Origin of the sequence: Nocardia sp. NPDC059154 (genome assembly GCF_042755705.1) — a bacterium.
Classification (GTDB): domain Bacteria; phylum Actinomycetota; class Actinomycetes; order Mycobacteriales; family Mycobacteriaceae; genus Nocardia.
Genome location: NZ_JBHZCS010000008.1, coordinates 144,141 through 185,459 on the forward strand (window position 1 = coordinate 144,141; position 41,319 = coordinate 185,459).

General features: G+C 64.4%; 28 protein-coding genes. 17 read left to right on the forward strand and 11 right to left on the reverse strand.

What is annotated here, in order from left to right; all coding sequences use genetic code 11:
* Positions 1-84: 84 nt before the first annotated feature.
* From ACFXN1_RS10100 to ACFXN1_RS10110, 3 genes are all read right to left on the reverse strand, one after another.
* Entirely contained in the window at positions 85-384 is a 300-nt protein-coding gene (locus tag ACFXN1_RS10100) for a hypothetical protein (RefSeq protein ID WP_379402832.1), read from the reverse strand.
* Between the two features lie 16 nt (positions 385-400).
* A complete protein-coding gene (gene ilvD, locus ACFXN1_RS10105; RefSeq protein WP_379442154.1) occupies positions 401-2,242 on the reverse strand; it encodes a dihydroxy-acid dehydratase in 1,842 nt (613 codons plus the stop codon).
* A 145-nt stretch (positions 2,243-2,387) separates the two neighbouring features.
* Positions 2,388-2,909 (reverse strand): PH domain-containing protein, encoded by a 522-nt coding sequence (locus ACFXN1_RS10110; protein WP_379442155.1) that lies wholly within the window; start codon positions 2,907-2,909, stop codon positions 2,388-2,390.
* A 374-nt stretch (positions 2,910-3,283) separates the two neighbouring features.
* On the opposite strand from ACFXN1_RS10110, the gene ACFXN1_RS10115 reads away from it, so the two are divergent.
* The 4 genes from ACFXN1_RS10115 (at position 3,284) to ACFXN1_RS10130 (ending at position 7,600) form a co-directional block, all read left to right on the forward strand.
* Positions 3,284-5,242, forward strand: coding sequence for an acetolactate synthase large subunit (locus ACFXN1_RS10115; RefSeq protein ID WP_379442156.1), 1,959 nt, complete (start codon positions 3,284-3,286; stop codon positions 5,240-5,242).
* Complete coding sequence (gene ilvN, locus ACFXN1_RS10120) at positions 5,239-5,742, forward strand: acetolactate synthase small subunit (RefSeq protein WP_040860049.1); 504 nt, start codon at positions 5,239-5,241, stop codon at positions 5,740-5,742. The genes ACFXN1_RS10115 and ilvN overlap by 4 nt, the downstream gene beginning before the upstream one ends.
* A 110-nt stretch (positions 5,743-5,852) precedes the next feature.
* Positions 5,853-6,854: a ketol-acid reductoisomerase gene (gene ilvC / locus ACFXN1_RS10125; protein ID WP_379402835.1), complete on the forward strand. Its 1,002-nt coding sequence runs from the start codon at positions 5,853-5,855 to the stop codon at positions 6,852-6,854.
* A gap of 134 nt (positions 6,855-6,988) precedes the next feature.
* Positions 6,989-7,600 carry a Uma2 family endonuclease gene (locus ACFXN1_RS10130; RefSeq protein WP_379442158.1) on the forward strand — a complete coding sequence of 204 codons (612 nt, stop codon included), beginning with the start codon at positions 6,989-6,991 and terminating at the stop codon, positions 7,598-7,600.
* Positions 7,601-7,711: 111 nt separating this feature from the next.
* Here ACFXN1_RS10130 and ACFXN1_RS10135 read toward each other — a convergent pair whose 3' ends face one another.
* A complete protein-coding gene (locus tag ACFXN1_RS10135) occupies positions 7,712-8,011 on the reverse strand; it encodes a hypothetical protein (RefSeq protein WP_379402827.1) in 300 nt (99 codons plus the stop codon).
* A 206-nt stretch (positions 8,012-8,217) separates the two neighbouring features.
* Positions 8,218-8,988 (reverse strand): SDR family NAD(P)-dependent oxidoreductase, encoded by a 771-nt coding sequence (locus ACFXN1_RS10140; protein WP_379402826.1) that lies wholly within the window; start codon positions 8,986-8,988, stop codon positions 8,218-8,220.
* A 123-nt stretch (positions 8,989-9,111) separates the two neighbouring features.
* Here ACFXN1_RS10140 and ACFXN1_RS10145 point away from each other — a divergent pair, with 123 nt between their 5' ends.
* The 4 genes from ACFXN1_RS10145 to ACFXN1_RS10160 all read left to right on the forward strand — a co-directional run bounded on the left by ACFXN1_RS10145 (position 9,112) and on the right by ACFXN1_RS10160 (position 12,535).
* Positions 9,112-9,738 (forward strand): TetR/AcrR family transcriptional regulator, encoded by a 627-nt coding sequence (locus tag ACFXN1_RS10145; protein ID WP_379442159.1) that lies wholly within the window; start codon positions 9,112-9,114, stop codon positions 9,736-9,738.
* Between the two features lie 295 nt (positions 9,739-10,033).
* Positions 10,034-10,279, forward strand: coding sequence for a hypothetical protein (locus tag ACFXN1_RS10150; RefSeq protein WP_379442160.1), 246 nt, complete (start codon positions 10,034-10,036; stop codon positions 10,277-10,279).
* A 67-nt stretch (positions 10,280-10,346) separates the two neighbouring features.
* A complete protein-coding gene (locus ACFXN1_RS10155; RefSeq protein WP_379442162.1) occupies positions 10,347-11,363 on the forward strand; it encodes a DNA cytosine methyltransferase in 1,017 nt (338 codons plus the stop codon).
* 44 nt (positions 11,364-11,407) lie between these two features.
* Positions 11,408-12,535, forward strand: a complete 1,128-nt coding sequence (locus ACFXN1_RS10160; protein ID WP_379442163.1) for a DNA cytosine methyltransferase — start codon at positions 11,408-11,410, stop codon at positions 12,533-12,535.
* A gap of 14 nt (positions 12,536-12,549) precedes the next feature.
* On the opposite strand, the gene ACFXN1_RS10165 is transcribed toward ACFXN1_RS10160, so the two are convergent.
* The 4 genes from ACFXN1_RS10165 to ACFXN1_RS10180 form a co-directional block, all read right to left on the reverse strand.
* A complete protein-coding gene (locus ACFXN1_RS10165) occupies positions 12,550-13,407 on the reverse strand; it encodes a DUF6339 family protein (RefSeq protein ID WP_379442165.1) in 858 nt (285 codons plus the stop codon).
* A 173-nt stretch (positions 13,408-13,580) separates the two neighbouring features.
* Positions 13,581-14,141, reverse strand: coding sequence for a hypothetical protein (locus tag ACFXN1_RS10170; RefSeq protein ID WP_379442166.1), 561 nt, complete (start codon positions 14,139-14,141; stop codon positions 13,581-13,583).
* Between the two features lie 323 nt (positions 14,142-14,464).
* Positions 14,465-16,432 carry a hypothetical protein gene (locus ACFXN1_RS10175; RefSeq protein WP_379442167.1) on the reverse strand — a complete coding sequence of 656 codons (1,968 nt, stop codon included), beginning with the start codon at positions 16,430-16,432 and terminating at the stop codon, positions 14,465-14,467.
* Positions 16,429-19,005: a Z1 domain-containing protein gene (locus ACFXN1_RS10180; protein WP_379442169.1), complete on the reverse strand. Its 2,577-nt coding sequence runs from the start codon at positions 19,003-19,005 to the stop codon at positions 16,429-16,431. The genes ACFXN1_RS10175 and ACFXN1_RS10180 overlap by 4 nt, the downstream gene beginning before the upstream one ends.
* Before the next feature lie 175 nt (positions 19,006-19,180).
* On the opposite strand from ACFXN1_RS10180, the gene ACFXN1_RS10185 reads away from it, so the two are divergent.
* From ACFXN1_RS10185 to ACFXN1_RS10195, 3 genes are all read left to right on the forward strand, one after another.
* Positions 19,181-20,353 (forward strand): DNA cytosine methyltransferase, encoded by a 1,173-nt coding sequence (locus ACFXN1_RS10185; protein ID WP_379442170.1) that lies wholly within the window; start codon positions 19,181-19,183, stop codon positions 20,351-20,353.
* A 314-nt stretch (positions 20,354-20,667) separates the two neighbouring features.
* Complete coding sequence (locus ACFXN1_RS10190) at positions 20,668-25,380, forward strand: DEAD/DEAH box helicase (protein WP_379442172.1); 4,713 nt, start codon at positions 20,668-20,670, stop codon at positions 25,378-25,380.
* The gene (locus ACFXN1_RS10195; protein ID WP_379442173.1) at positions 25,377-27,305 is read left to right on the forward strand and encodes a UvrD-helicase domain-containing protein; all 1,929 of its coding nucleotides are present in this window, start codon (positions 25,377-25,379) and stop codon (positions 27,303-27,305) included. The genes ACFXN1_RS10190 and ACFXN1_RS10195 overlap by 4 nt, the downstream gene beginning before the upstream one ends.
* A 439-nt stretch (positions 27,306-27,744) precedes the next feature.
* Here ACFXN1_RS10195 and ACFXN1_RS10200 read toward each other — a convergent pair whose 3' ends face one another.
* Positions 27,745-28,614 (reverse strand): hypothetical protein, encoded by an 870-nt coding sequence (locus ACFXN1_RS10200; protein WP_379463541.1) that lies wholly within the window; start codon positions 28,612-28,614, stop codon positions 27,745-27,747.
* Positions 28,615-28,626: 12 nt separating this feature from the next.
* Between ACFXN1_RS10200 and ACFXN1_RS10205 the strand changes: the two genes are divergently transcribed.
* The 5 genes from ACFXN1_RS10205 (at position 28,627) to ACFXN1_RS10225 (ending at position 37,058) form a co-directional block, all read left to right on the forward strand.
* The gene (locus ACFXN1_RS10205; protein ID WP_379463542.1) at positions 28,627-30,474 is read left to right on the forward strand and encodes a helicase-related protein; all 1,848 of its coding nucleotides are present in this window, start codon (positions 28,627-28,629) and stop codon (positions 30,472-30,474) included.
* A 1-nt stretch (position 30,475) separates the two neighbouring features.
* Positions 30,476-32,281 carry a DrmB family protein gene (gene drmB, locus ACFXN1_RS10210; RefSeq protein ID WP_379442176.1) on the forward strand — a complete coding sequence of 602 codons (1,806 nt, stop codon included), beginning with the start codon at positions 30,476-30,478 and terminating at the stop codon, positions 32,279-32,281.
* Positions 32,282-33,333: 1,052 nt separating this feature from the next.
* Positions 33,334-34,212, forward strand: a complete 879-nt coding sequence (locus tag ACFXN1_RS10215) for an alpha/beta fold hydrolase (protein ID WP_379442177.1) — start codon at positions 33,334-33,336, stop codon at positions 34,210-34,212.
* Positions 34,213-34,480: 268 nt separating this feature from the next.
* Positions 34,481-36,553 (forward strand): neutral/alkaline ceramidase, encoded by a 2,073-nt coding sequence (locus ACFXN1_RS10220; protein ID WP_379442179.1) that lies wholly within the window; start codon positions 34,481-34,483, stop codon positions 36,551-36,553.
* Between the two features lie 4 nt (positions 36,554-36,557).
* The gene (locus tag ACFXN1_RS10225) at positions 36,558-37,058 is read left to right on the forward strand and encodes a GNAT family N-acetyltransferase (protein WP_379442180.1); all 501 of its coding nucleotides are present in this window, start codon (positions 36,558-36,560) and stop codon (positions 37,056-37,058) included.
* A gap of 118 nt (positions 37,059-37,176) precedes the next feature.
* Here ACFXN1_RS10225 and ACFXN1_RS10230 read toward each other — a convergent pair whose 3' ends face one another.
* Entirely contained in the window at positions 37,177-38,187 is a 1,011-nt protein-coding gene (locus ACFXN1_RS10230) for an MBL fold metallo-hydrolase (RefSeq protein ID WP_379442181.1), read from the reverse strand.
* 901 nt (positions 38,188-39,088) lie between these two features.
* On the opposite strand from ACFXN1_RS10230, the gene ACFXN1_RS10235 reads away from it, so the two are divergent.
* Positions 39,089-41,137, forward strand: coding sequence for an ATP-binding protein (locus ACFXN1_RS10235; RefSeq protein ID WP_379463543.1), 2,049 nt, complete (start codon positions 39,089-39,091; stop codon positions 41,135-41,137).
* Positions 41,138-41,319 lie beyond the last annotated feature (182 nt).

A 41,319-nucleotide genomic window follows, 5' to 3' on the forward strand; every position in this document is an offset into this window, starting at 1 on the left:
CCCGCGAGTTTTCCCCCGGGGGGGAGAAACCACCCCCCAAACTCCCTTCCGGGGGGGGGGGGGGGGTTTCCCCCCCACCACCTTTCACCACTGACGCGTGGTCCAGGATTCCCATTCCTGGAAGGTCTCCTGATGGAGCTGGAGGACCCGGCCGGACTTGCTGTCGATCTCCTGGTGCAGCATCGCCCGGTGCTGGTTGATCCGGACCTGCTCGTCCGGCGTCGCCATGAACTCGGCGTGGTCGAGTTCCCGCACCTCGGCGGCCAGCTCCTCGGCCTCGGCGAGCAGCGCCTTCGCTTCGGCATTGCGGGCGTCCGACCGCTGGAGCATGGCCGTGTACTCGGCAAGCATGGAGTCGGCCTTGCCGATGTATTCGATTGTCATTCCCTTGCTTTCTTGATTACGGCACGCGCCGGACGGCACCCTTGTCGGCGGAGGTGGCGAGCGCGGCGTAGGCACGCAGCGCGGTCGTCACCGGGCGCTCGCGGTTCACGGGCTGCCAAGGCCGTTCGGACGCTTCCATTTTCACGCGGCGGTCTGCGAGAACGTCTTCGGGGACCAGCAATTCGAGCGCGCGGGTGTGCACGTCGATGCGGATGCGGTCACCGTTCTCGATGAGGCCGATGGACCCGCCGCTGGCCGCCTCCGGGGAGATGTGGCCGATGGACAGGCCCGAGGTGCCGCCGGAGAAGCGGCCGTCGGTGATGAGCGCGCAGACCTTGCCCAGGCCGACGCCCTTCAGGAACGAGGTGGGGTGCAGCATCTCCTGCATGCCCGGGCCGCCGGAGGGGCCCTCGTAGCGGACCACGACCACGTCGCCCGGCTTGATCTCCTTGCCCAGGATCTTCGAGACCGCCTCCTCCTGGGATTCGACCACCACGGCCGGGCCCTCGAAGGTGAACAGGTCCTCGTCGATACCGGCGGTCTTCAGGATCGCGCCGTCCGGGGCGATATTGCCGCGCAGCACGCACAGCCCGCCCTCGACGGTGTAGGCGTGCTCCTGGTCGCGGATGCAGCCGCCCTCGGCGTCGGTGTCGAGCGAGGACCAGCGGTTCTCGGTGGAGAACGGCACGGTGGTGCGCACCCCGCCGGGCGCGGCGTGGAACAGCTCGACGGCTTCGTCGGAAGCCTTGCCGGAGCGGATGTCCCAGGTGTCGAGCCACTCGTCGAAGGACGCGGTGTGCACCGTGGTCACGTCGGTCTCGAGCAGGTTGGCGCGGCGCAGCTCGCCGAGGATGGCCGGGATGCCACCGGCGCGGTGCACGTCCTCCATGTGGTAGTCGGAGTTCGGCGACACCTTGGACAGGCAGGGCACGCGACGCGAGATCTCGTCGATGGTCTGCAGATCGAACTCGATCTCACCCTCCTGCGCGGCGGCGAGGGTGTGCAGCACGGTGTTGGTGGAACCGCCCATGGCCACATCGAGCGCCATGGCATTGCGGAAGGCCTTGGCATTGGCCACGTTCCGCGGCAGCACCGAGGCGTCGTCGTCGCGGTACCAGCGGGTGGCGATATCGACGATGACCCGCCCGGCCTTCTCGAACAGCGCCCGGCGCGCGGCGTGGGTGGCCAGCGTGGAGCCGTTGCCCGGCAGCGCCAGGCCCAGCGCCTCGGTGAGGCAGTTCATGGAGTTGGCGGTGAACATGCCCGAGCAGGAGCCGCAGGTCGGGCAGGCGGAGCGTTCGACCTCGGTGAGCCCGTCCTCGGTGACGTTCGGCGAGGCGCTGGCGGAGATGGCGGTGATCAGGTCGGTCGGGGCCTGGGCCACGCCGCCGACGACCACGGCCTTACCGGCCTCCATCGGGCCGCCGGAGACGAACACGGCAGGGATGTTGAGCCGCATGGCGGCGTTCAGCATGCCGGGAGTGATCTTGTCGCAGTTGGAGATACACACGAGCGCGTCCGCGGTGTGCGCGTTGGCCATGTATTCCACGGAGTCCGCGATGATCTCGCGCGAGGGCAGCGAGTACAGCATGCCGCCGTGACCCATGGCGATGCCGTCATCCACGGCAATGGTGTGGAACTCGCGCGGCACGCCGCCGGCCGCCCGGACCGCCTCGGCCACGATCTCGCCGACGTCCTTCAGGTGCACGTGGCCGGGGACGAACTGGGTGTAGGAGTTCGCGATGGCGACGATCGGCTTCCCGAAGTCGGAGTCGGTGAGACCGGTCGCGCGCCAGAGGGCGCGTGCGCCCGCGGCATTGCGGCCGGCGGTGGTGGTGCGTGAGCGAAGCGGTGGCATTGGTCAGGTCCTCGGGTCGTGTCGCAGTGGGCTGTTGAGCGACTGTCCAGAAATACGTCTCGCGACGTTCTCCGGCGGGCCTCAACGTTACTCCCGCGCCATGACCTCGATCACCGCCGGTAAGAACTCTGCACCCCCGAAACGCTTACGACTTGCCGGAATCGGCCTCGCGCTCGGTGGATTCGGCCGTCGGCTCGGTGGTTTCGGCCTCGCGCTCCGTGGTTTCGGACACAGCGTCGGTGGATTCGGACACGGCCTCGGTGGATTCGGCCGCAGTGTCGCCGGCTTCGTCCTCATCCTCCTCGGGCTCCACGAACGGATCCGGGATGCGCCCGCCCGAGGCGGCGACGAGATCCGCGAGCCGGTTGTACCCCACCGCGGGCAGCGTCACATCGGAGTCGTCGGCCAGATGCAGCTGCAGGTACCCCCGCTTGGGGATGCGCAGCCCGCGCACGTCGGCCCAGTCGATGTGCCGCCCGCCGAACAGGGTGCGCGTGTCGACGCCATTGTCCGAGACGGTCGTTCGAGTCCGCTCGATCCACACCACCACGGCGGCCGGGATGGCGAACAGGATCCACAGCACCTGCGGCCACCCGAAGAACGCGAACGCCACGCAGAACAGCAGGATGAACACCCCGAGGTGAGCGAGCCGGGGGACACGGATCACGCGACCCGCGTCGGATTCGGACTCGGGCGTGTGGGACGATCGAGCAGGTGGCACGGACTGATGCTGTGAGGACACACCCACATCCTTGCATCACGGTGAACGGACCCGATCAACCGCACTGTCTCACATAATGAGACCCAATAGGTCAGCTGTTTGACTGGACGACCCACGCGCGCATACCGTCGAGCGCGTGAATCGAACCGAGTTGCTCGTAATCGGCCGGCGCGTCCAGCGCTGAGCCGACGACTGTAGGTCATTTACGTCAGCTCGCAGCTGCGACGCGCCACCCTCGAACAGCCACTGGCTGTCGGGGGCTTTTTTGTGTTCAGGCAAGTCCCATGGACTCGAACGACAAGCAGTAAGGAACCAAGACGGTGAGCGCACCTACCGCCCGGCCCGGGCCCTCGGCCCGCAGGCCCGCGCCTTCGGCCACTCAGCCGACCGCGGCTCCGGCCGCAACCCCGAACCGCCGCCAGGTCCCGCCCGAGCGGGTCACCGGCGCGCAGTCGGTCGTCCGTTCCCTCGAGGAGCTCGGCGTCGACACGGTATTCGGCATTCCGGGCGGTGCGATTCTTCCCGTCTACGACCCGCTGTTCGATTCCACCAAGGTCCGCCACGTGCTGGTCCGCCACGAGCAGGGCGCGGGTCACGCCGCGACCGGCTATGCGCAGGCGACCGGCAAGGTGGGTGTGTGCATGGCCACGTCCGGTCCGGGCGCGACCAACCTGGTCACCCCGATCGCTGACGCGCAGATGGACTCGGTGCCGCTGGTGGCCATCACCGGTCAGGTCGGCCGCTCGCTGATCGGCACCGACGCCTTCCAGGAAGCCGACATCTCCGGCATCACCATGGCGTGCACCAAGCACAACTTCCTGGTCACCGACCCGATCGACATCCCGCGGATGATCGCCGAGGCGTTCCACCTGGCCTCCACCGGCCGCCCGGGCGCGGTGCTGGTCGACATCCCGAAGGATGTGCTGCAGGCGCAGACCACCTTCTCCTGGCCGCCGGAGATGAAGCTGCCCGGCTACCGTCCGGTCACCAAGCCGCACGGCAAGCAGGTGCGCGAGGCCGCCCGGATGATCATGGATGCCAAGGCTCCGGTGCTGTACGTCGGCGGCGGTGTCATCAAGGCCGACGCCAGCGAGGAACTGCTGGAACTGGCCGAGCTGACCGGCATTCCGGTGGTCACCACCCTGATGGCGCGCGGTGCGTTCCCCGACACCCACACCCTGAACATGGGCATGCCGGGCATGCACGGCACCGTGGGAGCCGTTGCGGCACTGCAGCGTTCGGACCTGCTGATCACCCTGGGCGCGCGTTTCGACGACCGCGTCACCGGCCAGCTGGACTCGTTCGCGCCGAACGCCAAGGTGATCCACGCCGACATCGACCCGGCCGAGATCGGCAAGAACCGCCACGCGGACGTGCCGATCGTGGGCGATTGCCGCGAGGTCATCGCCGAGCTGATCGAGACCCTCAAGGCCGATCCGGCCGCCGCGGGCAAGGCTCCGCTGCTGGATCTGACCGAGTGGTGGCACTACCTGAGCGGTGTCCGCGAGAGCTACCCGCTGGGCTGGAAGACCCCGTCCGACGGTTCGCTGTCGCCGGAGTTCGTGATCGAGAAGCTGGGCCAGATGGCCGGTCCCGACGCCATCTACTGTGCCGGCGTCGGCCAGCACCAGATGTGGGCCGCGCAGTTCATCAAGTACGAGAAGCCGCGCACCTGGCTGAACTCCGGTGGTCTGGGCACCATGGGCTACGCCGTGCCGGCCGCCATGGGCGCCAAGATGGGCATGCCGGACCGCGAGGTCTGGGCCATCGACGGTGACGGCTGCTTCCAGATGACCAATCAGGAGCTGGCCACCTGTGCCGTCGAGGGCGTGCCGATCAAGGTCGCGCTGATCAACAACGGCAACCTGGGCATGGTCCGGCAGTGGCAGACCCTGTTCTACGAGAAGCGCTACTCCAACACCGACCTGGGCACCCACACCCTGCGCATCCCCGACTTCGTGAAGCTGGCGGAAGCGCTGGGCTGCCACGGCATTCGCGTGGAGAAGGAAGAGGACGTGGAGGCCGCGATCCGGGAGGCGCAGTCGATCAACGACCGGCCCGTGGTGATCGACTTCATCGTCGGCAAGGACGCGCAGGTGTGGCCGATGGTCGCCGCCGGCACCTCCAACGACGAGATCATGGCCGCGCGCGGCATCCGCCCGCTGTTCGACGACGACGAGTCGGCGTCCGAGCCCGCCGTGATCCACGAGGCGATGTCACACGAGAAGGCTTCGCTGGCCGCTCACGAGCGTGCCTCCCAGAAGGGGACCGAGGAATGACGACCACCCACACCCTGTCCGTGCTGGTGGAGGACAAGCCGGGCGTGCTGGCCCGCGTGGCCAGCCTGTTCTCCCGGCGTGGCTTCAATATCCAGTCGCTCGCGGTGGGCGGCACCGAGATCCCGGAGATCTCGCGCATGACCATCGTCGTCACGGTCGAGGATCTGCCGCTGGAGCAGGTCACCAAGCAGCTGAACAAGCTGGTCAACGTCATCAAGATCGTCGAGCAGGACACGGACAGCTCCGTGGCCCGCGAACTGATCCTGGTGAAGGTGCGCGCCGACGCCAGCGTGCGCACCCAGGTGATCGAGGCCGTGAACCTGTTCCGCGCGAAGGTGATCGACGTGTCGCCCGACGCGCTGACCATCGAGGCCACCGGCACCCGCTCCAAGCTCGACGCGCTGCTGCGCATGATGGAGCCCTACGGGATCCGTGAGATCGTGCAGTCCGGAGTCGTCGCGGTGGGTCGTGGACCCAAGTCGATCACCGCGACTCGCTAGTAACCGGCCGCCGCGGCGGCCATCCGCCCGCCATCCCGGCATGCTTTCGGCCGGGATCCACCACGCTTAATCACAGAATCCAAGAAGGAGCACCCAAAGTGGCAGTCGAGATGTTCTACGACGACGATGCCGATCTGTCGATCATCCAGGGCAAGAAGGTCGCGGTCATCGGCTACGGCAGCCAGGGCCACGCCCACTCGCTGAGCCTGCGCGACTCCGGCGTCGACGTGCGCATCGGCCTCAAGGAGGGCTCGAAGTCCCGTGCCAAGGCCGAAGAGGCCGGCCTGACCGTCGGTACCCCGGCCGAGGTCGCCGAGTGGGCCGACGTGATCATGGTCCTCGCGCCCGACACCGCGCAGGCCTCGATCTTCACCAACGACATCGAGCCGCACCTGAAGGACGGCGACGCGCTGTTCTTCGGCCACGGCCTCAACATCCACTTCGGTCTGATCAAGGCTCCGGCCAACGTCACCGTCGGCATGGTCGCCCCGAAGGGCCCGGGCCACCTGGTGCGTCGTCAGTTCGTCGACGGCAAGGGCGTTCCGGCCCTGATCGCCATCGACCAGGACCCGACCGGCACCGGCCAGGCGCTGGCGCTGTCCTACGCCAAGGGCATCGGCGGCACCCGCGCCGGCGTCATCAAGACCACCTTCAAGGAAGAGACCGAGACCGACCTCTTCGGTGAGCAGGCCGTGCTCTGCGGTGGCACCGAGGAACTGGTCAAGACCGGTTTCGAGGTCATGGTCGAGGCCGGCTACGCGCCGGAGATGGCCTACTTCGAGGTCCTGCACGAGCTCAAGCTGATCGTCGACCTGATGTACGAGGGCGGCATCGCCCGCATGAACTACTCGGTCTCCGACACCGCCGAGTTCGGTGGCTACCTGTCGGGCCCGCGCGTCATCGACGCCGGCACCAAGGAGCGCATGAAGGCGATCCTGACCGACATCCAGGACGGCACCTTCGTCAAGCGCCTGGTCGCCAACGTCGAGGGCGGCAACAAGGAGCTCGAGGGTCTGCGCAAGGCCAACGCCGAGCACCCGATCGAGGTCACCGGCGCCAAGCTCCGCGGCCTGATGAGCTGGGTCGACCGCCCGATCACCGAAACCGCCTAAGGGTTTCGCGACTGCGACCCGCCGGACCCAGTGTCCGGCGGGTCGTTTCATGTCACCAGGTCGTTGGCGTACTGCGGACTACGATGGCGATGTCCATGTCCGCGATATTCATTGGCTTGATCTGAGAGGTGCCGGTGACCGTATCGCCCGCAGATGAGAGCCGCTATCTGACGGCCGAGGAGTTTCTCGCCGCCGAACCGGATGCGTTCGGCGAGACCGCCGGTGATATCGAGATCGTGGACGGTCGGCTGGTCAGACTGATGTCCCAGAGCGGCGCGCGCAGCCGAGTGGTGCGTCGACTGGCATCGATGATCGAAGCCGCGCGCCACCCGTCAGGACCGTGCCTCGTGGTGGATTCCGATGTCGCGGTTCGACTTCCGGACTCCGAAGATCAGCGTGCCGACCGTCGGCTGAATGTCCGATACCCCGGCATCATGGTTCGTGACTGCGAGCCATACGACGTCAACACCGTGCGAGACCACATTCAGCTCGTGATCGAAGTGGCCTCGAAGGAAACCGTCGATACGGATATCGGTATCAAACGGGTCCTCTACGCACGCGCGAGAATTCCTGTCTACCTCATCGTGCATTTCGACAAGAGCTGGGAGATCATCGACCGCATCGAGGAATACCGTCTGGACTGGTCCGGTCTGAGGTACGAACCGCATCACGTCCATCGAACCGGCTTGGTTCTCGACTCCCCGGTCACACTCGCCGTCACGTTCGAGAGCCTGCAAGCGCCGTAACAGCCGAGGTTCCGGGATCTCAGCCGCGGAGGCCCGCCAGGATTTCTCCTGGCGGGCCTTCGCTGTTCGCGCGTGAGGGGGGATCGCGTGAGGTGTGGTCGTTTCTCGGGTTTACCAGCTGCCGAAGCTGTCCGGCAGCGCATTGCGCCACCACCAGCCATCGTTGTCGTGACGCCAGTCCCGGTTCCAGCCGTCGCGGTCGTGGTCCCAGTCATCACGGTCGTGGCGGTGGCGCCAATCGTCGCGATCCCACCAGCCGTCCTGGTGGTGGGGCCACGCCACATCGCTGGGCGCGTTGTCCAGCGGAACGTCCGCCGAGGCCGGAATTGTCACTGCTGCAAGGGGAACCAAGGCGATCGCACCGGCGACAGCCACGCGGGCTGCGATCCGGTGTAGAGATGTCGACTTCATGGTCAGCAACTGTGCCCGAATCGTGCCTGTTTGTGAATCCGAATCCCTGTGAATTCAGGGCCGAATGGTCCTCATGTATGACACGAGACCCTGAGCGACCCCCGAAACCCAGTGCACGGCAACGGCCCCGCAGGAATTCTCCCGCAAGGCCGTTCGCAACTGCGACTCGATTCGATTCTGTGGGTGTCGAACCGAGTGCTGCAGACTCAGTAGTGCGTGCCGCCGTCGATCCGAATCTCGGTGCCGGTGATGAACGCACCGTCATCCGACGCCAGCATGGCGACCACGCCCGCCACGGTATCCGGCGACGCGAAGCCCTGCCCGATTCCCGGCGCAAGCTTCATGAACAGGCTCAGATCGGCATCCGCCGGCAGCCCCGGGCCACGCCCGGAGGTCATATCACTCGAAATCGACCCCGGCGCAACGGCAACCACGCGCAGCCCCTGCTTGGAGTACTCCGCGGCGAGCGCGTGCGTCATGGACATGATGCCGCCCTTGGACGCGGCATACGCGGACATGTACGGGTGCGCGAAGAACGCGGACGTCGACGTGAAGTTGACGATCACGCCCTTGTCCGAGGCGAGCAGCTGCGGCAGCGCCTCGCGAATCATCAGGAACGTACCGGTCAGGTTGATGGCAATGATCTTGTTGAAATCAGCCAGCGGCATCTCGTGCGTATGCGCCGACCGCAGAATCCCCGCCGCATTGATCAGCGCATCGATCCCACCGAGCGCCTCGACCGCAGCAGCAACACCGGCCTTCACCGACCCCTCATCAGCGATATCCACCACCAGCGTGGTGAGCCGATCCCCATTCCCGTTCTCCGCAGCCTGCTTGGCAGTCTCCGCCAGCCCGGCTTCATTCACGTCCGCCCCGACAACCTGCCCACCCTCGGCCAGGATCCGATGCACAGTAGCCCGCCCAATCCCCGACCCCGCCCCGGTGATCACTACTCGACGGCCGTCAAAACGCTCCATTGCGGTTCTCCTTACGTAGGTTCTCAGCCTCTCCTGTCACGCTACGCCTACATGGCACGTCATGCCATCATGGCATCCCGTCAACTAGGATTGTCCCAACGAGCCCGCCCAAAGGAGGTGAAAATGTCCGCCCAACCCGCCCCACCGCGCCCCACCCTCGCCGAACGCCGCAAACAAGAAACCCGCATGGACATAGCCCGAACCGCCGCCCGCCTCTTCGCGGCTCACGGCACCTCCGAGGTCACGGCAGATCAAATAGCCGCCGAATCCGGCGTAGCCCTCCGCACCTTCTACCGCTACTCGCGCACGAAGGAAGAAGCAGTCGAACCCATGCTCGCAGCGGGAGCCCAACGCTGGTTGGAGATCGTCGCCTCCGGCCCGCGGCGACTACCCACCTTGGTGGAGCTCGAAGCAGCAGCCCGATCCTCCCTCACATTCGAAGGCGCTCCCGAAGACCTCGAAATCACGCGCGGACTAATCCACGCGATGGACGACGACCCAGCCCTCCGCACCGTCTGGCATCGCATCAACCTCGAAGCCGAACGCGAATTACTCCGTGTGCTGGCCGATCTGGCAGACGGCAGCGCAGATCCCTTGCACCTCCGCCTTCTTGCCGCAGCCGCCGCGGGCGCGATCCGAATCGCCATCGAGCAGTGGGTATCCGATAATGGACCAACCAGTGGCGACGGTTCCCCCGCCGCCCTCGCCGTCCGTGCCCTCCATGTACTGGCCACCGGAATCGGTCACTAACGATTCGATGGCGTGTAGTGCCCGGGCGGCGCCAAACTTGGCGCGATACAACCAAAGCTGAACGGATAGCCTCCGAGTCCGGCGTAGCCCTCCGCGCCTTCTACCGCTACACCCGCACCAAGGAAGAGTCCGCAGAGCCCATGCTCGCCGCAGGCGCCCAACGCTGGCTGGCCGAGATCGCGGCGGGCCCTCGCCGTCTCCCAAATCCCGCTGAATTCGAAGCCGCCGCCATCCGCTCCCTCTCCCAGGGCGACAGCCCCGAATACCTCGAAATCACCCGAGGCATTCTTCAGGCATGGACTCCGATCCAGCCCTCGGCGCCATCTGGCACCGCATCAACATGGAAGCGAAACGCGACCTCTTCGCGGTCCTCACCGAACATGTCGAACCAGACGCGGACCCGGTCGAGGTGCGTCTGAGGGCAGCCGCCGCAGCCAGCGCGATCCGGATAGCGTTGGAGCTCTGGGCGAGTCGTGACGACGGCGAGGATCCGGCCGACTTCGTTATCCGATGCATGCGGGAACTTCGCGTCGGAGGTTAGCGACGCACGATGACGCGTGTATGGTTTGCTCGGATAGGGGCAAACCGTCCCAGTTCGATCGGGGGCCATGATGGACGATGCTGTCGCTGGGTTCTCGAGATCTGTGCAGCCCCTGTCGTTCGTGGACGTCTGCGCCGGTGCCGGCGGTCTCGCGCATGGTCTGGAGCAGGCTGGATTCGTGCCGGCCTTGCTGCTGGACAAGCTCGAAATCGCCTGTGAGACATTGCGGCTCAATCGGCCGGAGTGGAGCGTGCTGCAGGCGGATCTATTGGATTTCGACCCCGCCGAGTACCCGTTCACCTACGACGTGGATCTCGTGTCGGCGGGCCTGCCTCGGGTCAAAGCGACCGCGGCGGTCAATCGAGCTCGCGGCAGCGAGATCGAATTGGAGTTACTCGAGGCCGCGGTCATGCTCGCGCACGGAATTCAGCCCAGAGCACTCCTCATCGAGAACGTCCCGGATCTCGTGACCAAGCCCTCGTATGAGTCTATTCGGAATTTCATCGAAGCAGAACTTGAGCACTTGGGCTATCGGATGTGTTGGTTCGTTCTCGATGCAGCCGAATTCGGTGTCCCGCAGGAACGCAAGGAAGGATTCCTGGTCGCGTTCAAGGGGAACGGGATCAGTAGTTTCGAAGTACCGGCACCGATCACGGGCGACCGACCTGTGACAGTTGGTGAGGCGTTGCTCGAAACTATGGCTTCCAAGGGCTGGAACGGAGCGGCCGAGTGGGCGCATCAGGCCGACCGTGTCGCTCCGACACTGGTCGGCGGGTCCATGGACCGGGGCGGCGCCGACCTCGGACCCTCGGGAACCAAGCGGGCATGGGAGCGTATGGGTGTGTACGGCGGCAGTCTCGCGGATGAACTGCCGACCGCTGGTTTCCGGTGGGACCCGAATCGTGGGCGTGAGGGCTTGCTCCGTCTGACGGTCGACCAGACGGCGATTCTTCAGGGTTTTCCGTCAGGCTGGAAGTTCGCGGGGCAGAAGACGATGCGGTATCGACAGATCGGTCACGCGACGCCGCCGCCGGTGGCCCGTGTGGTCGGTACCGCGGTTCGCAGTGCCCTCACCAGTGCGTGAACTGCATTCTTGCCCGGAATCTTCGATCGATAGGATTCGGAACCATGCCAGCCGAACAGTCACCGACCGCGCGTGCACGGATCCGTATGGTCGACCTCTTTGCCGGCCCAGGAGGCTTGGATGTCGCGGCTCGATGGCTCGGGATCGATGTCCACGGGGTCGAGTGGGACAGCGATGCATGTGCGACTCGGGGATTGGCGGACCTTGAGACCAAGCAGGGTGATGTCTACGACTACGGTCCGGATGACTTTCGTGACGATGACGCAAGCGAACAGCCCGATCTGACCATTCTTGCCGGCGGTCCTCCCTGCCAGACGTATACCGTGGCGGGGAACGGGGCCGGTCGTGGCGAATTGGATCGTGTTCTAGGCATGGTCGATCGCATGATCAACCGGGAGACGATGGAGGCGGCCCACGCGGAGCTGCACGAGAAGACCGGAGATGAGCGGACCGGACTCGTACTGGAGCCGCTGCGCTGGGCGATCGAAGCCTTCGATGCCGAAAAGCCGTACGACGTAATCGTATTGGAGCAGGTCCCAGCAGTACTACCGGTCTGGAAAGCAATCGGTGAGGCATTAACGAAGATTGGTTACCAATATGCTTGCGAGATTCTCCACACGGAGGAATTCGGTGTCCCGCAGACACGCCGTCGCGCCATCCTGATCGCGAGCAGACTGGGCAGTCCGGTAATGCCGGCCGCGACGCACCGGCGCTACCGCAAAGGCACCCGCCAACATGAAGGTTCGGCGGAGCTTCTTCCCTGGGTTTCGATGGGAACTGCGCTCAAACGCGAGAACTTCTCGGTCAGGTCGAACTATGGTACCGGCGGCGATCCGAAGGCCCGTGGCGAGCGCAGCTGGGAGGAACCGTCGGCCACAGTCACCGGAAAGATCTCCCGAAATCGCCTGAAAGACACCAAGACAGGCGCCGAACTCGACCGGTTCACCGCGGGCGAAGCCGGTCAACTGCAGACGTTCCCGCCGGACTATCCATGGTCCGGGCGAAACACTGCGCAACAGATCGGCAATGCTATCCCTCCGCGTCTTGCGACCCATGTGCTCGCGGCGGCGCTGGGGATGACTTTCGATACGGCCGCCCTCGACAAAGCGGTCGAAGGAAAATGGAAAGACACACGCGGAGGCGTGATCTCGCTGTCACCCATCGGCGAGTGACCCGACCGGTCTGCCTATGGCCCCTCGATTCCGAGTACGAGTCCGATCTTGGTTTTGATCTGCTCACGCGGTTGGGACCTGCCGTTGATCCAAGCGGACACCGCTGCCGGGGTTACATCGAGGTTCGCGGCTAGCTCGGGACAGGACATGTTGAGCTGTTCCAGTTGCCCGGTTAGCCACAATCCGAAGTCTCGATCGGCGTCGGCCGGTGGTCGAGATGACGGTTCGGGTAACGGAATTTGTACTGCAACAACCGCGTCCGCGCATGCCATAGCATCTGCCTCCGAGCGGCCGTCTCTTATCTGGATGCCGAACACCGTTTCGTGGGCTACCGCGCGAAGTTCGATGTCGAGGGCTTCGTCGTCCACACTCTCGAACAACACGAATGGCGCGAGCCGCAGGAGTCTTTTCAGGAATTCTCGAAGGACTTCCCGTTCGATCAGCCCGCGCAGATTCAGGTCGTTCCACACTCGCAGAATCGATTTGATCAGGTGGGGGCTGCCGCCCAGCGCAGCCCGTCGGGCGTAGATCTGATCGAACGCCGCTTCGCCCAGAACTTTCAGTGCCCCATAGGGATTGGGGTCGCCGGGGGCATGGACCAGCTGCGCACGCCACCAGAGACGGCCGAATACGTGGCGCGTCAGGTCGGAGCCGCGTACGCGATCGCCGGGCGGGTTGGGAAATCGCCAGTGGGCTATGTCCGGCATCAGGACCAGCGCCAGGAACGCCCAGACGTCACCCGATGCTGCCTCCGCGGGGGCTATCCGCATCTCCCGGTGCAGGGATTCTGCCAACGTCAGGTCGAAGGTGGTTTTCTGGCCGGTCGACAGTTCGCCTGGGAATCCCGAGCCTTCTGCCAATTCCACGACCATCCGGCGAAGGCTGATCAGGGTCTCAGGCTGAGCGCGAGCGCCTCCCGTCGCGACGTAGACCGATGACTCCTCGGTGGGGGACCACCTGGCGGCGAGGGTTTCGAGATTCAGGTGGCGATATTCTTCTGCCAGTTCCCTCGAGCGCGCCCGTAGCAGCCTGGGATACAAGAGACTCATTCGATACCCCCGAAGAGATCGACGCCGGCCTGTACTTCGGTCCACAACCAGCTGGGCGAACGATCGGCCTGCAGGCGCACGTCCTTGATCGAGCGATTCGGAAAGAGCCGCCCAAACAGTGCTTTGATCGTTGCGCCCAGTGAGTCGTCGGGAAATACCGCACCGTCTTCGAAGTCGGGATTTCGGAGGGCATGGTCGATCATGGTTCTGGCGATGTCGGCGTACAGCACCGCGAGCACGACGCGGTCCTGCGGTCGTGGCCGCGCGGCGTTGGTCAGTGCTTGGGCCACCGCCGGCTTGCTCTCGTTGACCAGCAGCAGCAAAGAGCCCATCGAGGCTACCTCGAGCGAATCGAGCTCCAGGTGCCAGGCTGCCTCGACCGGATACGCGGTCTTCCGGAAATCGATTACAGCCATGGGGAATTGGGGTGCGTCGCCCTGCAGTCGCAGCTCGTGACGATCGCTCCAGAGCACCGATCCCGCTCGACGCGCGGCAGTCGGTCTGTCCGTGCCGTCACGGCGTTCGGTGAGGACCAGCGCGGTGTCCAGAACCAGCACACCGCCGAGATCCGCGCCGGGTAGTCGTACTTCCAGCCGTATCGGACCCGAGACCGCCGGCAGTCGGTCCCCCGTGCCTTTCAATTTGGAACCGGTGGACGTCCATACGGCAGCGACTGCCAGTGCGGAATTCGGCGCCAGACCGGATTCACTGCGCGCCCGCTCGAGGTCGAGCGAGATCGTCCGACGCAGCGTCACAGCCGTCTGGTAGTCCCAGTGCGGGTACGACTCCGGCATCGGTAGTTCTTCTCCATCCAGGACCAGACGCCAGCCCTCGGCTCGGACGGCATTCGGGTTCGGAATGCGATATGGCAGAACACGCATCACGCATCACCCGCCGAGACCCGGATCTTGATGTCTGTCATGGTGTCCGGTGCGGGTTTGACGATGGCTTTCCATACGCGGCCGTCTCCGCCGGTGACAGTGAAGGTTTGTGCACGCCTCAGCAGCCCATCCTGATCCTGCCAACCGATCAGATCCGGTTGTGCGGCGCCAGCGGGCGGCTCGGTTTCCCGCCCACCGTCGGCGGTCAACGCCACGGCGAGCTCGGCTGAGATGTGTTGGGGCAGTGGCGAGGGCAGTCGAAACTCCTGCACGACCACAGCCATGCCATCGTATTCGTCGAGATATGGAGTGCCGATGTAGTCGATCCGTGGTCGACGTGGAGCCTTCGGGCCTGATGAACTGTCGCCGGAACCCCCCTCCGAGGGGCGGTTGGCGCCCTTCGAGCCGGGGCCGAGCCGAGGGCCGTTTCCGGCACTCGCATCGGTCGATGCCGCCTCCTCGTCGGGGCCATGGTTCCCGTCGCCGGGTGTTCCGGGAAGACGGGTTTCGCCCGGCTTGCCGTAGTCCGTCGCGCTGCCGGTGCCCCACACACCACCGATCAGTGGTGAGAACCTGTCGCTCGCCGCACCCAGCGAGACTCCGGCGACAGCGGAGACGTCGCCGCGGTTGATGGCGAGGACCGATTCGGCTGCTTCCTTGAGCCGGGTGAAGGTGGTCTTCACGAAGGTTCGGTTGTCGCGGTCCTCCAGCGACTGGTAATTCCAGGCGTCATGTGTGGGCGGCTCGGCGGCGGCATAGATCTTGTCCATGGACGTGTCCGCTCGGAATACCCCCGCATAGGAAATCAACTCGCTGGGTGGCTTCGGGCCCGGCCAGTACGTCACCACTAATTCGGCAGGTCTCATCAGACACACGTGATGGAACTGGCCGTTGATGCCGGCCGCCGCGGCGGCCTCCGAGGGGTAAAAGGGCGGGATCGTGCGTCTTACCAGGCCGAGTCGGCCGAGCAGGCGCTTTGGGCGAAAGGCCTGTATCGGACGAGTGGACGTTCCGATCATCTGTTGGTACGCGGCCACGAACAAGCGCAGCGGATGTCGACCGGACGGATCGGGCACTGGGTACTCGATGCCGTCGCAGGTGACGGTGAACTTCATGGCGGGCCCCGGCCGGCCGGAATTGGTCGCCAGCATCTTGGGCCACAACTGCCACGCGATGGTTTCGGCAAGATACCCGGCCGCTTCGGGCGGCTCCCGATCACCCAGATCCGGATCGACGACGGTGATCGTGGTTCCGGTTTCGGACGGACCGAACGGCTGTAATCCCAAGCGCCGGGCCATGGTATCGGCGGCCTCGCCCGTCAGCGGCTCTATGACGGCGCCCGAACCGTCACCCCACCAGTGTCTTCCGGTATAGCGTCCGATGCCGTCCGCCGTCGCACCCTGGTAGCTACGCCACAGAGCCGCGCCCATCAGACGAGTCTCATAGCTGCCGTTGAACTTACAGCGAGTATGAACGAGGATTACTCCGGGCTTCGATACCAGGTAGAGAATTCCCTTGCCGAATCCGTATGTGCCACCGCCGAGCTCCTTATGCCGCGGCTCCCCAATATTGCGTAGGAACGAAGCGAAATCTTGGTCCGCGATATTGATAATTTTGTCGGCTCTGGTCGGGCCGCCCAGACCTCGTGTGCCGCGGTCCGAGATCGACAGAACCCGAACAATGGGTTTGTTCAGCGACTTTCGAAGCGGCAGTTGGGAATCCGGTGGGGCGGAGTTTAGGAAATGCTGTCGCCAGGCCGCCGTATCCGCGGCGCTGATGGTCCGCAGATCCATCCGGAAGTCGACCGTTGTGTCGCCTGTTCGAGCGTCCCAACTGTTCTGGGCCGATTCGCGCACGAGAATCGTCAGATAGTCCAGTTCGGGCTTGCCGAGCTGATTCCTGATTCCCTCGGCGGCACTGGCGCCTTCGGCCGGATAGGGCTGGGAGAACCACATGGGGCTTGTCACGATTGATCCTCGGTATCCAAGGGGCTGTAGTCCTCGTCCTCGAGGTCGCCGCCGCCGGGAACGCCCGACAGGTCCGCGGAGATGTAGTTGGCTTCCCACGGCACTGTTGAGTCCGTGTCCCGAGGATCGGGGAACATGAATCCGACCCCGATGACGTGTTCGGGTGCGTCGAGGGACCGACGCATCTTTCGGGAGGGCGCGGGGGTGGACACTTTGTCGATCGGATACAACACGAGCAAGCCCACATTGGGTAGTTGCTGGGTACGAGCAATCCGGATCTCCTGTTCCGACCAGGACGAGACGTCGCCGGCCAAATCGATAGCGGCGTCCTTGCGGCTCATCAAAGTCTTGATGTCGGCAAAGTCTGCTTCGCTCGTGATCGCCGAGCGGGTGATCCTACCGACCGAAATCCCATCCGTGAACTCGAAGCTGTCGACCTCCGATTTCGGATTGCCCAGAATCGCAATGTTCCAGCGCCCCAAGGCGCGGCTATTGCGGATTCTTGCCTCGATATAGTGCGACATCATCGTTGCGTTGCACTCCTGCGAACGCTGATGGAATTGATAGTTTCGCAGAAACTCCAGCACGTAATCACTGGAGACGCCGCGAAAGATGAAGCGCCCCTCCGCAGATGAGCCCTCCATCGAGTGCCGGTCCCCGATGGCCGCCGTCACCAGCTTGCGGGCGGCCTGCTGATTTCCCAGCAGCCAGTCGGGATCCTTGTGGAAGTATCGTGTTTGAACGCGCTGGCCACCGTACCCGGCGCGGGCGGTAATGGCATCCTGCATCTTCGCCGCCGCCGTCACGCGGAGCGCCGGATGTGTTCGGAGCCTAACCGCGAACGTGAGCGGTGTCTTGTCCTCGGTCATGTAAACGTCTATGTCGCGCCGCATTTCGGTCTCTACGGTTGCGAGGTGGCGGAACCATTCTTCGAGTTCCTCCGTCATCCATATGCGTGGTAGGTCCTCGTAGCCGCTCCGATAGCCGAACCATCGGCCCATCTGCAGCAACGTATCGTAGACGGTGACTGCGCGCACGAAGTAGCTCACGAGCAAGCCTTCGAGTGTGAGTCCACGCGACAGGGTGTTCCCGCCGACCGCGATCGCTACCACCGGACCGTTTTCGTAGTCCAGACGGTCCGTGCTGCCGGAATTGTCCATGATAACTCGACAGTCTTCGAGAACACCCGGCAACCTCTCGATCAGCTGATCGAATGTCACCGCCACCTCGCCGAAGTCCGATGCGGGGACCCGCGTGGTTTCGGATTCCCAGAGCGCTCGTAGGTCGGCGAGTGCCGTCGGGGTGGACAGGCTGCGGGCCGTCCCCGCCCGGAGCGCTTCCAGCGGCGCTCGGAAGCTGTTGTGGACGGCCGTCCGCACGCTCGTGTGGATCAGCATGGTGGAGTGCTGATTTCCGGTTCCTCGGACCCGCCGTGCGGCGGTCGCCAACCAGAAGTAGTTGACCGCGCGGCGTAGCGAGTCGGTGATCGAGGGCATGAAGCCATCGGCGGCGAGCTTGGTACGTGGTCGCACCAACGGGATGTCCTCGTCCGGGACCGTTCGGGTCATGTCATGGCCGTCGAACACCTCGTTCGGATCCTCGCCGTCCAGCGCGTACCGACCGAACAAGACTTCGGTACCGAAGTGGTCGTGCGGTTTCGGCAGGTTGACGATGAAGTCCTTCGGGTAGAGGTCGTTCTCGTCCGACGGATCGATGAGCAAGTTCGCGAACGGTGATGCCGTATAGCCCACATAAGCTGCCTTCGTCAGCGTATCCAACACTCTGCGGATGAGCGGATTGATCTTCTTCGTGGCGACTGTCGCCTGGTCCGCTTCGTCATCGATGATCAACGCGGGTGTATCCGCCAGGAAGTCCGAGGCGTCCTCCAGCCAGCGTGCCAGCTTTTCCAGCACGATGGCGTTCTTCTTGACGACGCACAGCACATGTGTTTTGTTGGCCGACCCGAAGTAAGCCGCCGGGTTCGCCAGCGGCGTGAAATCGCTTTCGAGGTCGGTGATCTGGGACCAGGATGTCAGGTTGGGCTGTACGAGCTGTTGATTCAGGCGGGCCTGCGTCTGTCGTCGAAGTCCGTTGTGGATCCCAGCGAGCACGATGAACAGCTTGTATCCCCGGTCGGCCGCTTTCGCTATCACCGCAGTGAAATTGGTTGTCTTGCCGGACTGCACGTATCCGACTACCAGCCCGCGAGTTGAAAACCGGGCCTCCAGTGGATGATTCAGCAGCGAAACGATGCGGGTGGACGACTTGTCCAGACGATCGATCGCCGGATCCTTGGACCAGCCCTGCCGTTCCAGGATTCGTTCCAGCGCGGGCCAGAACTTGTCGCTCGGCTGGGGGCCTGTGTACCAGGTGTAACGATTCCCTCGCACGACGGAGTGCGGCTCGTCCATCGCCTTGATCTCGAGGAGGCGGCGCTCGTGACGCTCACGAACCTGCTGAACGATCTCCGGTGCGGTGCCGAGACGGACCAGCCGCTTGATCGCGTCCTCCGGAATGTTGTGGTTCAGAAGCATCTCGAATGTTTCGTACGCGTCGTCTACAACGTCGTCCATCTTCCCCTCCTATGGCCCGAACTCAACGTCTCGCAGCTGGCGGTGCGCACACCCCCCCCTGGCTCCTCGACCACGGTAAGCGTGACCACCGACAATCGTGGTGGATCATCGAAACGTTGCAACGGGTTCCGTGAACAAGCTCGGCACCCGACCGGTGTGATTAAGATCGGATCGCATGGCCGACGCGATGGGTGAGTGCTTGTTCTACAACGCTGAATCGCCATCGAAGGTCGAGATGATCGACTTGTTCGCCGGCCCGGGCGGTCTGGATGTGGCGGCGACGTGGTTGGGGATCCAGGCTGTCGGCATCGAGCACGACAGGGACGCATGCCTGACACGGCTCGGAGCGAAGCTCGGTACCAGGCAGGCTGATGTCTGCGCACTGGAGCTTCTGGACGCTTTCCCTAACGCGAGGATCCTTGCCGGTGGGCCACCGTGTCAGACCTATTCGGTCGCCGGTTCGGGCGCCGGTCGCAAGGCGCTGGATCAAGTTGTTCATTTCATGTTGAGGATGGCCAATGGCGAGGACGTCGAGGCGGAGCTCGAGTCGCTGGCCGATATCCGAACCGGTCTCGTATTGCAACCGCTGCGTTGGACGCTGGCCGCGATCAAAAAAGGGCGACCATTCGAGACGATTGTATTGGAGCAAGTTCCGACGGTTCTTCCAGTGTGGGCAGCTCTCGCTGCCGTATTACGGAAGCGTCGTTATGACGTTCGGGTGGGGATCGTGCGTACGGAGGAATTCGGCGTTCCGCAGACTCGCCGCCGCGCGATCTTGATCGCGTGTCGAGATCGGCCCGCATATTTTCCGCAGCCAACGCATCGTCGGTACAGAAAAGGAATTAGCCGTGAACAGGGTGAATCCGGTTTACTGCCTTGGGTGGCGATGAGTGAGGCGCTGCCGAATCGTCCGTACGAATTCCACGTTGTTTCCAATTATGGGACCGGGGGCGACGCCACGGCCCGTGGTGAGCGGGAATCGAATGAGCCTGCGGCTACCGTTACCGGGAAGGTTCGACGTAATAGAATCATGTCGGAGGGTACGGAGAAGGCACGGCTCGATCCCGCGGAAGCTGGTCGTCTGCAGACCTTTCCGATCGATTACCCATGGTCGGGTAGGGGCCGGTATCAGCAAGTCGGCAACGCGGTGCCGCCGCGAGTAGGAGCACACATCCTCGCTGCCGCACTGTACGGGGAGCGGCCCGAGGAGGCATCACTCGATGACGCTGTCTGGGGATCCTGGGCGGCTACCCTTTCCGGTGAGCACGAGTTGAAACGCGAATCACTGCGGCAAGACAGCGAGGCCGAGGGATTATTCGACCGACATTTCGTGTCATGTGAGGTCTGACGAGATGGAGTTAGAGCTGAACATTATGACGAAATGTGCCAAATTGTGGCGAATGGGATGAATCTGGCGAATCGGCCTTAGAATGTCTATCGGATGTATCGAACAACCCTTGGGGCTGATGTCCGAAGGGTACCGGACTGTGCCCTGCGAAACATTTTCTGGAGTGGGAGGCGGCCCGCTGGGATGGATGAGTGATCGGGTGACTCTGCATTCGAAGCAGGGTTGGTGGCCCGAGTGACCGGCATTGTCGGGGCTGGTTCCGCAATACGTTCGGACAGTTATCGTGTAAGTTCTCGGTCGAGGGGTTAGGGTAAGTGACGGATCGTTGCATCGATATTTCCGATGTCATCGAGATGATTCTGGCTCAGTCGCAACGCGTTCTCGATTCATATCGAGCTGATCCGGGGTTAATTCAGGAACACGCCAACGGGGAACGGCGAATCAGCCAAGGCGGATATGGTGCTCGTCAGTTGTACGAGTTGGTTCAGAACGGCGCGGATGAAATGCGCGCAAAGGACGTCGGTGGCCGAATCCATGTCGTGCTGAACAAGAAGTATCTGTACTGTGCGAACCAGGGTACGCCGGTGACCCCGGACGGGGCCGAGACGATTCTTCGGATGTCGGTGTCGCGTAAGCGCGGCGGGCAGATCGGCCGTTTCGGAGTCGGCGTGAAGTCGGTGCTCTCAGTGAGCGACGCTCCCCAATTCTTCAGTGTGACGGGTTCTTTCGGGTTCGATCGGGACTGGTCGGCGGACCTGATCCGGGCGATTCATCCTGATGCCGACGAAACACCCGTCTTGCGTATGGCGCGTGCGATCGACGCCGACCGAGAGAGGGCCGAGGACGCCATCCTCGACGAACTGATGGCCTGGGCGACGACTGTGGTTCGGCTGCCGTTGCATCCCGGCGCGGCGGCGCGGCTCGGAAGCGATATCAAGAATTTTCCGGCGGCCTTTCAACTCTTCTCCCCACATGTCGGTCAGTTGGTGCTGGAGGACCTGCGGTCCATGCCCATCCTGCGGAGAAGGATCGGCACGACGGCTGAGGGGCTGCGCCGGGAACTTACGGAGGGACAGACCGGCGCGAAGACTGTGAACACTGACTGGAAGGTGTTCACCGCCGTCTACGTCCCTTCGGACGAGGTTCGAACCACAGCGGGTGAACTGCACGATCGCCCTGAGATCGACCTCGCCTGGGCGGTGCCGGACTACCGTGATTCCGGGGCAGGCACCCTCTCGGTTCCGGCCGGGCGTGGCACGTTCTGGTCGTTCTTCCCAACGGAATTCGATACGACGCTGAGCGGAAACATCAATGCGGCCTGGAAGACGAACGAGGACCGGCAGGCCATCCTGAAGGGGAGTCGCCTCAACGTCGAATTGATCGACGCCGCAGCGCGTCTCGTGATTGCTTCCCTGCCCCAGTTGGTGGATCCGGTCGATGCCGCCGCATACCTGCACCTGCTGCCCGGCCGGTCGAAGGAATCACCGAACTGGGCATGTGAGCAGCTCACCGAGCGGGTATGGAAGCATGCTGCCGCCATGCCCTCGCTGCCGGACCAGGAAGGGGTCTTGCGGAAGCTGGAGAGGTTGAACGTCCATCCGGACGGTCTGCACCGATCGTGGTTGGAACTGTGGGCACAGTATTCCGGCCGCCCGGCGGACTGGGTTCACCACTCCATCGACGCGCACCGCGATCGGCGAGGCAAGGTCAATCACATTTTCGAGGCCGCCGGGAAGAAGAGCCTGCGGGGTGTCAGGGAATGGCTCGAGGCGTTGGTGAGTGATGGGACTGCGGCGGCATCGCAGATCGCTGTCACGATCCTCGACGATATGATCGCGCGGGGATACGACGGTATGGACGAGGCTCGTGGGGCACGGATCATACTCACCGAGCGCAATGGCCTGGTGGCCCCGGTAGCCGGGCAGGTCTTCCGTAGGGCCGGAAACGACGGTCTCCGAGATGATCTGGTGTACGTCCATCCGGCGGTGGCGGATGAACCGCTGATGGCTGGAAAGCTCTCTCGGCTCGGTGTTCACGAAGCTGATCATTCGGGTCGTTTCGCGGCCGTCCTCGACCAAGGCTTCGCCGATTACGGCCCGGACTCCTGGCTTCGGTTCTGGGAACTGTTGCGAGCCGCTGGATCGGGCCGATCGGTCTCATTGGTGAAGTCGAAGGTCGCCGACCCGCTCTCGGTGTTGCACGTCCGGACCATCGACGGCGAATTGCGGCCCATGCGTGATTGCCTGGTGCCCGGAAAAGTCGTCCCCGCCGACGGCTCGCGTGACGTGAACGTCGCGATCGACATGCGAGTACACGGGGATGACCGGACGAGCTTCCTCGCGCTCGGGATGACCGACGTGCCCACCGGCGATCATCGACCCGAAGGCGAAGAGTGGTTCGGTGCCTACCAGGAGGCGCTGTACAAGGACTATTGCGAAAACCATCTGAGCAGTACGGCCTCCCGGCCGGCGCTCTCCCGTTTCCGTTTCGAAGGTGCGCCAACCGCGGGTCCACTGCGCCTGTTGACGAAGCTCTCACCGATGGGTCGGGCAGCTTTCATCGAGCAACTTCCCGATGACGGCGTGGTGCGCAACTGGACGCTTCAGTTGGGTAAGGACCCGTCCACCCGTCTCGCCGTTCCGTCGCCTCTGAACTGGCTGATCACGGCAGAGGGGCACTTCAATACATCCAAAGGACTGGCACGGCGGAACGCCTGTGTTTCGCCGAGTTTGGCGAAGCATTCGAAAGTCCTTCCTGTCGCGACCATCAGCCTGGACAAGGCCGCCAAGCTCGAGCTTCCCGACACGCTGGAGAAGCTGCCGCTCCCGGTCTGGAAGTGGATCCTCGAGCAGGCGGCTGAGAGCGAGGACGACGAATACATCGGTGCTGCCTACGCCCTGCTGATGCATGCCCCGGAAAAGGTTTTCACCCTGGTGGACGTCGCCACCCGCTGCCGGGTTGGCCTCGGCTGGGATAACCGGCCCGATAACGAGATCGCGATTGCGGCGAACCGCAGTGACTTCGACCTGCTCGTCACCGAAGGGTGCCCAGCGATACTGGCACCCGATCCGGCGACAGCGGAGACGATGGTCAACACGTGGGGGATGCTGCGCCCCGCCGACGTGATCTCGAAGGAGACCCGCCACGTACTCGACGGTGACCCGATTCCGTTGGTGGAGGCGTTCCCGGCCCTGCGGCAGAGGTTCGGCAGCAATATCGGATCCGTCCAGTATTGCTCCGAACTGGAGCAGATCACCCGGACCCCCAATGGTGCACACGCCGAGCCCCTGTCGGTCGCGAAGCAGGGTACGACCGTACTGCTGCTGCGCCCCGCTGATGACGTCGATGCCCTGACCAAGATCGATGGGGTCCTCGGCTGGGGTCTGGGTGCGGCCGGCTGCCGGCGGCTGTTGGAGCGCCATCAGGTCCGGATGGCGGAGTTGGAGCGCAACAAGGCGATTCAACAGGTCAAGGACGCGGACAGCGTCATCGACAAGGTGCTACTGCTGATCGGTGAGGACGCACTGCGCGCTGGTCTCCCCGAGGGACTGATCGAAAGCGAGTTGGCCGAGAACCCCGGTCTGCAACAGCATCCGCGCTGGATCGCCGAATTGGCGTACAACGCGCACGGCGACGAGATTCTCAAGCAGCACAGAACCGCGATCGACCTGCCGAACGCACCGGTGAAGTACGACGGCTCGCAGTCCGCGCTGAGGTTCGTATCGGACTTCGGGTTTCCGGACTCTTTCGCCGGAGCGAAGGGTGTCTCGCTGAGCCCGCGTGTTGTTGTCGACGGACCGATGGAGTTCCCGCGCTTGCACGAATACCAGGAGCGAATGGCATCGAACCTGGTGTCGTTGTTGCTGGAACCGAGGCCGGCGCGTGCCATGCTCTGCCTACCCACCGGCGCCGGTAAAACACGGGTTACGGCCGAGAGCGTCATCCGCTGGGTCAAAGAGGTGGGCGATCTGACCGGGCCGATCCTGTGGATCGCGCAGAGTGAGGAGCTGTGCGAGCAGGCGGTTCAAAGCTGGAAATTCGTGTGGGAGAAGGCGGGCGCCGAGACCAAGCTAGTCATCAGTCGACTGTGGTCGTCCAATGGCGCGACGCCTACCTCCAGCGGGCCGCATCTGGTGGTGGCGACCGACGCGAAACTTGCGATCTGTCTCGAAGAGGACGCCTACAGCTGGCTCCGACGGCCGGCGCTGGTCATCATCGACGAGGCGCATGTGGCGCTGGCGCCTTCGTACACCAAGCTGCTGGCTCAGGTCGGAATCTCCCAGCGGGAAACCAGCCGACACCTGATCGGATTGACGGCGACCGCGTTCCGTGGCCGGAACGAGGAAGAAACTCGAAGACTAGTGCAGCGTTTCGGTGATCGACGACTGGATCGCGGCGTATTCTCCTCCGACGATCCGCAATCGGCCTACCGGGACCTTCAGGAACTCGGCGTTCTCTCCCGGGTCGAGCATCGCGAGATCGACGGTGGTGAACTGAAGTTGTCCGATAAGGAGCGTGTGGATGCTGCCAGATTCAGCGTCCTGCCGAAGGCCGCCGAGCAGCGACTGGCCGACGACCACGGCCGAAACAACCGGCTGCTCAACGAAATCGAGGCGATGCCCGACGACTGGCCGATTCTGCTCTTCGCCACTTCGGTAGCGCACGCGAAGCTGATGGCGGCCAAGTTGAACGGTCGCGGAATATCTGCTGCCGCAATCGATTCGGCTACGGCGCCTGCTGCTAGGCGTGAGCGAATCGAGGATTTTCGCAAGAAGCGGGTTCGGGTGCTCACCAACTACGGCGTGCTGACCCAGGGGTTCGACGCACCGGCTACCAGGGCAGTCGTGGTCGCACGTCCGGTATACAGCCCGAACATGTATCAGCAGATGATCGGTCGCGGACTTCGTGGACCGCGCAACGGCGGTGACCGCACCTGCCTGATCCTCAACGTCCGGGACAACGTTGCGAACTTCGGCGAGGACCTGGTGTTCACCGAGTTCGAATATCTCTGGAAGGGGGCGCCGTGACCGAGGACGTCTATCGACATAGTCACCCGCTCACGGCCGAGCAGCAGGTGGTTGTCGACCAGCCCTGGGATGCGCGGGTTCTCGTTACGGCCGGAGCTGGTGCAGGCAAGACGCATACACTGGTGCGTCGCCTCGACGCACTGATCGCGCGTGAGGAACTGGCCGCCGCGGAGATTCTGGTGCTCAGCTTCTCTCGTGCTGCGGTCAAGGAGCTTTCGCGCCGCATCGCACGACATGCGGTATCTGCCAAGCGTGTTCGCGTCCAGACATTCGACGCCTGGGCGATCTCGCTGCTGGTCGATGTCGACGAGGACGGTGACTGGCGGAACCGGCCGTTCGACGAGCGCATCGAGGCCGCGGTCGAAGCGATCGAGCGCGGGTTCGCCGATGATTGGTATGGCGATGATCTCGCGCATATCGTCATAGACGAGGTGCAGGATCTGCTGGGATCTCGCCGGCGCATGGTCGAGGCGCTGATCACTCGGTTCCGGCGCGCGGGTCTGACCGTCGTCGGTGATTCCGCGCAGGCGATCTACGGATTCCAAGTGGAGGATCGCGGCGAGCGTGCCTTCGAGTCCAACCGCTTCGTCGAATGGCTACGTGCCCACAGTGGCTCCGATCTGGTCGAATTGCAGTTGTCCCGCAACTTCAGGGCCCGCACGCCGGAGGCGCGCACGGCGTTGTCTCTGGGAGCGGATGTCGGTCGGCTGTCCGGCGACGACGTGGCAGCCAGAAAGGACGCCGAGAGCATCCATCGACTGCTCCGCGATCGACTATCGGCCGTAGAGTCCTTCGGTGCACTCGACGATGAGATGACCCTTGGCGCGTTGGCCGACTTTCCGGGCAGCTGCGCGATTCTGACCCGAAACAACGGACAGGCATTGCTCATCTCGGAGGCGCTGCGGGACAATGGAATTCGACACAATCTGAAACGGGCCGCGACCAGCCGTCCGGCCCCCGGCTGGCTCGCGGACCTCTTCGATCGTGCGGGCCTGACGGTCAACGAAGCCGAGCTGAAAGAGCTTGCGGCCGAACTCCTGATCGGCTCACCGGACACCACCCCCGACGAGATCTGGCGAGTTCTACGAAATCTGGCCCGCGAGCGACGCCGCGGCGGCGGAACGGTCACTCTGGATGCGATCCGGCAGGCGATCGCCGAGCGTCGAATCCCCGACGAACTTGTGCCGCAGCCCGCCGAGCCGCTGACCATTTCCACCATCCATCGGGCGAAGGGCCTCGAGTTCGACCGCGTGATCATCGCAGTACCGTCAGACAGATACTCGGGCACGGATGCCGATCCAGCCGAGGACGCACGGCTCCTCTATGTCGCGATGACTCGGCCGCGTGACGACTTGTTCCGGATCGATGAGCTGACCAGGCCTCCCGCGTTGATGCGCAAGCACAAACGTATCGATCGCTGGTACCCCGCCAGCATGGCCAAGAGCAAACAGTGGTGGCGTGGAGGAATGGAGGCACTCGGCAGTGACGTGGACGCCTGCCTTCCGCCGGGCACTGGTGTCTTTCCAGCAGATCCGGTCGAGCTGCAGCACTATCTGCGACGGGTAGTGCATCCCGGCGATCGGGTCGAGTTGCGCCTGCTGGAAGGTTCGGCGCCGGACGACGGCGCGGGTCCGGAATACGTCGTCTATCACGCTGATCGACCGATCGGCGAAGCCTCGGAGCAGTTTCGGATCGATCTTCACCGGCTCCTCAAACTGGGGCGGGATTTCGTTGTCCGACGGTGGCCGCAGCGAATCGTCGGGATAACGGTCGACACCATCGAAGCGGTCGCCGGTAGTCAGGCGCTGACCGAGCGAGCGGGCTTGGGCGACAAGGGAATTTGGCGTGTTCCCCGTCTGTGTGGCCTGGGGCGCTTCCACGACTGGACAGAGTTCGAACAGATCGGAGACGGCGATGGCGCATGAGGCCCACTACCGAGTTCGCGACGCCATCTGCGAGCGTGTGGTTGCGGATCTGTTCGGTCCGGCTGGCGGTCCGGAGGAAGTATTGACCGACGATCAGCCGGTCACGGCGTATCCGACAGGTGTGCTGTATCCGCAGCAAGCGGACTCGGCCGCGGACAGCGAGATCGCGGCGGAGGAGGATGGACCTGACGCTGCAGCGGGCGTGTACCGCGATCCTGACGAAGCCGGTGACGTCGGTGTAGCACTCGCAGGACGTCGGCGGCCCTCCTCGATGGGATTGACGTTCGCTGTCGATCTCGGGGCCGCCGACGCAGTGACCGTCGAGGTCGCCGCGTCGCGGTATCGACCGCGGGACCATGCCGGCAATCCGATCCAGGTGCAGCGGGCGGAGTCACGCTCCACCGGCGAACAGCTCGAACACTGGCGGCGTGAAGCACTCTCACTCCCGACCGTCGCGGTGGATCTGCGGCAGCAGGGCAAGACCACTTCCTTCGAACTGGGGCACGACCTGGAGTTGCGGGCTTTCGTGCGCCGCGCCGATCCGGTCAGCGGCCATGTCACGGTGACCATTTCGCTGATCAACGCCCGTCATGTGGACCGCTTCGCGCTGCAGGATGAGTTCTGTGTCTTTCAACCATCCATCCGCGTTTCCGGGCCCACAGGCACCGCGCCGATCGTCGAACGGCATACGAACGAAGGGACTTTCGACAGCGAGCTGAGTCTGAGTCGCCTGCTGTACCGTTACGCTCCGATCTTCGCGAGAGGCCATGGTTGTACGGTTGAGTGGCAGTGGACGCCCCCGAGACCAGGAGAGTGGCCGGACTCGTCGGCTGCGCGGGTGGCCGCCGTATGGACTACGTTCGTTCCTTCTGTCGATGTTCTGCTGACCGACTCGAATCCCGATATCAACGACAGTGCTCTCGCCATGGCTGATCTGGGCACGAAACCTCTTCCAGCGGTCGTACAGGCGTTGGATGCCTTGTTGGACGGGTACAGCGCGTGGATCCAGGACCGCGATGTGGAGCTCGGCCGCTTGGTCGGCACCGAGTACTTCGATACGGCCGAAGAACAGATCCGGCAGTGCACGGAGGCGCTCGATCGCATGCGATCGGGTCTGCGGCGAATCGAGCAGGATCCGCATGTCTTCCAAGCCTTCCAACTGGCCAACCGCGCCATGGTGTCGCAGCGGGCGCAGGCGCAGTGGGCGCGCGGCGGCCGGGTCGGAAGACCCGTCGAGGACGGGCGCTGGCGACCGTTCCAGATCTCCTTCGTCCTGCTGTGCTTGGAGGGGATCGCCGAGCCGGATCACCCCGACCGAGGAGTGGCGGATCTGCTGTGGTTCCCCACCGGCGGCGGTAAGACCGAAGCCTATTTGGGCCTGATCGCCTTCACGACATTCCTACGTCGACTACGCGACCCCAAGGAGGGCGGCGGTGTCACGGTGCTGATGCGGTACACGCTGCGCCTGCTGACGCTGCAGCAGTTCGAACGGGCGGCGACCTTGATCTGTGCGATGGAGGAATTGCGGCGGGCCGAGCCGGACCGGCTGGGGGAGGAGGAGATCTCCATCGGAATGTGGGTGGGCGCCTCGGCCACGCCCAATCGTCTCGCCGACGCTGTCACCAGCCTCGATCGACTTCGGCAGAACCTTAAGGTCCAGGAGAAGAACCCAGTCCAGCTGCACTCGTGCCCTTGGTGTGGAACCCCGCTGAGTGCTTTCGACTACACGGTCGACGAGGCGAATCTCCGGATGTACATCCGTTGCCCGAGTGTCGACTGCGCCTTTCACAGCGGATTGCCCGTGCATGTAGTCGACCAATGCGTGTACGACGCGCATCCGACACTTGTCATCGCGACGGTGGACAAGTTCGCCTCGATGGCTTGGCGGGAGAAGACCGCGGCGTTGTTCAACCGGGACCGCGGACCGGAGACGGCGCTACCCGAACTGATCGTCCAGGACGAACTGCACCTGATCTCAGGTCCGCTTGGCACACTGACAGGTCTCTACGAGACAGCCGTGGACGTGGCGGCCGGGAGACCCAAGGTGATCGCCTCCACCGCGACGATCCGACGTGCCAGTGATCAGGGCAAGCAGCTGTTCAACCGGGTGACTCGGCAGTTTCCGCCGGCGGGGCTCGATGCTCGTGATTCCTGGTTCGCCGTGGAGAGTCCTGCCGAGTCCAAAGCTGCCCGTCGCTATGTCGGACTGCTCGCGCCGGGAACCAGCCAGACCACTCTGCTGATTCGCGCGTACGCGGCACTGCTGCATGCGGCGAACACCGTCGAAGCGGACGACGAGGTCCGGGACGCGTACTGGACGCTCGTCGGATACTTCAACAGTCTGCGCATTCTGGCCGGTGCCGACGTCCAGGTCCATGATGACGTCGTCGGCCGGCTCGAAGGCCTCGCGCGGCGGGACGGTTCGGCGCTTCGCGGCGATCTCGAACACACCGAGCTGACCAGTCGAGCGGATGCGACGCAGGTCCCGGAACGTCTTAAAGCCCTCGAACGGCGCTACCCACATGCTCTGGATGTCATGTTGGCTACCAACATGATCTCCGTGGGCGTCGACGTCGATCGACTCGGGCTGATGGCGGTGATGGGACAACCGCAGACGACCGCGGAATACATTCAGGCGACCAGCCGTGTCGGCCGTAGGCATCCAGGACTCGTTGTGGTGCTTCTCAATTCGACCCGATCGCGTGACAGATCCCACTACGAGAACTTCCTGGGGTTCCACTCCGCGCTCTACCGGGAGGTCGAATCATCCAGCGTGACACCGTTTTCGGCCCGATCCCGAGACCGCGGACTACACGCGGTGCTGGTCGCCTTGACACGGCTGATGATACCTACCGCCCGGCCGAACGGGGCAGCCGCGAACATCGCGGAATTTCGGGACGAGGTAGAAGGCGTCAAGAAGACGTTGCTCGAGCGCGTCGACCAGATCGAACCGGGCGAGAGGGAGCACACCGAGCAGGCCTTGGACGACATCATCGACTGGTGGTGCGAACTTGCCGAGAACAAACCGGGATTGGTTTACGAGGCCGATAAGCGGCACCCGGATGCGCTGTTGGGAACCCATGACGATCCCGAGGACTTTCAACGCATCCCGACCCTGTGGAGCCTCCGCGATGTCGACGCGGAATCCGCCCTGTTCATGAGGAAATGACTTGAGCCCACTACCTTCTTCCCCTGGTCGAAGCCGAGGCGGCCTGCTTCCGGAGGCTCGGGGATACCGCAGGATCGGCGCGGTTCGGCGCGCACAGATCATCACGACCTACGGTGTCGGATCGTTAATCGCTATCGACAACGGCTCGTATATCGTCGGCGGCCTCGACGATTGGAAGGTCACCGACGACCTCTCCATTCAGGAACCTCGTCTGGCCACAATGCTGGGTGTAGACGACTTCCGCCTGCCGCCCGCACCGCCCGAGTCCGGCAGCGACGGGATCAAGGTCCATCGATTCCCGGTGTGGTACTCGTGCCCCGGATGCGGCAGGCTGGCGCCCTTCCGAGAATTCAACTCACCCAAGGGCAAGAATGTCTGCGCCGAATGCGACGAGGAACTGACCCCGTCTCGCTTCATCGCGGCCTGCGCCAACGGGCACGTGACCGAATTCCCCTATCGTGCCTGGGTGCATCGCGTACCGGATGGTCACACCAACAGCTGCCAGGGCGCGTTGAGCATCAGGACCGCGGGCACGACCGCCTCTCTGCGGTCGGTGCTGATCTCCTGTGAGTGCGGCAAGACAGTCTCCATGGAAGGGTCCTTTCGCCGAAACGCGCTCTCCTCCTTGAAGATCAGGTGCTATGGAGACAGACCCTGGCTGGGTCAGCGGGACTCCGTGGAATGCACCGAACAGTTGCGGACGTTGCAGCGAGGCTCCTCCGCCGCATGGTATGCGGTCGTACGCTCCGCAATCTCGATTCCGCCGTGGTCGGAGGGCATCCACCGGGTCGTCGGACCGTACCTGTCGAGACTGGTGGGACGGTCCGACAGCGAGATCGCCAGCTTTCTCGATATCCAAAGAGTGCTCGCGAACACCAACTACACGACCCAGGACGTACTCCGGATCGTCCGTGACGCGGAGGAATCAGACGGCGACCAGGGGCCCGCACTGGACTGGCCGAGGTTCCTCCGGGAGGAGTACCAGCAGCTGCACAGCCACACTCCCGAACGCGACCGGCAACAGCATTTCGTCTGCGAACCCCCGACCGGTGACACCGAACCGCTTCGGCGGCATGGCATCTCGAAGTCGATGCTCGTGCACCGACTCAGGGAGGTTCGCGCTCTGCCGTCTTTCACCCGGATCACCGGTCCTGACGACGACAACGACAAGAAGCGGATGGCCCCGCTCAGCGTCACCAAGAAGAGCTGGCTCCCAGCCATCGAGGTGATCGGTGAAGGCGTCTTTCTCGATCTGACCGGGGAACGCCTGACAACGTGGGAAGCCGAGACGGACGTGATCGACCGGGCGAATGTCATCCGTACGAATCACCTGGCGGAACTCTCCGAACGCTCGGGCACACGTGTCACGGATTCATTCGTCACTCCGCGCTACCTTCTCCTGCACACTCTCGCCCATGCCCTCATCAATGAATGGAGTCTGGACGCCGGCTATCCCGCGGCCTCTCTCCGGGAACGCCTCTACATCGACGACACCATGGCGGGCATTCTCATCTACACGGCGACAAGCGATTCGGCCGGAAGTCTGGGTGGGGTGGTGGCTCAGGGCGAACCGGCCAGTTTGGTCCACTCACTCGAGGCGGCATTGGAGCGCTGCCGATGGTGCTCTGCCGATCCTCTGTGCATGGAGTCCGGCCCCGCCGGGTCCGGGGCGTTGAACCGCGCGGCGTGCCACTCCTGCGTGATGCTGCCCGAGACGAGTTGCGAGACGAACAATCGATTCCTCGACCGCGCGCTGCTGATCGGTGGGCCGGGGAATGCCGAGCTCGGGTACTTCAACAGGCTGTGAGTTGGTGGAGAGTGATTGGGCCATGTCGAAATCTGGGATAAATGGCCGTGGGAGGCCAAATGGCAGGGATTGGCCCACTCGTGGCCGGCGGGCGTGTCGGCGGCGTTTGATCTCGGTGGCGGCTTCGTTGGCGTAGGAGTCTATGGAGGTGTAGATGCCCACGGCTGCGTAGCGTAGGAGCAGCCAGCCGACAAGGAGGATGAGGTTCTGAGGGCGGCGGTCGCGGCGGAATACTGCTGGGGTGCTATGGAATTCGCGGCCGTCGATCTCGATGATGGTGTGGAGCTTTCGACGACCAAGTCGCCGATGTATTGCCCTACGGGGTGGTTGGCCAGCATGTTGACGCCGCGCTGCTTTAGGGCTCGGGTGAAGAGGCGTTCCGGTTCGGACGCTGCGTGGTTGCGGCTTCGGGCAGGTGTCGTCGGAAGGCGGCGCGGCCATGGATTGGGTTGTGGCACAGGCGGAGTGCGTCGGATGGGGCGACGGTGCGTCTCAGGTGCTCGTCGACCATGGCGTCAGCTGTGCGGTGCGGGAGTACGGTTGTGCAGTCGAGTAGGTGAGGACCGGGTGGGTAGTTGGGAGGTCTTGGGGTTCTGTGGACCAGTCGGCGGGAGGGGCGGCGGTAGAGGTGCAGCCGGGTTGGGGTCTTGCGGTAGGGGTTTGGCGGGACGGTTGCCTCGTACAGCGTCGGCTGTTCGGGAGTATGCCTTGGAGCCACGCCGCGGTGCGGGGGTTCAGCAATGCTTGGGGGAGTCAGGCGATGATGGCCTGACATCTGGCGATGGAATCCGGTGTGTCCGTTCAGTAGACGCCCGGAAGCAGGCGCATGTACGTACCTTGGCGGCACCTGTTGTCGACGCTACTGGGCGGGATCCTTCGGTGGTCAGCTCTGCGCGGGTTCGGATCATGCTCCGATGGTGGCAGATTGTGGCGGCGGTGATCGGCGTCGAAGCTGGGATTGCAGGGTTGTCGATCAGAGCGGGGATGTGGACAACGGGCTAGGTTTGTCCACAAAGATGGGTTTTGGGATGGGGAAAGGGTTAGCGTGGGCTATGACTTCCGATCAGGCGCCACCTGCTATTACGGACGTGCGGCGGAGCTTTGTCGAGGCGCGTGGGGTTCGGTTCCATGTGACCGAGGCGGGGAAAGGGCGGCCCGTGGTTGTGCTACATGGGTGGCCGCAGCATCACTACGTGTATCGGGAACTGTTGGCGGATCCACCGGAGGGACTGCGGATTGTTGCGCCGGATCTGCCGGGGTACGGGTGGTCTGGGCCTGCGCCGCATCGGTGGGCGAAAGACGATGTGGCCTCGGATTTGTTGGCGCTCATGGATGCTTTACGGCTCGACAAGGACGTGCTGCTGGTCGGGCATGACTGGGGTGGTTTTGTCGGGTATCGGATAGTGCTTCGCGAGCCTGAGAGGTTCAGGGGGTTCCTCGTTTTGAACATGGCGCATCCCTGGGCGCCGAAGGCGGATGTGGCTCGGCAGGCTTGGCGGTTGTTGGCTTATCAGCCGTTGATGGCGAGTGTGGGGGTGCCGTTGCAGCGGCGGACTCGGTTCTTGGAGTGGCTGTTCGGGGCTGCGACCTCGGAGGGACACGCGATGGATGCGGAGACGATCAAGGTCTTCGCGGACAGGTTCAGGGATCCGGTGGTGGCTCGGACTGCTACTGACACCTATCGGACATTCCTTCTGAAGGAGGTGCCGGCGTCCGTGCGGAATCCGGAGACCCGGCGGGCCACGGTGCCGCTTCGGGCGCTGTTCGGGAAGGACGACTCGGCCGTGCACTGCTCGCTTGCCGCGGCGGAGACGGCTCAGGCGGATGACTACACCCTGGAGTTGGTGGAGGGGTGCGGCCACTTCATTGTGGATGAGCAGCCCGAGTTGGTTCGGGAGCGGTTGATCGATCTGGATCGGGAGACTCGCTGAGGTTTCAGGCGTGCAAACTCTTTGACGCGGCTCGCTGACGTATCGGGTTGCTCGGGGCGTGGAAGGCATAGGTGACCTGCAGGTATCGGCGTGTGCGGCGGGGGAATGGTAGTAGCCGACGATAGGGTGGCGGGCGCGATTCAGGTTGGACGGCTAGAAATTGGTCAAGTGACCGACTAGTCTGCGGGAAAACCTGAAATGGAACAGGTTCACTCTTTGGCGGGTGCGGGCTGGTTCGCATTGTCGCGGGTGTGGAAGTGAGGATGCGATGACTCTGTCCCGGCGGGCTGTGCTGGTGGGGGCTGCGGTGGGCGGCGTGGGGGCCGGTGCGGCGGCGTTCGGTGCGAATATGGTTGGGGCGCAACCCATCAGGCATCGGGCTGCGGGGCAGGATTACCTTGTCGGGGTTGGGCTCGCGGATATCACCGGGGCCCCGGCGGGGCAGGGGATGATGGGGTACTCCGAGGCCGATCAGGTCACTACGGGGCTGTTGACGCGGTGTTATGCGCGGGCCTACGTCGTAGTGGACCAGGCTACGGGGGATCGGGTTGCGTTCGTGAATACGGACAATGCCTGCTTGTTCCAGTCGGTGCATCTGGTGGTGATGCAGCAACTTCAGCAGCGGTTCGGGGATCTGTATACCGAGCGGAACGTCAATCTCAATGCGACGCACAACCACAACTCGTGTGGTGGTACCGCGCGGGAGTACGCGTATTCGCTTGCGGCCATGGGGTTTCAGCAGAACTCGCACGATGCCGAGGTGAACGGGATCGTCAAGGCGATCGTTGCGGCGCACGAGAATCTCGGGCCGGGGTCGATCATGCTCGGCCGGGGGGAGTTGCACGACGCCAGTGCGAATCGGTCGCGGGTGGCGTTCGAGGCCAATCCGGACGAGGACAAGGCGGCGTTCCCGGATGCCATCGATCCGCAGGTCACCGTGCTGCGATTCCGGCAGGGCGGCAAGGATGTCGGGGCGATCACGTGGTTCGCCACGCACGGCACCTCGCTGACCGATCGCAACACCCTCATCTCGGCGGACAACAAGGGATACGCCAGTTATCGCTGGGAGCACGACGAGATGGGTGTGCGGCACCTGGACGGCGCGCCGTCGTTCGTGGCCGCGTTCCCGCAGACCAATGCGGGCGATATGACGCCCAATCTATGGATCCGGCCCATGCATCCGTCGGGGCCGACCGAGGACAATCGCACCAACTGCGCCATCATCGGTGAGCGTCAATATCAGGCGGGCCGAAAGGCTTTCGACGCCGCGACGCCGATGGGCAGTGCCGGCGTGGATTCGGTGCTGCACTATGTGAACCTCGCGGACACCGCCATCGACGGCGACTACACCCCGGATGGCAAGCCCGCCCGCACCTCGCCCGCCATGATGGGCGCGGCGGCCATGGCGACCAGCACCGAGGACAACTGGAACTCGCAGCTGTCGTTCCTGCAGGAGGGCGACGCCAATCCGATGGTGGCCGCGCTCGGCGGACTCAACTCGCCGATCGAAGACTGGATGCGAGATGTGCAGGCGCCCAAGCTGATTCTGGCCCCACTCGGGGTGCTGCCGCCGCGGCCGTGGGTGCCGCAGATCGTGCCGCTGCAGCTGATGCGCATCGGCGATCTGGTGCTGGCCTCGGGGCCGTCGGAGTACACGGTCGTGTCGGGGCTGCGAATCCGGCGACTGGTGGCGCGGGCACTGAATGTGCCGCTGGAGAACGTGCTGCTGCAGGGCTACGCCAATGGCTACTGCGGATACGTCACCACCCCTGAGGAATACGCCTCCCAGCAGTACGAGGGCGGCGAAACCCTGTACGGGCGTTGGACGCTCTCCGCCCACATGCAGGAATTCGACCGTCTGGCAAAGGCTTTGGCGGCACGCATCGACCTCGGCCGCGGCCCGGCCCCGCTCGACTGGGCCTTCGGATTGCAGCCGAACCTGCTGCCGCCGGTCCCGGCCGACCTGCCGCACGCCGGACGCGCCTATGGTGACGTTCTCACCCAGCCTGACGCGAACTACGGTGCAGGACAGACGGTTTCGGTGGAGTTCGTCGGCGCTCACCCCAACAACAACTTCCACCTGGATGGCACCTACTTCGAGGTCCAGCAGGGCTCCGGCGATGACTGGCGGCGCGTCTACGACGACAATGACTGGTGCACCGAACTGCACTGGTCCCGCCCGGACGGCCAGCCTGCCGCCTCCACCATCAACATCCAGTGGACGGTTACGGACAGTGCCCCCGCGGGCCGCTACCGGATCCAGTACACCGGTGACAGCCGTGACGCCGGCGGAACGGTCAACGAATTCACTGGAACATCGGCGGAATTCGTGATCGGCTGATCCCATGGTGTTTGTCCGGCCCGCCGACGTGGCGGACGAGAAGTTCCTGTGGGCCATGCTGTTCGAGGCGTCGTATGCCCGCGATCGGGGCATGGTCTCGCCGGACGAGCTGATGGATCAGCCGAAGCTCGCGAAGTATGTCCAGAACTGGGGTGCCGCAGGTGACCTCGGTGTGGTCGGCGGGTTCGACGGCGTACTGCTCGGTGCCGCATGGCTGCGCCGGTTCACCGCCGAGGACGCGGCTCTGGGGTACATCGACAGCGACACCCCGGAACTGGCAATCGGTGTCGCGCCCGAGAGCCGTGGCACCGGACTGGGAACGGCGTTGATGACGGCACTCCTCGACACCGCCCGCGAACAGTACGACGCCGTGAGTCTGAGTGTCCGCCTGGAGAATCCGGCCCGGCGGCTCTACGAACGCCTCGGCTTCGTCGACGTACCGGGATCGGAAATCCTCAATCCGGCCGGAACCACCAGCATCACAATGCTTCTCCGCTTCCGCTGATCGACGGGCCTTCGCTGATCGACACAACGCCACTACTCTGACCGGGCTGCAGCGCAGCCTGTTGGCGTCGACCATTCGCCGTCCGCCTGTCGGCCGACCAGCCCTGGACTCCAGTCGATCAGTGCTGCGGTGCGAGGTCGAACGCCATCCGCCCTGGCGCAAGATAGTCGTCGCGGTCCAGCAGCATCCGGACCTCCGGCCGCGCACCCTCCGGCATCCGCGCGACCTCCTCATGCAGCGGCGTCCGGAACGCCTCACCCCGGGCGGTGATCAACGGCAGCCAGTTGTCGTGATGGTTGGGCACGAACACCTTCGGCCGTAGCGCCTCGATATAGCTGCGCGGGTCCCGCAGCCCATTCGTGAACTGGTTGTACCCCTGCACCGCGCCGATATGCACATCCGAGGCGGGCAGCGTGCGCAGCACATCCAGGACGTGCGGCGCCTTGTCCAGCAGCGGGCCGGAGGAATCATGCCAGGTCAGCACGAAATCGCCGAGCCGGAACTGGTACAGCAGAACTCCGCCCTCCGGCGCGAGCAGATTGCGCGCCAGGTGTCCGGCGTCGGCCAGCCCCGGCGGATAGGCGCGGATATCACACAGACAGGGCTTGGGCCGCACGGGTGCGGAGGCATCCGCCCCCTCGTGCCGCGGTGTCCGCGCCGAGTGCAGATGGCGCACCGCGGTCACCGAAAGCCCCGGCGCGAGCTCGAAGTCGTAGCGGTCGCCCGGCGCGGACTTGCCGGAACCCAGTTCCTGACAAGCCAATTCGGCCCCGCCCACCTGCTTGCGAGCCGTCGCGCAGTGCTCGGCGGTCCCGTGCACCACGGCCCCGCTCGCCCGCGCGATCGCCCCCGCATCGGCCGCGTGATCGAAATGCCCATGCCCGATGAAGATCGCCGCCGGATCCAGCGCCGCGACCTCCTCCGGCCCGGTCGGCACATACCCGGACGTCGCCCCGCGCGGCACCCACGCGTCCAGCAGAAACACCACGCCACCCATGGCCACCGCGAAACTGGCACACCCGAACCAGGACACCAGCACCTGATCCTCCCGCACCGCACCGCTGACCGGGTCCACCGCCGCCTCCCCGAAGAAGCGCTGACGTGCGGCAATGGTCTGACTACTGGCCACCCGGTACCCCTTTGTCTCGCGTCACAGCGGACGCCGACCGCCGCCGCCCCGCATTCTGCCTCCATCCGCCTGACCTGTCACCCGACCGCCCTCACCCCCGATCCCCGCGCAACGCTCGGCCCGTCGGGGACCACGGTGGCATCCGGAGTGGTGGATCGGGTTGTGCTGCCGCCCGCGGTCGCGGCGCGCCCTGCCCGCAGCCGGAGCACATCGCATATGCACCCAATTCCTACCCGCACTGCGGTCGACCGAATCTCTTGGCCCGATGGCGCGAGCACGGTTGCAACATCGCCGGCAACGATGGCGCCGGCCGCATGGCGACCACGTGATGGTCTTCGACACGTCTAGCTCGAGCCTCAGCGACATATTGTGCGGTGGGACGACAGCGGGCGCCGCTGTCGTCGTCAATCGCCGGTCGTCATTTTCGCGCCGGCAGGGGCAGCGCCTATCCACGTGGAGCGACGGGTTCGCTGCTGGGCGTGCGGCCGTACTGGAGTGTGGACGCCACCCATCAGACCTTCGATCGTCCGAACTTGCTGAGGTTGAGGCCGAGAGGGTTTCGCCGCCCGGTTCTGGAAGTTGGCGCAATCGCATCTGTTCGATGGTTGACACCCCGATTCCGGCGGTAAACCACTGCCTCACCGATCGGCTCGCTCGTCGGCGGGGACGGGCCGACGGGCGGCCTCGACGAAAGCAAGGAGCGGGTTGTCAAGGGTCGCTCGCACACTCGTGGAGGTAACCGAGACCTTGCCGTTGCCGTGGGCTATCGGTTGGTGAATCCTGGAATCACACCGTGACGAAGCGGTCGGTAAATGTTCAGCCTGCTGTTAATCAATCAGCGTTGCATCGTATTCAGAGGTAGCTGAACGACGGCTGCTCCGAGGGCAATTGGGGGCCCATCATGTACAACGACGTGCATGCGGCCGCGCGGGAACGCGATGACCACAAGTACACGATGCGCATCAGCCGGCTGGCGATCGACAAACTCGGCATCCGGCTCTACGACAGGGTCTCGGCGGTCCTGGCCGAACTCATCGCCAATTCCTACGATGCCGACGCCACCGAGGTCGAGGTCGTGCTGCCGTGGGGTGCGATGCTGGCCGGAACCGTCAGGGCCGCAGACGAACCGGCATACGAGATCGTCGTCTCCGACAACGGGCACGGGATGACCGCGGAGGAGATCAACGAGCACTATCTGATGGTCGGATCCGACCGGCGCGTGCGCACCGGGTCCGATCTGTCCCGGGAACGGCGGCGGCCGGTGATGGGGCGCAAGGGAATCGGGAAGCTCGCCGCCTTCGGCATCTGCCGCACCATCGAGGTGATCACCGCGGGCAGCCGGGACGACGACCGGACCCCGCTGGGCTGGAACGTCTCCCACATCGTGATGGACCTCGACGACATGCTCTCCGACACCGAGAGTGACTACTTCCCCCGCCCGGGCCGGCTGGACGGCACGTTCGCCTCCCAAAGGGGCACCACCGTCATCCTGCGGAATTTCTTTCGCAAGCGGGTGAATACGGGCACCGAACTGAACCGGCAGCTGGCGGCCCGTTTCGGCATCGAACGCGCGGACTGGCGGGTGGAGGTGCGCAATGCCATCGGCCCGGAGAGCTTCATTCTCAGCCAGCTGCCGATCGACGTCATGGAGGAGACCCGGATCGACGCCGGCCGGGTGCCGGTGCGATTCGGGCGGCAATTCCTGCCGGTGACGGGCTGGATCGCCTACTCGAAACAGCCGTACCGGGACGAGGCGATGGCCGGGGTCCGCATCTACGCGCGCGGCAAGATCGTTGCGCAGACAAGGGATTTCGGCATCTCTTCCGGATTCACCGGCGAATTCAAACTGCGCTCCTATCTGGTCGGCGCCATCCACGTCGACTGGCTCGACGATGACGACGATCTCGTCCGCTCCGACCGCCAGGACATCATGTGGAGCTCCCCGCGCGGTGAGGCGCTCGCGCAGTGGGGCCGGGCGCTGATCAAGGAGATCGGCAGGCTCGGCGAGAAATCCATACGCCGCCGGGTCTGGGAGGAGTTCGTCGAGCGCTCCCGCATCCACGAGACCCTCGACGCCATCGCGCCCGGCGACCGCGTGTTCCGCGACTCCGTCCTGGACGCGGCACGAATCCTGGTGGCGCACAAGGATCGTGCCTCGATGGACGATCCCACGCACATCGAGAACATGCTGCGGCTGGCGCTGTCGCTGGGCCCGCAGCGCAGCCTGCTCGACACCCTCAAGGAGATCGCCGAGGACGCCGACCCCGCACTGGACGTGGTGGTCGCGCTGTTCGAGCGGGCCCGGGTGGCCGAGATCTACTCGCTGGGCCAGATCGCCAGTGAGCGTGTCGCCGTGGTGAACCGGCTGCGCTCGCTCATCGACGACCGCCGCTCCCTGGAACGACCCTTCCAGGAGCTCATCGAATCCGCCCCCTGGCTGCTCGCCCCCGAGTGGACCCCGCTGGGCATGAACGAATCCCTCAAACGCGTGCGCGCCAGCTTCGAACGCTGGTACGCACACAAATTCGGCACCCCGCTGGTGACCACGTCCATCGGCAGCGAGAAGCGCGAACCCGACTTCGTCCTGCTGCACGACTCCGGCGAACTGTGGATCGTCGAGATCAAGCGCATGGACTACCACCTCACCGACGAGGAGTACAACCGCGCCGTCAACTACCTCTACGAACTCGACCACTTCCTCGACGAGAACCCCCGCATCGGCGCCCAATTCCCGCGCCGCCGCCTCACTTTCATCGTCGACCACATCGACAGGCTCGGCCCCGCGTCCCTCTCCTCCCTGGTCAGCGACCACCGAGTGGACCGCCGCACCTGGCGCGAACTCCTCGACGCCACCCTCCGAGCCCACCGCGACTTCCTCGAACGCGTGTACACCATGCGAGATCCCGAAGCCGACGAGGAAGCCCCGCCCGAGAACATGCGAGCAGGCTGACCGAATCGTCTGCCACCCGCACCGCACGGTCAGCGCCGGGCCGAAGGGGCACGGCCTGCGTGACGCGGCAGTGCGCGATGCGGGGCGCGGGGGGGGGGAGGGGGGGGGGAAAGGGAGGGGGGAGGACACGGGGGGGAGGAGAGGAAAAAGAGGGGGGGGGAAGAAGTTGGTTGGGGCAGTTT

Coding starts and splice junctions, on each gene's coding strand:
- ACFXN1_RS10165 (WP_379442165.1), bottom strand. CDS start 13,407: ATGGTCGTGGAATTGGCAGAAGGCTCGGGATTCCCAGGCGAACTGTCG.
- ilvC (WP_379402835.1), top strand. CDS start 5,853: ATGTTCTACGACGACGATGCCGATCTGTCGATCATCCAGGGCAAGAAG.
- ACFXN1_RS10150 (WP_379442160.1), top strand. CDS start 10,034: ATGGACTCCGATCCAGCCCTCGGCGCCATCTGGCACCGCATCAACATG.
- ACFXN1_RS10185 (WP_379442170.1), top strand. CDS start 19,181: ATGGCCGACGCGATGGGTGAGTGCTTGTTCTACAACGCTGAATCGCCA.
- ilvD (WP_379442154.1), bottom strand. CDS start 2,242: ATGCCACCGCTTCGCTCACGCACCACCACCGCCGGCCGCAATGCCGCG.
- ilvN (WP_040860049.1), top strand. CDS start 5,239: ATGACGACCACCCACACCCTGTCCGTGCTGGTGGAGGACAAGCCGGGC.
- ACFXN1_RS10180 (WP_379442169.1), bottom strand. CDS start 19,005: ATGGACGACGTTGTAGACGACGCGTACGAAACATTCGAGATGCTTCTG.
- ACFXN1_RS10100 (WP_379402832.1), bottom strand. CDS start 384: ATGACAATCGAATACATCGGCAAGGCCGACTCCATGCTTGCCGAGTAC.
- ACFXN1_RS10160 (WP_379442163.1), top strand. CDS start 11,408: ATGCCAGCCGAACAGTCACCGACCGCGCGTGCACGGATCCGTATGGTC.
- ACFXN1_RS10235 (WP_379463543.1), top strand. CDS start 39,089: ATGTACAACGACGTGCATGCGGCCGCGCGGGAACGCGATGACCACAAG.
- ACFXN1_RS10145 (WP_379442159.1), top strand. CDS start 9,112: ATGTCCGCCCAACCCGCCCCACCGCGCCCCACCCTCGCCGAACGCCGC.
- ACFXN1_RS10220 (WP_379442179.1), top strand. CDS start 34,481: ATGACTCTGTCCCGGCGGGCTGTGCTGGTGGGGGCTGCGGTGGGCGGC.
- ACFXN1_RS10135 (WP_379402827.1), bottom strand. CDS start 8,011: ATGAAGTCGACATCTCTACACCGGATCGCAGCCCGCGTGGCTGTCGCC.
- ACFXN1_RS10225 (WP_379442180.1), top strand. CDS start 36,558: ATGGTGTTTGTCCGGCCCGCCGACGTGGCGGACGAGAAGTTCCTGTGG.
- ACFXN1_RS10140 (WP_379402826.1), bottom strand. CDS start 8,988: ATGGAGCGTTTTGACGGCCGTCGAGTAGTGATCACCGGGGCGGGGTCG.
- ACFXN1_RS10215 (WP_379442177.1), top strand. CDS start 33,334: ATGACTTCCGATCAGGCGCCACCTGCTATTACGGACGTGCGGCGGAGC.
- ACFXN1_RS10155 (WP_379442162.1), top strand. CDS start 10,347: ATGATGGACGATGCTGTCGCTGGGTTCTCGAGATCTGTGCAGCCCCTG.